Annotated in this window: 50 protein-coding genes and 1 other annotated feature (2 of these 51 cut by a window edge); of the genes, 32 read left to right on the top strand and 18 right to left on the bottom strand. The window is 46.3% G+C overall.

Going from position 1 to position 57671, the window contains the following annotated elements:
* The 4 genes from MKX59_RS22590 to MKX59_RS22575 form a co-directional block, all read right to left on the bottom strand.
* On the bottom strand, positions 1-1009 hold the 5' portion of the coding sequence (locus tag MKX59_RS22590; RefSeq protein ID WP_053324770.1) for an AraC family transcriptional regulator. The gene continues 329 nt to the left of window position 1, outside the view; only the first 1009 of its 1338 coding nucleotides appear in the window; it begins with the start codon at positions 1007-1009; its stop codon lies beyond the left edge, outside the window.
* Positions 984-2429 (bottom strand): sensor histidine kinase, encoded by a 1446-nt coding sequence (locus tag MKX59_RS22585; RefSeq protein WP_071559103.1) that lies wholly within the window; start codon positions 2427-2429, stop codon positions 984-986. The genes MKX59_RS22590 and MKX59_RS22585 overlap by 26 nt, the downstream gene beginning before the upstream one ends.
* A complete protein-coding gene (locus tag MKX59_RS22580) occupies positions 2426-3424 on the bottom strand; it encodes a sugar-binding protein (protein ID WP_023987287.1) in 999 nt (332 codons plus the stop codon). The genes MKX59_RS22585 and MKX59_RS22580 overlap by 4 nt, the downstream gene beginning before the upstream one ends.
* Positions 3425-3758: 334 nt before the next feature.
* A complete protein-coding gene (locus MKX59_RS22575; protein ID WP_023987289.1) occupies positions 3759-4604 on the bottom strand; it encodes a Cof-type HAD-IIB family hydrolase in 846 nt (281 codons plus the stop codon).
* Positions 4605-4867: 263 nt separating this feature from the next.
* Here MKX59_RS22575 and MKX59_RS22570 point away from each other — a divergent pair, with 263 nt between their 5' ends.
* The 9 genes from MKX59_RS22570 (at position 4868) to MKX59_RS22530 (ending at position 18295) form a co-directional block, all read left to right on the top strand.
* The gene (locus MKX59_RS22570) at positions 4868-6367 is read left to right on the top strand and encodes an alpha-glucosidase/alpha-galactosidase (RefSeq protein ID WP_028543208.1); all 1500 of its coding nucleotides are present in this window, start codon (positions 4868-4870) and stop codon (positions 6365-6367) included.
* A 545-nt stretch (positions 6368-6912) separates the two neighbouring features.
* Positions 6913-9066 (top strand): glycoside hydrolase family 6 protein, encoded by a 2154-nt coding sequence (locus tag MKX59_RS22565; RefSeq protein WP_081327418.1) that lies wholly within the window; start codon positions 6913-6915, stop codon positions 9064-9066.
* Between the two features lie 173 nt (positions 9067-9239).
* A complete protein-coding gene (locus MKX59_RS22560) occupies positions 9240-10175 on the top strand; it encodes a nucleoside hydrolase (RefSeq protein WP_028543206.1) in 936 nt (311 codons plus the stop codon).
* Positions 10176-10339: 164 nt separating this feature from the next.
* The gene (locus tag MKX59_RS22555) at positions 10340-13015 is read left to right on the top strand and encodes a PAS domain S-box protein (RefSeq protein ID WP_340858974.1); all 2676 of its coding nucleotides are present in this window, start codon (positions 10340-10342) and stop codon (positions 13013-13015) included.
* Positions 13016-13164: 149 nt separating this feature from the next.
* Complete coding sequence (locus MKX59_RS22550) at positions 13165-13476, top strand: ArsR/SmtB family transcription factor (protein ID WP_340858973.1); 312 nt, start codon at positions 13165-13167, stop codon at positions 13474-13476.
* A gap of 95 nt (positions 13477-13571) precedes the next feature.
* Positions 13572-14747 carry an MFS transporter gene (locus MKX59_RS22545; protein WP_340858972.1) on the top strand — a complete coding sequence of 392 codons (1176 nt, stop codon included), beginning with the start codon at positions 13572-13574 and terminating at the stop codon, positions 14745-14747.
* 192 nt (positions 14748-14939) lie between these two features.
* The gene (locus tag MKX59_RS22540; RefSeq protein WP_340858971.1) at positions 14940-15329 is read left to right on the top strand and encodes a GntR family transcriptional regulator; all 390 of its coding nucleotides are present in this window, start codon (positions 14940-14942) and stop codon (positions 15327-15329) included.
* Positions 15322-16224, top strand: a complete 903-nt coding sequence (locus MKX59_RS22535; protein WP_340858970.1) for an ABC transporter ATP-binding protein — start codon at positions 15322-15324, stop codon at positions 16222-16224. Before MKX59_RS22540 ends, MKX59_RS22535 begins: the two co-directional genes overlap by 8 nt.
* On the top strand, positions 16199-18295 hold the full coding sequence (locus MKX59_RS22530) for a DUF6449 domain-containing protein (protein WP_340858969.1): 2097 nt from the start codon (positions 16199-16201) through the stop codon (positions 18293-18295). The genes MKX59_RS22535 and MKX59_RS22530 overlap by 26 nt, the downstream gene beginning before the upstream one ends.
* A gap of 331 nt (positions 18296-18626) precedes the next feature.
* On the opposite strand, the gene MKX59_RS22520 is transcribed toward MKX59_RS22530, so the two are convergent.
* A complete protein-coding gene (locus tag MKX59_RS22520) occupies positions 18627-18899 on the bottom strand; it encodes a hypothetical protein (protein WP_340858968.1) in 273 nt (90 codons plus the stop codon).
* Positions 18900-18998: 99 nt separating this feature from the next.
* On the opposite strand from MKX59_RS22520, the gene MKX59_RS22515 reads away from it, so the two are divergent.
* The 4 genes from MKX59_RS22515 (at position 18999) to MKX59_RS22500 (ending at position 23257) form a co-directional block, all read left to right on the top strand.
* Positions 18999-20453: a PstS family phosphate ABC transporter substrate-binding protein gene (locus MKX59_RS22515; RefSeq protein WP_340858967.1), complete on the top strand. Its 1455-nt coding sequence runs from the start codon at positions 18999-19001 to the stop codon at positions 20451-20453.
* A 146-nt stretch (positions 20454-20599) separates the two neighbouring features.
* On the top strand, positions 20600-21829 hold the full coding sequence (locus MKX59_RS22510) for a hypothetical protein (protein ID WP_340858966.1): 1230 nt from the start codon (positions 20600-20602) through the stop codon (positions 21827-21829).
* Positions 21830-21842: 13 nt separating this feature from the next.
* Positions 21843-22706, top strand: coding sequence for an aldo/keto reductase (locus MKX59_RS22505; RefSeq protein ID WP_340858965.1), 864 nt, complete (start codon positions 21843-21845; stop codon positions 22704-22706).
* Positions 22707-22720: 14 nt separating this feature from the next.
* The gene (locus tag MKX59_RS22500) at positions 22721-23257 is read left to right on the top strand and encodes a mismatch-specific DNA-glycosylase (RefSeq protein WP_028543200.1); all 537 of its coding nucleotides are present in this window, start codon (positions 22721-22723) and stop codon (positions 23255-23257) included.
* Positions 23258-23348: 91 nt separating this feature from the next.
* On the opposite strand, the gene ald is transcribed toward MKX59_RS22500, so the two are convergent.
* Positions 23349-24479, bottom strand: coding sequence for an alanine dehydrogenase (gene ald / locus MKX59_RS22495; RefSeq protein WP_340858964.1), 1131 nt, complete (start codon positions 24477-24479; stop codon positions 23349-23351).
* A 244-nt stretch (positions 24480-24723) separates the two neighbouring features.
* Between ald and MKX59_RS22490 the strand changes: the two genes are divergently transcribed.
* From MKX59_RS22490 to MKX59_RS22455, 8 genes are all read left to right on the top strand, one after another.
* Positions 24724-26388, top strand: coding sequence for a PucR family transcriptional regulator (locus MKX59_RS22490; protein ID WP_023987304.1), 1665 nt, complete (start codon positions 24724-24726; stop codon positions 26386-26388).
* A gap of 101 nt (positions 26389-26489) precedes the next feature.
* Positions 26490-28013, top strand: a complete 1524-nt coding sequence (locus tag MKX59_RS22485; protein WP_023987305.1) for a copper amine oxidase N-terminal domain-containing protein — start codon at positions 26490-26492, stop codon at positions 28011-28013.
* 189 nt (positions 28014-28202) lie between these two features.
* Complete coding sequence (locus tag MKX59_RS22480; RefSeq protein WP_069079708.1) at positions 28203-29498, top strand: galactokinase; 1296 nt, start codon at positions 28203-28205, stop codon at positions 29496-29498.
* 131 nt (positions 29499-29629) lie between these two features.
* The gene (locus MKX59_RS22475) at positions 29630-30547 is read left to right on the top strand and encodes a PD-(D/E)XK nuclease family protein (RefSeq protein WP_340858963.1); all 918 of its coding nucleotides are present in this window, start codon (positions 29630-29632) and stop codon (positions 30545-30547) included.
* Positions 30548-30722: 175 nt separating this feature from the next.
* On the top strand, positions 30723-31988 hold the full coding sequence (locus tag MKX59_RS22470; protein WP_340858962.1) for a YncE family protein: 1266 nt from the start codon (positions 30723-30725) through the stop codon (positions 31986-31988).
* A 232-nt stretch (positions 31989-32220) separates the two neighbouring features.
* Positions 32221-32880, top strand: a complete 660-nt coding sequence (locus MKX59_RS22465) for an SGNH/GDSL hydrolase family protein (RefSeq protein ID WP_254347673.1) — start codon at positions 32221-32223, stop codon at positions 32878-32880.
* A gap of 141 nt (positions 32881-33021) precedes the next feature.
* On the top strand, positions 33022-34362 hold the full coding sequence (locus MKX59_RS22460) for a hemolysin family protein (RefSeq protein ID WP_025723741.1): 1341 nt from the start codon (positions 33022-33024) through the stop codon (positions 34360-34362).
* A 263-nt stretch (positions 34363-34625) separates the two neighbouring features.
* Positions 34626-35897, top strand: a complete 1272-nt coding sequence (locus MKX59_RS22455; protein WP_023987309.1) for a methyl-accepting chemotaxis protein — start codon at positions 34626-34628, stop codon at positions 35895-35897.
* Between the two features lie 93 nt (positions 35898-35990).
* On the opposite strand, the gene MKX59_RS22450 is transcribed toward MKX59_RS22455, so the two are convergent.
* Positions 35991-36203: a hypothetical protein gene (locus tag MKX59_RS22450; RefSeq protein ID WP_013309048.1), complete on the bottom strand. Its 213-nt coding sequence runs from the start codon at positions 36201-36203 to the stop codon at positions 35991-35993.
* Positions 36204-36343: 140 nt separating this feature from the next.
* Between MKX59_RS22450 and MKX59_RS22445 the strand changes: the two genes are divergently transcribed.
* On the top strand, positions 36344-37126 hold the full coding sequence (locus MKX59_RS22445; RefSeq protein WP_028543194.1) for a YwaF family protein: 783 nt from the start codon (positions 36344-36346) through the stop codon (positions 37124-37126).
* A gap of 116 nt (positions 37127-37242) precedes the next feature.
* Here the strand turns inward: MKX59_RS22445 and MKX59_RS22440 are convergent, their stop codons facing one another.
* Positions 37243-38034, bottom strand: coding sequence for an SDR family oxidoreductase (locus tag MKX59_RS22440; RefSeq protein ID WP_028543193.1), 792 nt, complete (start codon positions 38032-38034; stop codon positions 37243-37245).
* Positions 38035-38293: 259 nt separating this feature from the next.
* On the opposite strand from MKX59_RS22440, the gene MKX59_RS22435 reads away from it, so the two are divergent.
* Positions 38294-39667 (top strand): N-acyl-D-glucosamine 2-epimerase, encoded by a 1374-nt coding sequence (locus MKX59_RS22435; protein WP_340859011.1) that lies wholly within the window; start codon positions 38294-38296, stop codon positions 39665-39667.
* 122 nt (positions 39668-39789) lie between these two features.
* Positions 39790-40461 (top strand): MgtC/SapB family protein, encoded by a 672-nt coding sequence (locus tag MKX59_RS22430; protein ID WP_053324781.1) that lies wholly within the window; start codon positions 39790-39792, stop codon positions 40459-40461.
* Between the two features lie 224 nt (positions 40462-40685).
* Here MKX59_RS22430 and MKX59_RS22425 read toward each other — a convergent pair whose 3' ends face one another.
* Together MKX59_RS22425 and MKX59_RS22420 are read right to left on the bottom strand one after the other, a co-directional pair.
* A complete protein-coding gene (locus MKX59_RS22425) occupies positions 40686-41363 on the bottom strand; it encodes a peptidylprolyl isomerase (protein WP_023987315.1) in 678 nt (225 codons plus the stop codon).
* A gap of 330 nt (positions 41364-41693) precedes the next feature.
* On the bottom strand, positions 41694-41951 hold the full coding sequence (locus MKX59_RS22420; protein WP_023987317.1) for a YqkE family protein: 258 nt from the start codon (positions 41949-41951) through the stop codon (positions 41694-41696).
* Positions 41952-42082: 131 nt separating this feature from the next.
* Between MKX59_RS22420 and MKX59_RS22415 the strand changes: the two genes are divergently transcribed.
* Together MKX59_RS22415 and MKX59_RS22410 are read left to right on the top strand one after the other, a co-directional pair.
* Positions 42083-43315, top strand: coding sequence for an MFS transporter (locus MKX59_RS22415; RefSeq protein ID WP_023987318.1), 1233 nt, complete (start codon positions 42083-42085; stop codon positions 43313-43315).
* A 150-nt stretch (positions 43316-43465) separates the two neighbouring features.
* On the top strand, positions 43466-43645 hold the full coding sequence (locus tag MKX59_RS22410; RefSeq protein ID WP_025723205.1) for an aspartyl-phosphate phosphatase Spo0E family protein: 180 nt from the start codon (positions 43466-43468) through the stop codon (positions 43643-43645).
* A 117-nt stretch (positions 43646-43762) separates the two neighbouring features.
* Here the strand turns inward: MKX59_RS22410 and MKX59_RS22405 are convergent, their stop codons facing one another.
* A complete protein-coding gene (locus MKX59_RS22405; RefSeq protein WP_028543190.1) occupies positions 43763-44665 on the bottom strand; it encodes a DMT family transporter in 903 nt (300 codons plus the stop codon).
* A 155-nt stretch (positions 44666-44820) separates the two neighbouring features.
* On the opposite strand from MKX59_RS22405, the gene MKX59_RS22400 reads away from it, so the two are divergent.
* Positions 44821-45681: a TrmB family transcriptional regulator gene (locus MKX59_RS22400; protein WP_028543189.1), complete on the top strand. Its 861-nt coding sequence runs from the start codon at positions 44821-44823 to the stop codon at positions 45679-45681.
* Between the two features lie 86 nt (positions 45682-45767).
* Here the strand turns inward: MKX59_RS22400 and MKX59_RS22395 are convergent, their stop codons facing one another.
* Together MKX59_RS22395 and MKX59_RS22390 are read right to left on the bottom strand one after the other, a co-directional pair.
* Positions 45768-47390 (bottom strand): DUF1593 domain-containing protein, encoded by a 1623-nt coding sequence (locus MKX59_RS22395; protein WP_340858961.1) that lies wholly within the window; start codon positions 47388-47390, stop codon positions 45768-45770.
* Between the two features lie 236 nt (positions 47391-47626).
* Complete coding sequence (locus MKX59_RS22390; RefSeq protein ID WP_013309063.1) at positions 47627-48709, bottom strand: bifunctional 3-deoxy-7-phosphoheptulonate synthase/chorismate mutase; 1083 nt, start codon at positions 48707-48709, stop codon at positions 47627-47629.
* Positions 48710-48799: 90 nt separating this feature from the next.
* Positions 48800-49071, bottom strand: a binding site (T-box leader).
* 161 nt (positions 49072-49232) lie between these two features.
* Between MKX59_RS22390 and MKX59_RS22385 the strand changes: the two genes are divergently transcribed.
* The 3 genes from MKX59_RS22385 to MKX59_RS22375 are packed head-to-tail and all read left to right on the top strand — an operon-like array spanning position 49233 to position 51477.
* Positions 49233-50093 carry a carbon-nitrogen hydrolase family protein gene (locus MKX59_RS22385; protein WP_028543188.1) on the top strand — a complete coding sequence of 287 codons (861 nt, stop codon included), beginning with the start codon at positions 49233-49235 and terminating at the stop codon, positions 50091-50093.
* Positions 50094-50109: 16 nt separating this feature from the next.
* On the top strand, positions 50110-50781 hold the full coding sequence (locus MKX59_RS22380; RefSeq protein ID WP_023987324.1) for a GNAT family N-acetyltransferase: 672 nt from the start codon (positions 50110-50112) through the stop codon (positions 50779-50781).
* Positions 50782-50805: 24 nt separating this feature from the next.
* The gene (locus tag MKX59_RS22375; protein ID WP_028543187.1) at positions 50806-51477 is read left to right on the top strand and encodes a hypothetical protein; all 672 of its coding nucleotides are present in this window, start codon (positions 50806-50808) and stop codon (positions 51475-51477) included.
* A 360-nt stretch (positions 51478-51837) separates the two neighbouring features.
* On the opposite strand, the gene MKX59_RS22370 is transcribed toward MKX59_RS22375, so the two are convergent.
* Positions 51838-52098, bottom strand: coding sequence for a hypothetical protein (locus MKX59_RS22370; protein ID WP_023987327.1), 261 nt, complete (start codon positions 52096-52098; stop codon positions 51838-51840).
* Between the two features lie 183 nt (positions 52099-52281).
* Here MKX59_RS22370 and MKX59_RS22365 point away from each other — a divergent pair, with 183 nt between their 5' ends.
* Positions 52282-52569: a hypothetical protein gene (locus tag MKX59_RS22365; protein WP_023987328.1), complete on the top strand. Its 288-nt coding sequence runs from the start codon at positions 52282-52284 to the stop codon at positions 52567-52569.
* 132 nt (positions 52570-52701) lie between these two features.
* The gene (locus MKX59_RS22360; RefSeq protein ID WP_023987329.1) at positions 52702-54591 is read left to right on the top strand and encodes a sensor histidine kinase; all 1890 of its coding nucleotides are present in this window, start codon (positions 52702-52704) and stop codon (positions 54589-54591) included.
* A gap of 99 nt (positions 54592-54690) precedes the next feature.
* Here the strand turns inward: MKX59_RS22360 and MKX59_RS22355 are convergent, their stop codons facing one another.
* The 4 genes from MKX59_RS22355 to MKX59_RS22340 all read right to left on the bottom strand — a co-directional run.
* Positions 54691-54927, bottom strand: a complete 237-nt coding sequence (locus MKX59_RS22355; RefSeq protein ID WP_013309068.1) for an NHLP leader peptide family RiPP precursor — start codon at positions 54925-54927, stop codon at positions 54691-54693.
* Positions 54928-55002: 75 nt separating this feature from the next.
* Positions 55003-55938, bottom strand: a complete 936-nt coding sequence (locus MKX59_RS22350; RefSeq protein WP_068938483.1) for a hypothetical protein — start codon at positions 55936-55938, stop codon at positions 55003-55005.
* 177 nt (positions 55939-56115) lie between these two features.
* A complete protein-coding gene (locus MKX59_RS22345) occupies positions 56116-57189 on the bottom strand; it encodes a polysaccharide deacetylase family protein (RefSeq protein WP_023987331.1) in 1074 nt (357 codons plus the stop codon).
* Between the two features lie 37 nt (positions 57190-57226).
* On the bottom strand, positions 57227-57671 hold the 3' portion of the coding sequence (locus tag MKX59_RS22340) for a glycoside hydrolase family 11 protein (RefSeq protein WP_023987332.1). It continues 644 nt past the right edge of the window; 445 of the gene's 1089 nt are visible here — the last part of the coding sequence; its start codon lies off the right edge, out of view — the gene reads right to left on this strand; the stop codon is at positions 57227-57229.

Here is a 57671-nt window from a genome sequence, read left to right as displayed (position 1 = left end):
GCTGTTCGCGTATCCGTTGCAGTGCTGACATGACGTACGTCTGCTGAAGCATTCCATTCTCCGCTTTGACGGCAAGCAAAGAAGCGTTTCCAGCCTCTGATGACTTCAGTTCGTCAAAGTGGCAGTAACCTCCATCCCGTTTGCGTAGGGTGGAGGCAAAAACGGCTTCGAAATAGGACTTGCGAAGTCCTTCCTCGCCGCTATGCAGCGACCCGATTCCAATGGCCGTCTTTATACCAAGTTGCTCCTGGGCAAGCTCGGAGAGCTGCTGAACAAGGTGTTTAACCAACTGCCGCCAGTCGTTTTCGTCGGTGACAGGCGGCTTGCGTAAAAAAGTGGCTACATGATGGTCGATCAAGGAGCTTACAATGGAATTCGGGCCATGCGTTTTTACATAGCTTCGGAAATGATCGTAAATTTTCTTTTTATCCTGCTCGTCCGTATATCCGTCAAAGGCGGCAATGATGGCGCTTCCCTGATCAAGAGGAAAGTCCAGCCATTCTGATAGCTGGGAAGCGCTCGAATCCACGGTCTGGTCAACCATAAGCATTAAAGCCAGCTCATTTTCTGCGAGCGGCATCAGCTGTGAGATTTTGTGCCTAAGCTCCAATTCTTCCGTACGTGCCCGCTTCTCGCACTCAATTTCTTCAATCAGTCGTTTCAGTGTACCGATGATCAGTTCTCGCTTCGCTGGCTTCAGAATATATTCTTTCACACCCAAAGAGAGCGCCTCCCGGGCATAGGCAAAATAATCATAGGCAGTGACGAGCACGAATCGGGTATCGGGAAGCCGCTCCTTTAATTCACGAAGCGCCGCAAGCCCGTCGATTCCAGGCATATTGATATCCAGAATGGCAATATGGGGACGGTGCTCTTCCGCACATTCAATCGCCATGCGGCCGTTGCCGGCATGAATAAACCGGAATATCCCCGGCATCGCCCGTTCCACTGTCAATTCCAGTCCTTCTCTCTCCAAAGCCTCGTCATCCGCGATCAACAACCGATACATCAGTCTGCTCACTCTCCTTCTTGACTGGAATTCGTATTGTTATGGTAGTACCTCGTCCGATATTGCTATTGATTTCAACCATTCCTTCCTTTCCGTAGAACAACTGCAGCCGCCTAAACACATTTTGCATTCCAAGTCCTGTTGAACTGCCGCTTTCGACTTCGCCTTTAAGATGGAGTACCGACAGTCGGGTTTCCTCCGTCATGCCCTTTCCGTTGTCCGAAATTTCAATTTGTACATCTTCGTTTGCTCTCGATAGCGTTAACATGATAATGGCTCCGTCTTCCATATCTGCCACACCATGAAGAAAAGCGTTTTCAATAAATGGCTGGATCGTCAGGGCCGGAATTTGCTGCTGAAGTACGGAAGCGTCAAAGTGAAGATCAAAGCGAATTCTGTCCCTGAAGCGCGCCTGCTGGATGGTTACGTATTCGCGGATATGATCCAGTTCCTCCTGGAGAGTTACGGGTTTGTCCAGCTTCTGCAGGCTGTACCGTAGCAGATTGGACAGCGAAACGATCAGGTCGCTGGTTTTCTCCGCCCCTTCCAGGATCGCCAGCTTGGAGAGCACATTTAAGGTATTGAATAAAAAGTGCGGGTTAATTTGATTTTGCAGAGCCAGAAGCTCCAGTTCCTTCACAAGCCGCCGCATTTCCAGACTCTGTTTATCCTTCTCGATAAGGATACTCAAATCGGTGGACATTTGCGAAATGGCGTCCGACAGTACGCCTAGCTCGTCATCCCGTCGCGGTTGGGGCTTGATATTCAGATCACCTGTGGCGATTCGCTTCGCCAGTCCGACAAGTCTGCCGACAGGGCCAGTAATGCTGCGCGAGACCCAGATTGCAAGCAAAACCCCCATCAGCGCGTTCATGCCGAACAACGCCACTCCCCATCCGTTCATTCGCTCATTCTTGTTCCGGATGTTCTCAATGATTGGCCGGTAATAAGCCAGTTCATCATCGATCAGTTGCTGACCCTCCTCATGAATATAGCTGACGGTTTTCTCCGCTTCAATATAATGTTCAAAAGCCGATTGAGGATCTTGTGCCTTTGCATCCAGAACTGCGGCTTGTTTCTCTTTAAGAAATGTAGCCAACAGATTCACGTAGTCCTCCTCGGCGAAAGAAGGGTCAGTCGAGGAGGAGACTTCCTGAATTCTGCCTTTCAACTGCATCAATTGGTATTCTGTCGGGCCCTGCACAGCCTTATCGCCTCTTGGATTAAGCAGATAGGCATATAGGAGATTTAAGTTGCTCTCCGCCGATTCGGAGGTTTGCTCGATGAGAAGAATGCGGCCAAGCATTTCATCGTAGCTCTGTTGTACGACCTTTCCGCTTTGGAATACAAAATAAGCGATGATATTGGCGAACACAACTAGAAGAGGGATGAACAGAAGCAGCTTCGTTCTGATCGTCATCGTCTGTCATCTCCGGTCATGTTGTCGGGAGTGTCCGCATGCATCTCATATATCCTGGTGTATGTTAATTCCTGGGGGGGATTCCCCTTTAGATAATCATTCAGTAATTTTATGGACTTAGCCCCCATTTCCTCTGGCTGTTGAACAATGGTCAGTTCGATTTTGCAATCTCTGATGGCTTTCAACGTCTCGGCCATATCGTCAAAAGCGAAAATCTGCAAATTCCGCGCTCCGCGTCGCTCCGAGGCTTCCAGAATACCAAGGCCGTCCAGCGCACTGAATCCGACCATGTAGCGGATCTGCGGATACCGGGTGAGCATGTTCTGAGCTTGCTGTGCTGCCTGAAGCCGTGAAATATTTGAGGAGCGAATCTCCACAATGCGGAGCTTGGGATAGCGACCGATCACGGAACGAAATCCAGCAAGCCTGAGTCGCTGATTCTCGACGCGCTCGCTACTGATCATAACTCCAATGTCGCCACGCTCTCCAGAGGCTTTCGCTAACAGCGCGCCCATCCGTTTTCCTGCTCCTTCGTTATCCGTTCCCACGTAAGCTAGTCTACGGGAATCTGGTTCATCCGTATCAATCGTGATGACTGGGATGCCAAGTCCGGCTGCTTTGTCGATTAATCGGCGATACTCTGGATCATTTATCCCTTGAACCAGAATTGCATCCGCCTTACTGGCAATCGCTTTATCCAGCAGTTTGACCTGCTCGGACGGATTAATGCGGTCCGGCCCGATATAATCGAGCCGCATACCGTACTGTTCCGCTTCTTTTCGGGCTCCTTGTTCGATTGACCGCCAGTAATAATTATCCAACTCCTGGGATATCAGTACGACTTTTGTATCGGAAACCCCGTCTTTTGGAGAAACCGTCTTCAATAACTCTGCAAATTGGTGAATTTGAAAAGAAGACAGAGTGAACTGGAAGAGCAGCCAGGCAAATAGCAGGAAGACTGGGATAAGGATAAATGTCCATTTACGGTTTGACATGTCTTGCTCCTTTGTAAATATTTACAGACTCACTCATTATACAGCAACAAAACAACCGCACGCAGCTATCGTCAGCATAAGCGCGGTTATTGAGGAGGAATTCCATATTTTAATCAAGGTACATGACCAAAGTAGAAATCTTGAAGGGTAAGCAACAACAGATATTTGAAGAATGGTTTGCCCATCTTACAAGTAGTGAGGAGATGGAAGCCGAGCAAGTACTAAGTGAATTCCGTGGAAAGATAGCATTGGAGATAGGCCCCTACCAGTAGAATTAGGACATTTTTAAGTCCAGAAACTACTGCAGGGGCTTAAGTATAAAAAAATAACCTCACTAAATCAGACCATGCTTTTTAAAGCTGTGAAACAGTCCATCTTCATCGACAGCATCCGTAATGTCATCTGCAATGGCTTTGAGGCCCGGTTTGGCATTTCCCATAGCAATTCCTAGCGCACAATATTCAATCATTTCAGCATCGTTCATCCCATCTCCGATAGCAATGGTGTCTTCTTGGGATCTTCCCAAATGCTCAATAAGCTTTTCAATAGCTACGGCTTTGTGAATACCGGGAACCATTAGCTCGCCGCTGTCTTGCCCGAAAGCAGATACAGTACATTGAATAACCTCAAATTTCCCTGCAAATTCCTTTTTGATCTGTTCGAAAGGAACATTTTTGTTTTCCAAAAAGCATGCTTTGTTCACGTCACTACGATACAGGTTGTCCTCTCCTATAGTTAGGCCAGTGATAAACGGATGCGGGCGTTGTTCTTTTTTTTCTCTGGCTACGGGATCATTGTCCACATCACCATAGATAAGCCGTTCCACATGGGGCAAAAAGTTTTTACTCGCAAACAGTCCCCCGTTCGATTCCAAATAAAAGTCCAAATCATGTTCATCAAAGTAATCGACCATATGTTTAACATCTTCATCCGATACTTTGTGGTGATATAACATCTCGCCTTCGATTTCTACAAAGCCCCCGCCAGCTCCGATGATCCCGTCAAAACCGACCTCCATGATAAAATCATAAATCTCCGCTTTGGATCGGCCAGTGCATAAATAAATCAGATGTCCGTTCTTTCTCGCTTCGATACATGCTGTTTTTGCAGATTCGGGAATCATACCATCATCATCCACTAGCGTTCCATCTATATCTAAAAAGATAATCTTTTTGTTCATCTTAGGCTGCTCCTTGCTCTCCAATGTTTTCTTTTATGTTACTACATTTACCGCACTTAAAGTACATATTGAACTGAAAAAACACTAGATAGAAAGAGAGAAACGGATGGAACGAAATGGAAATCGGCAACCCTCTGCTAAAGCGAAAGTTAGGATTTTTGACACCTAAATACGAAACTGGTCATGATTTTGATAACGCTTTCCGCAGACCTATTGCTACAATGACGGTATATACCAATTCTAATTACCGGAGGTTGAATGCCGTGTCATTTAAAGTAGCTTTTATCGGAGCAGGAAGCATCGGTTTTACCCGTGGAATTTTGCGAGATCTGTTATCGGTTCCGGAATTTAACGATATTGAAGTGGCTTTTACGGATATCAGTCAGCACAATCTGGATATGGTTACTGAGTTATGCCAGCGGGATATTCGTGAGAATGGTTTGTCCATACAAATACAGTCCTCTACGGACCGAAAGATAGCTTTAAAGGATGCCAAATACGTCATTTGTACGATCCGGGTTGGCGGGCTGGAGGGCTTTGCAACCGATGTGGATATTCCGCTGAAATATGGCGTGGATCAATGCGTGGGCGATACATTGTGTGCAGGAGGGATCATGTATGGTCAGCGTGGTATTGCTGAAATGCTGGCCATCTGTAAGGATATCCGCGAGCTAAGTGCACCGGATGTATTGCTGCTGAACTACTCGAACCCGATGGCGATGATTACGTGGGCCTGCAACAAATACAGCGGTGTGCGTACAATCGGTCTATGTCACGGCGTCCAGCATGGGCATCACCAAATTGCCGAGGTGTATGGTCTGGAGAAGCAGGATGTGGACATTGTGTGCGCCGGAATCAATCACCAGACGTGGTACATTCAGGCGTCACATGAAGGCAAGGATCTGACAGCTGGACTGCTGGAGGCTTTTGAAAAACATCCCGAATATAGCCGCACCGAAAAGGTACGCATCGACATGCTTCGTCGTTTTGGCTATTACAGCACAGAGTCGAATGGCCATCTAAGTGAATATGTACCTTGGTACCGGAAGCGTCCGAATGAAATTCTGGACTGGATTGATCTAGGCAGCTGGATCAACGGAGAAACAGGCGGCTATCTGCGTGTATGTACAGAAGGACGTAATTGGTTTGAAACAGATTTCCCCAACTGGATGAAAGAAGACCCATTGGAGTACAAGGCGGAAAATCGCGGTGAAGAGCATGGTTCATACATTATCGAAGGTCTAGAAACCGGACGTGTATACCGGGGGCATTTTAATGTCGTAAATAACGGTGTGATTTCCAATTTGCCGGACGATGCGATTATTGAAGCGCCTGGATATGTGGATCGGAATGGTATCTCCATGCCACATGTAGGAGACCTTCCGCTCGGTCTTGCTGCCGTCTGCAATGTAAGTATTTCCGTCCAGCGTTTGGCTGTTGAAGCGGCTGTGCACGGAGATGATAAGTTGCTGCGGCAAGCGTTTATGATGGATCCGCTAGTGGGCGCGGTGTGTAATCCGAAAGAAATTTGGCAGATGGTCGATGAAATGCTGGTGGCCCAGGAAGCATGGCTGCCGCAATACGGAGCAGCAATTGTCGAGGCGCGTCAACGTCTGGCTGCAGGCGATCTGATTCCAACCCGACCTTATGAGGGAGCAGCGCGACTTAAGGTGAAGACGGTTGAAGAAATGCAGCTGGATCGGGATGCCGCCAATAAAAATGCAGGGCAATCTGACAAGGGCAAGGATCGCGAAAAAGTGTAGAACAACAAGAGCATAGATTGACTTCACAACAATAAAAGGGTGTTTTCACGGTCATGTGGCCTGAAAACACCCTTTTGCTGTCGATAGATATAACGATTTGGCATAGTTGGCGTTCTGGAGTTTATCATTGTCGATTTAGGCTGACGGAAATTAAAGAATACAGTCTTGCTTTTTTTGAATTCGCTCTTTTGCTGTCGATCCTAAATCTCCTGAGAGCTTGTCATAGCAGGGATGTTCAACAAATGAAGGAACCGGTTTCAGAAAAAGAGGTGCCACAACGAACCGTTAGAGTGGCAATTCATATGCCTAATTAATAATGTAGTCCTTAATTTATTCAATTTACAGCAGATTTCCAGCTCACTATAATCTAACATAGGAGGTGACAAAAAGGGGAAAATGTGAGCGCATGGACAAATAGAAAGCGCTTACCTTTCGCAACTATGAACGCCGCTTTTTTTTTGGAGAGAGTAGGCGTAACTCACATTTAATCATGTAACAATCAGGTGCCGACATAGGAAGATTCAACAAAATCCACGGAAAGATAGGTGAAGCAATTGAAAACAAAGCAAGTGCTTCGTAAAAGCATGAAGTATGCTTTTGCGCTATCACTCGTCGCAAGCAGCTTTCTACCAGGTGCAGGATTTACGGATAAAATACATGCAGAATCCCATGTGGACAATCCTTACCAAGGGGCGACAAAATATGTTAGTCCTGATTATGCGGCTAGTGTTGATACATCGATTGCCAAGATTACGGATGCCAATCTGAAAGCAAAAATGCAAACGGTCAAAACATTCCCGACAGCCGTATGGCTTGATCGTATCGCTGCTATTAACGGCGGTGGAGGCAAGCTTGGCCTGGAAGCGCATTTGGACCAAGTATTGGCGCAAAAGAAAGGCAGCACACCGATTACGGCGGAATTTATTGTGTATGATCTGCCCGGACGGGATTGTCATGCCTTGGCTTCCAATGGTGAATTACCGCTGACTCAGGCAGGGCTGGAAACATATAAAAAGGATTATGTTGACAAAATTGCTTCTATTTTTGCAAATCCCAAATATAAGGATATTCGTATCGTAGCGATTATTGAACCAGATAGTTTGCCAAACCTGGTAACCAATCTGGATGATCCTAAATGTGCGCAAGCCAAGTCTACAGGGATTTATGAAGCTGGCGTTAAGTACACAATGAATAAGCTGAACGAGATTCCGAATGTGTACAAATACGTAGATATCGGTCACTCTGGCTGGTTAGGTTGGGATAACAACCGTGCAGCAACGGTATCCCTGTTTACAACTATCTTCAAAGACACTAGTAAAGGTCTGTCCAGTGTAGATGGCTTTATCACGAATACAGCCAATACTTCACCGCTGACAGAACCTAATTTGCCTGATCCAAATCTGAATGTCGGCGGACAACCGATCAAATCGTCCAAGTACTATGAATGGAATCCTAATTTCGATGAATCGGATTTCGCAGAGTCATTGCATAGAGATTTTGTCAGCGCAGGCTGGCCGAGCTCACTCGGTATGTTAATTGATACAGGCCGTAACGGATGGGGCGGACCTAACCGTCCGACTTCCGCAGTCGGCAATGATATTAACTCCTATGTAAACTCAGGCCGTGTTGACAAACGCTCGCACCGTGGTAACTGGTGTAATAACAGCGGAGCAGGTATGGGAACACCGCCACAAACGGCTCCAGCTGGCCATATTGATGCCTATGTATGGGCGAAACCTCCGGGTGATTCCGATGGTTCCAGCTCACTCATTCCGAACGATGAGGGTAAAGGCTTTGACCGTATGTGTGATCCTACCTATACAACCAAGGATGGCACATTAACAGATGCTTTACCGAATGCACCTATTTCAGGAGCATGGTTCCATGATCAGTTTGTGATGCTGGTACAAAATGCGTACCCTGCAATCGTGCCTTCCACTGGTGGTGTGGACCCAGCGCCTACAGCTCCAGCTGTACCGTCAGGCTTAAAGGCTGTTGTGGGCAATGCTCAAGTAACACTGACTTGGAATGCGTCTACTGGTGCCGATAGCTACACGGTAAAACGTGCCACTAGCGAAGCAGGTCCTTTTACAGCCGTTGCGCCTCTTGTAACGGAAAGAGAGTACACGGATAAGGGACTGACGAACGGAACAACTTACTTCTATGTTGTAAGTGCTACGAATGCGAAAGGAACAAGTAAGGATTCCGCAACGGTAAGCGCTGAACCTAAAGGTACACCGACTGATCCAACCGACCCTACAGAACCAGCGGGTGATCTGGTTGTAATGTACCGGGCTGGTGACACCGACCCAGCTAATAACGCAGTCAAGCCTTTCCTTAACCTGAAAAATAAAGGTACAACACCCGTGAAGCTGAGTGAGCTGAAAATCCGCTATTACTTCACGAAGGATGGCAGCCAAGAGCTGCAATCTGCAGTAGACTATGCGCAAGTAGGCAATGATAACGTGCTGCGTACCATTACAGACAACTATATTGAAATTGGTTTCAGTGCTGCTGCCGGCTCGCTTGCTGCTGGAGCGCAAACAGGTGATATTCAGATCCGCATGAACAATAGCGACTGGTCTAACCTGAACGAATCCAATGATTACTCCTTCGATCCAACTAAAACCTCTTATGCAGAATGGAACAAAGTAACGTTGTTCCACAATGATAAGCTGGTGTGGGGAATCGAGCCTTAGGATTTAGCCAGAACAAGTGCCCTTGAGTGATTTAAAAGTATTAAAAGAAGGCTACGGCATAGCTGTCGTAGTCTTTTTTACGTCTTCGAATAAAGAATTTGATGACCAAGGGAATAAGCATTGAAATTGTGTATAATGAAAAAAAGAATGCTGTTCTACTGTGGAGGGTCATCATGAGCAAAAAGTTAATCTTAGATGTAGATACTGGCATTGACGACGCGCTTGCTATTGCGTACGCGGTCCATTCGCCGGAATTGGAGCTACTCGGTATTACAACCACCTTTGGCAATATCTCGGTGGAGGAGGCAACACGTAACTCCCTGATTCTGCTGGAAAAACTGGGGGTAGAGGCTCCGGTCGTGTCTGGCGCTCACAAGCCGTATGCTCGTGAGCTGTTCAAACCATATTCCCGGCATATTCACGGTGAAGACGGTATTGGCAATCAATTGAAGGGGGCGCCCTCCCGTCAGGCTGCGTCTGGGGATGCGGCTGACTTTATAATCGGACAGGCTCGTCGCTATGAAGGCAAACTTACCCTGGTAGCTGTGGGACCGCTGACCAATCTTGCGATTGCATTGGATCGCTGTCCCGAATTGCCCCAATTGCTTGACCGCCTGATCATCATGGGCGGCGCGGTTACAGTGAAAGGGAATGTAACTCCGACGGCTGAAGCGAATATTTATGCCGATCCAGAAGCCGCAGCCTATGTGCTGGGAGCGGGCTTTCCGCTTACGCTGGTTGGGCTGGACGTCACGATGCAAACACTGCTTCCCCAGCAGGATGTGGACAAATGGCGTGAGCAAGGGACCGAGCTGGGCGCGTTTATGGCAGATATGACAGACTTTTATATGGAAGCCTATCGCAATTTCAGACCTGGTATTGCAGGCTGTGCATTGCATGATCCACTGGCTGTAGGATTAGCGATAGATTCCAGTTTTGTGGAGACGCGTCCAATGCACATTGCCGTTGAGGTGGGGGATTCCGCCGAGGTTGGTCGCACCCGTGAGGTGCAAAATGAGAACGAAGCTCAAGCACTGACTACGGTTGATGTGGCACTTAAAGTCGATGCGGAGCGATTTTTGCGTCATTTTCTTAGCCGGGTGGTATAAAAAAATAATTCGAAGATTGCCGATGAACCTGCATCGGCAATCTTTTGTGCATACATGTTTTAAGGGCCTTTATCTAGAGGTGGACTCACTGCTATAAAATCCCATATCATGTTAGAATAGGTGTAGTTAGAAAAACTGCCGGACCACAAAGGAGGAGATTCATTGTGTTTTCTGCTGCTCGACGACTGCCTTTGCTGGAACATATGTATAATCATGCCCCGACAGGAATCGTGATTTTGTCGAGGGAGGGGAAGTGCCTGTACGTCAATCCCGCCTTTTGCAAAATGGTCGGATATGAGCAGGAGGAATTACTGGATATCCGATATTACCATCTCTTGTATAAAGAGGCTCAGGATCAGCGAGGGTTGAGGGAGGCTTACGCAGGTTGGCTAAAGGCTACGGATCAAGTCTATAAGACAGAGCTGCGTTTGAAACATAAAAGGGGAACATCCGTCTGGCTATCGCTGGAATTAACCATATTTGATGATGAGGCTACCGAACAATCTTATTTGATTGCGTATGCAATGGATATCACGGAGAAAAAAGATATGGAGCAGGTGCTCTCGGATAATGAGGATTTGTACATGCTGATTACGGAAAATACGCCGGATGTTATCTCATATAGCACGGCGGACGGCATACTCCAATATATTTCTCCTTCGGTGGAAAAACTCCTAGGCTATACAAAGCAGGAAATGCTCGGCAAAAAGCGGCTCCAATTCTACCATGTTGAAGATGCCGATTATATGCGTGTACATGGACTCTTCAAGGAAACAGGCATCATGAAGCGGCGTGTTCGTCATAAGGACGGGCACTATTTGTGGCTGGAAGTATCGTACCGCATTATTCGGGATGAACAGGGCAGAATCAAGCGAGTACTGTCCATCGGACGCAACATCACTGAGCGCCAGAAGAGCGAGGAGAATTTGGCAAAAGCTCAAAGGTTGGCGATGTTCGGCTCATGGGACTGGGATCTGGTCAACAATGTTATGCATTTCTCCAAGGAATTTCGCAGCATTTTTGGTTATCGTGTCAAGTCGGTTGAAACAAGTATTGACGCGTTCATGGCGGCTGTTCATCCAGAAGATACAGAGCGCATGAAACAGATTATCACCAACGTTATATTAAAGGGAGTTCACGAAGAAACCTTTTACCGGATTGTATTGCCGAATGGGGAACAAAAGGTACTGCGTTCAATCTGGGAAGCTGAAATGGACGAGCATGCAGGCAAGCCCGTTCAAGTGGTTGGAATGATCCAGGATGTTACAGAGCACCGGGAAATGGAGCAGCGTCTGCGCGAAAGTGAAAACCGTTATAGGTCACTGTTTCAGCATAATCCACTCGGGATATGCGCTGTGAATATGGAAGGTCATATCTTGAGCGTGAATTCGAGCTTGGAGGAGCTTACGGGTTATACGAAGGATAAGCTGCTTGGGGCTGACATACTCATCATGGCTTCCTCTGAGGAACAGGACAAAATCAAGCGTCACATGGAGCTGGCCAAGCAGGGTGAGACGCAAACCTATGAATCGGAATTTATACATAAGGAGGGGGAGCGTCTATTCATCAAGATGACGAATATCCCGATTTTCGTGCAAGAGGAAATTGTAGGCTGCTACGGGATTATAGAAAATGTTACCCCTCTTAAAAGCTACATTGCTCAAATTGAAAAGCTCAGTAATGAGCATTCGCTTATTTTGAATGCCGTATCCGAAGGAATTGTAGGTTTAAGTACCGAAGGACATGTCCGCTTTATGAACCCGGCAGCTGTTGAGATGTTTGGCGTAGGATCGGCCAATCCGCTGAATGGCGCTTGCATAGACATGATCCTCCATGCTGACGAAATTGGCAGTCATTTTCCGGACGAACAGTCCTCTATTCTTCAAGCGATTCGAAGCGGAGCCTCTTATCAGGCAGAGGAAGCTGTATTTTGGAAAAAAGGCGGGTCCAGCTTTCTGGCCTCCTATCGAATCAGTCCTTTGATGGATAATGGCGAGCGAAAAGGGGCTGTGATGGTTTTTGTAGACAGGACGAATGAAAAGGAGATCATTCGGGCCAAGGAGTCTGCCGAACGCGCCGATCGGGCCAAGTCAGAGTTTCTCTCTGTGATGAGTCATGAGCTCCGTACACCGATGAACGGCATTATAGGCATGGCAGGGTTACTGGCAGATACTGAATTGGATGAGGAGCAGCGTAGCTATATAGACATTATTACCAGCAGCAGCGGTGCTTTAATGCAGATATTGAACGAGATACTGGATTTGAGCAAAATCGAAGCTGGCAAAATGTCTTTGTTGCACGAGCCCTTTGTGCTAGATGATGTGGTCGGCAGTGTGGCTGACCTATTCATGACGCAGGCTATGGAAAAAGGCATTGAGCTGGAATGGCATGTGGATCAGGAAATGCCGGGAATGCTGGTCGGTGATCATGTGCGTATTCGACAGGTGCTGGTGAATTTGGTGAGCAATGCGATCAAATTTACGGAGCGAGGGCGTGTAAATATCTTTGTGGAGAGAAAGGCTTACAGCCGTCGTAAAAATAGATGCCTGATTGAGTTCAGTGTAACGGATACTGGAATCGGTATCCCAGCAGACCGCCAGCATCTATTGTTTCAGCCTTTTTCCCAGCTTCATCCGGCACTGAACCGAAAATATGGAGGGACGGGACTAGGATTGTCCATCTGTAAAAACTTGGTCAAGCTGATGGGGGGGGCTATTGGTGTAGATAGCGATGAGGCCAGAGGAGCAACATTCCGGTTCCAGTTGGATCTTAAGCTGCCGGAAGGGGAAGCACCTGCGAATATAAGCCGTGACGAACCTTACGAACCAACGGAGTGCTAAAAGAAATAGCCAGCCGTGGTGCTTAACGCATCACGGCTATTTTTATGTTCAAGTGGAGTGTGTGAAAGAATGGCACAACACACAACAGTCGATGCTATATTATTGAAATAGATATTTACATATCTAAAATAAGAGATATAATGAGGTTTATGGATACTCTAATGATTTTTAAAGCTTTGTCGAATGATACACGCCTGCAAATTTTGGATTGGTTAAAAAATCCAGATGAGAATTTCGGACCGCAATTGTTTTTACCAACGGATGCTAACTTTAAGGGAGGGATTTGTGTAGGTAGCATTCAGGAAAAAACAGGCTTAGCACAATCTGTGATTTCCAGTTACTTGACGCTCATGAAGAAGGCAGGGCTTTTGGAATCCAGGCGATTTGGACAGTGGACCTATTACCGAAGAAATGAAGAGAATATTTGTAAATTCGCTGAATATATCAAGAATGAAATATAGGTAGCCACAAAATAATGAACAAGGTTACCTACTTTTTTTGTATATTATATCTATAAATATAGATTTTCAAATATATAAATTATACGGTCGAGGAGATGAAAATAGTGAACAGAAACAGTCCATTATTTTTTATTGCACTAGGTATATTTGGCATTATAAATACGGAGCTTGGAGTCGTTGGGATTTTGCCAATGGTCATGGATAAGTATAACGTTACTGCACCACAAGCTGGAATACTGGTCAGTCTTTTTGCACTCACTATTGCCATTTTTGGGCCATGGGTAACTCTGCTATTTTCAAAATGGAATCGTAAATGGTTACTGATAAGCATCATGATTATTTTTTCCATCTCGAATGTGATATCAGCTTTTGCACCGAACTTTTATACACTTATCGTATTCCGAATAATCCCTGCCTTTTTTCATCCAGTGTATTTCTCCATTGCCTTCGTACTAGCTGTTGCATTATCGAAGAAAGAAGAGGCTGCTAAAGCAAGTGCAAAGGTATTTCTTGGAGTTAGTGTGGGGATGGTATTGGGGGTTCCGCTTACTTCTTATATTGCCGATCAATTTTCTCTAGGTATTTCATTTCTGTTCTCTGCTGTTGTGAATATGATTGCGTGTATTGGAATAGGGTTCATGGTTCCTTCCAAATTGGAGCAGAAGGAAGTAACTGTCAGAAACCAGCTTAAAATATTGAGAAAACCCACATTGTGGTTGAATATCGGTGCGGCATGCTTCATATTTGCTGCAATGTTTTCTGTGTATAGTTATTTTGCGGAGTATCTGGGAGAGACAACGCACATGAGTGGAGAATGGATTAGCACGATGCTTGTGCTTTTCGGAATTAGTGGTGTGGCTGGTAACTGGTACTCGGGAAAAATGTTAAACCATCATATGTTGATAACGGTGATGCTTTATCCTGTTGCTTTAGGGGGGTGCTATTTACTGCTTCAATATGCGGGTGCAACTCTTTTTCTCACCAGTGGAATTATTATGGTCTGGGGAGCTGTTCATACGAGTGGATTGATTGTAAGTCAAATTTGGCTTACATCGGAGGCTCCAGAAGCCCCGGAATTTGCGAATAGTCTGTATGTGTCTTTTTCAAATTTGGGTGTCACCATAGGGACAGCGATGGGAGGCTGGTTTATTTCTCGATTAGGAACAGGAGATGTTGTTTGGAGTGGCCTAATTTTTGTTGTATTGTCTCTTGTGTGTATTATCGTGAAATCTATGTTTTTTGGGATACATACGAAGTCAAAAAATATGTAACAAACTTTTGCCGAAATCATTACGGGTTAACGTTGATTTCAAGACCAGCTTTCTGAGTTGGTCTTTTTTTCTGTAAGAAATGCCCAAAGAAAAGATTGACAAACCGTTCTAACTGTACTATTAATAATAGTACAGTTAGAACAGTTCAGTATATACAAGTGAATCAGAGTAAGTCTTGAAAGGAGGAAGTCCATGTTCGAGCTGGATATCCGCAGCCGCAAGCCGATCTACGAACAGCTTATGGACAGGGTAAAGGAAATGATTGTGTACGGATCACTTCAGCCGGATGAGCAATTGCCTTCCGTACGGACATTGTCCGCTCAGCTAACGGTGAATCCGAATACGATTCAGAAGGCGTATCGAGAGTTGGAACGAGAAAGATACATCTATTCCGTCCAAGGCAAGGGCAGCTTTGTCACCCCTGCCGAGCATCAGCCGCAGCAAATAAAGCGGGATGAGATTCGGGCAGCGCTGTTGAAGCAGATGATCGAAGCCGTCCATTTCGGTTTTACACAGCAGGAAGTGGACGACATATACGTGGAAGCTATACAAACAAAGGAAAGGGGGATGTCCCTTGATTGAATTAAGGGAAGTCACAAAGACATTTACAGAAGAAAAGGCTGTCGATCAGCTCGCCCTTACGGTGAAGAAGGGCTCTATTTTTGGGCTGCTAGGCTCGAACGGGGCAGGGAAAACGACACTGCTTAAAATCATCGCCGGGATTTACCGACCGGATACTGGCAAGGTGCTAATCGGTGGACAGCCGGTGTATGAGCAGCCTGAAGTCAAGCAGCACATTCTGTTTTTGCCGGATACCCCTTATTTTTTTCCGCAAGCGACAATTCGTCAGATGGCCCGGTTTTACCGCTCCATTTATCCGAGCTGGAGCGAGGAACGCTACATACAGCTTACGGAGATTTTTAAGCTAGATCCTAAACGAAAGCTTCACCGTTTTTCCAAAGGGATGAAGCGTCAGGCTGCTTTTTTGCTTGCCTTGAGCTGTATGCCTGAGCTGCTCATTTTGGATGAACCGATTGATGGGCTGGACCCGGTGATGCGTAGAATGATCAAAAATTTACTGTTTCAGGAAACCGCTGCACGCGAGATGACCGTCGTGATCTCATCTCATAACTTGCGTGAAATAGAAGACATGTGTGATCACGTCGGCATTATGCACCAGGGTCGGATGCTGCTGGAAAAAGAGGTCGACGACCTCAAGTCTGATACGCATAAGGTACAGGTTGCCTTTCGTGACAGCACGCATGAGGAAGCCGTATGTGGACAACTTTCGGTTGTACATAAGGAGCGGAGGGGCAGTATTCTGCTGCTTATTATCCGGGGTGAACGAGAGCGGATTGCAGAGACGATTGAAGCGTATGAGCCGCATGTGTTCGATTTGCTGCCGTTGACGCTTGAAGAAATTTTCATTTATGAAATGGAGGACGCAGGTTATGACATCCAACCGATTCTTCTGTAGCGGCGGCGTAATTCGCCAAAGCCTGAGACAGCATGGCTGGATCGGTCTGTTGTACTTGGTGGGATTATTGTTTACGGTGCCGTTACCATTATTTATGAGCATTGGTGATGAACAGCCGCGAACGGTTTTAAGAGGCTTGTTCGATAGTACAAACTCAGGTAATGAATTGCAAAAATTGATTTTATTAGTTGTACCGGTGCTGGCGGGTGTGATGCTGCTTCGTTTTATTCAACGACAGGGTTCATCGGATTTATACCATAGCCTACCTTTGCGTAGAGAGCATCTATTAACGGCACATTTTATTAGCGGTCTTATACTTTTACTTGTACCTGTATGGCTGACTGCGGGAGTAACTGTTTTGGTAAACATGTCGGCCGAACTGCCTTATATTTTTCATATCAATGATATCGGATCATGGGCTTTGGTCGTCTCAGTCATTACGATTTTCCTCTTTACCTTTACCGTGTTTGTAGGCATTTGTGTGGGACAATCGCTACTACAGACCGTAGTAGTATATATTTTGCTGTTATTACCTTATTACCTGTCAACCATGATTAGTCGTCTTCTGGAGCGTAACTTGTATGGTTATGTGCAGGTGCGAGAAACCATTGTTCAATATATGAATGGTGGGGAGTTTCGCAGTAGTAATAATATTTGGGAAAGCTTGTCGCCGCTTGTACGCATTATGGACTACTTGCCGCGTAACGCCTTTTCTTACATGGAGCTACTTGCCTATATGGGTCTCTCCCTACTGTTTGTCGCTTTGAGTTATGGATTGTATCGTAAACGGTTGGTCGAGAAGGCGACTCAGGCAATGGCGTTTACTTTCTTTCAACCCTTTTTCAAGGCAGGGGTCATACTGTGCTCCATGCTTGTATTAGGCGATTATTTTCATGCTACAGGTAGCAGAGGAGAAAACTGGTCCTTTTTTGGATATGTACTTGGAGCTATTTTAGGTTATGTCATTGTTGAGATGGTCATCCGCAAAACCTGGCAAATTGCACGTGTTCGTGCTTTGGTGGAACTGGTCGTTTACGGTGTGATCATGGGGTTGGTCATATACATCCCGATTTCAGGTTGGTTAGGCTATGAGGGACGGATTCCAACGGCACACTCGGTAGAAAAAGTTTATGTGGGGCAAGAGGTACCTCTAGGGGGAGATGCAGAAAAAGAAGCGTATTTTTCCCAAGACAGGGCCTATATTGCTTCTGTGCTGAATTTACATCGTGAACTCGTACGTGCACATGCAGCTGGCGAGAAGTCGTTGTCCAAAAACCTAGCCGTCGAAATGGCAGTCATAGTCTACCATCTGGATGATGGTTCCATCATAACTCGGCGCTATACATTCCCTGAGAAACCTTTCCGGACAGAACTGACTAAAGTGATGGAAGCAGAGCCTTATAAAACGGTAAGATACAAGCTGGATAAGCTGCAAGGGAAAGCAGAAACGATCAATATCCAATCAGTAGATGATAATGAACGACGAGTGGTTTTGACCGATCCGAAAGAAATTCATGAATTTGAAGCTGTACTCAAAGAAGAAGTTTTAAATATGAGTTATAGCGAAATACAATCAGATCGATATCCCTTGGGGAGTGTTTCCATTACAAACAAAGAGTCATCCCTTACCAAGGACGAGCCGAAATGGAATCGTGAACTTTCATTTAATTGGCCAGCTTCTTTTCACAAGCTTACAGGTTGGCTGGGGCAAAAGGGGTATGCGGATAAGGTCATCATTCATTCCAAGGATATTATGTCTATACGGGCTGTTCCTATTATTTCTCAGGAGATGGAGCCTTATCAGCCTAATCAGTATATTGAAGACTATAAACTATTTAAAAGCATTCAACAGAAGCACAAAGCAACAACTATTGAAGATTCGAAGCTTTGGAGCACTGTACTGGAAAAGCGCAGACCCTATAGCTATACTCCAAATAGGGCGAAAGGCACTTACCTGGTTCAGGTCAAGATCAAACCTTTATTTAGTTCAGACCCCCATACACGCTATTGCTATTTAACTCCAAAAGATATGACACCGGAGCTTGCAAAGGCTTTACCAGCAATTCCTTAAGCCCACGATATGGCTATACAGGATGACGATTCCCTCCCGTTTGGCGATGCCGGGTTCGACCTCGTGCTGAATAAGCATGAGTCATTTTCGCCAACGGAGGTACGACGTATTTTGCGCTTGTCTACTATTTAAAAGCCATTGAATGGCAGATTGCAGACTTTCAGCCAGAGAAATATATAGAACAACTGTATGGTCTGTATTTGGATATCCAACGTAATGGGTACTGGGACGTGAAGCAGCACCGTTTTTTGATCCATGCCAGAGCAATATAAAGAAGATTCGATACCAAAAAGGCCTTTCCCGTGGGGGGAGGCCTTTTTTGCCATACGCATTAGGGTAAGAACAATATTAGAAGCCACATGGCGGTTGGCAGTGAAATACCAACGGCTATCGCTATATAGGGCAAGGGGGTTCGGAAGTAGTTTTTACAGTCCGCCTCCTTGTCCTTTTTCTCGTGATAAAACGCTGCCTGTGTTGCAAAGCTGTGAAGTAGCTTGAGTGCTTCGTCGCTGGGAATGTGCTGTAAGGAAAGCCATAGATCATCGTGTGCTTTCCGGAGCAAGGTTACATCAGATGTATGATTCGGATGATCGGATAAGGACATTTTTATCCTCCTCTCGTATACTAATCTTTACCATAATTGTACAATGAAGAAGCAATGGCTTACAGTCTCATTTCATTCATTAGATATAGGAGGATGTACATGTCTGATCCAAAGGGAGTTATAACCAAGCCGGAAAAGGACGAGTCTGTGCGGATAGCATGGTTTTGGCCATGGCTGGGCGGTACGTTTATGTTTGGATTGTTTTCAGTCATGTTTAATGTAGTTTGGAGTATGGTTGTGGCACCCCAAGTGCAGCTTCTGCTGAGGCATGAAGGTGTAACGGATACAACTGTGTTTGTAATACTGCTTCTATATGCATGGATTATTGGTCTCATCTTTGCAGCTTATGGTGCCTTGAGTGCGCGTATGTCCAGCATGGGCAAGCTTTCTCTGATGCTGACCGGGCTATTATCATTATTATGTGGACTGTGGTTGTGGATTATAGGAATACAAGGGTCTGGTGGTCAACCTGCTGAAGTGTGGGGAGGGGCGTGGGAGCTCTTTTCACTCTATCACGCTTGGGCGGAGCCTGTGTTGGAGGTATTGGGTCCATATACGCAGCATGGTGAAATTTGGTTTCTACTGGCTGCACTGCTGCCGATAGCTGGCATGGTAGTAGGAGTTGGGGTGAATCGTTATCCAGCGCTAACCGACAAGAATGGTAAGGTGGATCATAGATGGCAATGGATTGTTGCCGCGATATCTGCTGCGCTCGTCATTGTGCTGACGATTACACTGATGCTTCCTCAACGCCCGTACATTGCAGAGAAGGATTTTCCGGTAGTTGACGGGGCTACGGCGGCCATTCCGTTTGCGCAGGATATGCTGCATGAACTGACTGGAATGAGCAAGGCGCGAGCGGCGCACGAGCTGAGATTCAACACGACCCATCAGGCATATGTCAATTTGATCGAAAAGAAGGCGGATCTGATCCTGGTGGCCGGTCCTTCCGATGAGGAACTGCGTCTGGCGAAAAGTCGGGGAATACAAATGAGGCTCACGCCCATTGGGTGGGATGCGTTTATTTTTCTCGCTCATCAAGACAATCCGGTTAAGGGACTTTCTTCGGAGCAGGTTCGTCGTATATATGAAGGGGCTATCCATAATTGGAATGAAGTAGGGGGCAAGGATCAGCCGATCATTGCTTATCAGCGAGAAGAAAATTCAGGCAGTCAGACATACATGCAAAAGAAAGTGATGGCAGGCCATGAGATGGCTGACCCGCCACGTGAACTACAAATTGGCATTATGGGTGGTATGATTAATGCAGTCGCAGATTTTAACAAGGATCACAACGCGCTCGGATATTCATTTTATTATTTTGCAAATGTGATGCATAATCGTCAAGAGGTCAAATTTTTGTCTATTGATGGAGTAGAGCCGAACAAAGAACACATTCGCTCGAAGCAATATCCATTCACAGCTCAACTGTTCGTGGTCACACGGGAAGGCGAGAAACCAAGCCCTTCGATGCAACGATTACTCGAATGGCTGCAAAGTGAAGAAGGAACCCGGGCCATCGAAAAAGGCGGCTTTGTTCCTGTAAACTCGTAAACCTGAAACGATGGTTCGCATACAGTCACCCGTATATTCACCTTAAGAGTGAAACGAAGACAGCAGGGTAATACATAGAATATGCTTTGCTGTGAATACAATACCCGCACAGCATGTATATCACCAACATAAGGGGATGAACGAAAATGAAGAAAAAAACATCGGTATGGGTGCTTTTGCTCGCCGTAGCCATAGTGACAGCGGGGTGTGAAACAGGCTCGCAAACAGGACAAACGGCTCAAAAGGAGCAAAAGGGTGCCGCCTCGGCACAAGCGAATGGTTCGGGAACGACTGTAGATACACCGAAAACAGGAGGACAAGCAACCACAGACTCTACTATAGCGAAGGTCCGCATGGACAATATTACCGCGCTGCGTTTGATCGACGGTCAATCCGGCTGGATCGGCGGAAATGGCTGGATTGCCCGAACGGACGCGGCTGCATCCGATTCAGTCGGATCGACGTGGAATGTGCAATATCAGGGCCAAGGTACGGTTCAGCAGATTTTTGCCTTGAACGGACAGCAGGCCTGGGCTGTTATGGCAGACAGCGGATCGCTGCTGGCCACTCGCGATGGCGGCAAACGCTGGGAGGTTGTGGGGACTGTACCTGAGCAAGGGCAAGCGGGCTTTTTACACTTTGTATCGTCCAAGGAAGGGTTCAGTGGCAGCCAATATACGAAGGATGGCGGGCATAGCTGGTCTTCGCTCCCCATGCCTGGCCACATGGTAGGACAGCCATATTACCATGATCGGCAAAACGGCTGGGCGGTTACGCAGGACACAGACCGTTCGTTTCAGATTTTACACACTGTTAACGGGGGCCAAAAGTGGACTACTGTCATGTCACGCACAACGGAGGCGCCTCTAAATGGAGCCATTATTCGTTCGGTAGAACGTGGCAACGCATGGATCGAGCTGGTTGGAGATACGGGGATGAATCAGACGTCGTATTCGCTTTGGCATACTGCCGATAGTGGACAAAGCTGGCGTGCTGTGCTGGCGAATGCCACTGCTGGCGGCGGTCCGGCACCAGGTATTAGCCAGCAAGACAACCAGGTTGCCAAAAATGAAGGGACGGCACCAGGTATGCTCTATCCGGTTAATAGCAGTACCGCATGGATGGGTGGCTACTGCGCACCGTGCGACAAGCCCAATACCATCGGCTGGACGACTGACGGCGGCAAGACGTGGAACAATGGCAAGCAAGGCTTTGACGGTTATGGCGGTCAGCAAATCGGGATGGCAAATGCCAAGGAAGGCTGGGCTATTTTCTCAGATTCAGAGCAGGCCCCAGTTATGTACACCACCTCGGATGGTGGTCAGCATTGGACGCAGAGCCATGTATTTGACAAGCCTGTGGCATCAGGATCCTAAGGAGGGAATGCATATGAGCCAACATAAGAAAAGTGTGATTAGATGGACTGACGGTCGTGAAGTACCACTAATCGGGCAGGGCACGTGGAATATGGGGGAAAAAGCGTCACTCCGACAGGAAGAGGTGCGCGCGCTTCAACTTGGCTTGGAGCTGGGCATGACGCTGGTGGACACGGCTGAAATGTATGCGGAGGGCGGCGCAGAAGAGATCGTCGGAGAGGCCATTCGGGGTCGCCGGGACGATGTCTATCTTGTTAGCAAGGCGTATCCTCATCATGCGGACCGCCAAGGACTGGCTCAAGCGTGCGAAGCGAGCCTAACCCGAATGGGAACAGAGTACATGGACATGTATCTGTTGCATTGGCGCGGGAATATTCCGCTGGAAGAAACGGTACAAGGCATGGAAAAACTGCGTGAGCAGGGCAAAATCCGCAGCTGGGGAGTGTCCAATCTGGACAAATCCGACATGGAGGAGCTATGGAGCCTGAGTAGAAGCGAAGCCTGCGCTGTTAACCAAGTGCTGTATCACGCAGCTTCGCGTGGCATCGAATATGATCTGCTACCTTGGAGCCGTACGCATGGGGTGCCTGTGATGGCCTATTGCCCGATTGCCCAAGGTGGCCGCCTGCGACGGGGTCTGTTGGAGCATCCTGTTATGGTAGACATTGCTGCCAGCCACGGGGTAACTCCATCCCAAATTGCGCTTGCGTGGGTCATACGGGACGGTAATGTCTGGGCAATCCCGAAGGCGGTGCAGGAATCGCATGTACGAGAAAATGCAGCGGCAGCAAGTATTCGGCTCACTCCTGAACAACTTCAACTAATAGACGAAGCTTTTCCTCCGCCAACGCGGAAGCAGCCACTGGATATTGTTTGAGAAAGGAGGAGCCCATGACAGAGCGAGAGACAGAACTGCATGAGGTAGATGATCATCTGGATTATGGATTATCCGTTGTATTCATCGGCTTTAATCCCAGCTTGAAATCAGGCGAGGTAGGACATCATTATGCGAATCCGCGCAACCGCTTTTGGCGCATACTGGAGGGAGCAGGCTTGACACCTCGCTTGTACGATCCATCAGAAGATCGGGAGCTGCTGAAGCTGGGCTTCGGATTTACGAACATTGTTTCCCGTCCCACGAGGGGAGTAGAGGACATTGCACGCGAGGAATACGCCGAAGGACGTCTGAAGCTATACGAGAAGCTAAAGGAATACCGCCCGAGGGTTGCTTGCTTTGTCGGCAAAGGCGTGTACACCGAATACAGTAAAAAATCCAAAGTAGATTGGGGATTTCAGCCTGAACCGCTAATTCCCGAGATGCATGAATTTGTGGCACCTTCGTCTAGCGGACTGGTGCGCATGTCGCTGGAAGAAATCACAGATATTTATCGCCATCTTCAAACGTTCCTTTCGTCAGAGATCGTCTGAAATGCAGTAAGTATGGTGAATACAGCTAGCACAAAAAGAACCACACGCTCCAGTCCCTGCTGGGAAGAGTGTGTGGTTCTTTGAGCTGTTTCTATTGTAAGGCTTTCGCCTGCCATGCCTGTTCCACGGGAACATAAGGATATCCCAGATCACGTGCGACCGCTTCGTAGGTAATATGTCCGTTCAGGACATTGGTGCCGCTAAGCAGTGGCTTGTTTCTGCGAAGCGCCTCCTGCACACCCAAATCTGCGAGCTGGAGAGCAAAGGGGAGCGTCGCGTTCGTCAGAGCGAGCGTCGAGGTTTGCGGTACCGCGCCCGGCATGTTTGCTACCGCATAGTGAATGACGCCATGCTTCACATAGGTAGGCTGGTCGTGTGTCGTGATGTGGTCAATCGTCTCGACTATGCCGCCTTGGTCGATGGCGACATCCACAATCACAGAGCCGGGCTGCATCGTCTGTACCATGGCTTCCGTTACGAGCCGCGGGGCTTTGGCACCAGTGATCAGGACAGCACCGATCAGCAAATCACTTTGCGCCACGGCTTCAGCAATGTTGGACGGGGTGGACACCAGCGTATGGAGCTGATTGCCAAAAATATCGTCCAGTTGGCGCAGTCTTTGCAGGCTCAGGTCGATCAGTGTCACATCTGCCCCGAGACCGATGGCGACCTTGGCAGCATTGGTGCCGACCACCCCTCCGCCAATAATGGTCACTTTACCGCGTTTTACCCCCGGCACACCTGCCAGCAGGATGCCTTTGCCACCCTTTGGTTTTTCCAGCAGTTGTGCTCCAATTTGTACAGCCATTCGTCCGGCAACCTCACTCATCGGGGTAAGCAGCGGGAGGCTGCCTTCAACATCTAGCGTCTCATAGGAAATGGCGGCTACGCCGTTGTCTGTTAAAGCGCGGGCCAGTGCTGGCTCGGCAGCCAAATGCAGATAGGTGAATAAAATCAATCCTGGTCGAAAATACCCGTATTCAGAGGGGAGCGGCTCTTTTACCTTGATAATCAGATCCGCCTGGGACCACACGTCCGCAGCTTGTTGCACAAGAGTCGCACCCGCAGTGGCATAATCTCCATCCGTAAAGCCGCTTTCAACACCTGCATGGCTTTCCACAAATACGTGATGTCCGTGTTGAATCATTTGAGCTGCACCTGCAGGCGTTAGAGCGACACGATTTTCGTTGTTTTTAATCTCTTTCGGAATCCCAATTTTCATTTCATTCACCTCTCCTAAAAATAATTGTTAAGAAAATTACACTATCATTTTTGTGCAGTTTGCCGATTAGTTACATGGACTCAAGCCGATAAATGCAATTCATGTTAGATTAGGTACAGTTTACAAGGGGGGGAGCTCCTTGACATCATACATTTTGTCGGATTATCTGACTTAAAGGCTCGACTTTTTGATGAATATATGTCATATAAAATGACATAAAGACATATACATAAGGAGAATGCCGATGAACGGTAAAAAAACATTTACCATTGCGGATGTGCTGGAACGTCCCGTTTTCCGGCGGGCAAAACTGGCGGCGGGGGAACAGGGCGTAAATCGCCGTGTGGGTTGGGTCCATGTACTAGAAATCACAAATGTTTCTCCGTTTGTGAGCCGTCATGACTTGATTTTGACGACCGGCCTGTGGCTCACCCGGAAGGGGGAAGAGCGTGCCGAGTATATGGAGCAACTGATCCGCTCGGAAGCCGCGGGATTGTGCGTGGAGCTGGGCACGAGCATTCATGAAATCCCCTCTGAAATTCTGGAGTTGGCGGAACGACATCACTTCCCGGTCATCGTATTTGAGCAGCCAGTGCGTTTTGTTGAAATTACACAAGATATTCATTCCCTACTTATTAACCGACATCATGAACTCCTAAAAGATCTGGAACGATTTTCACGTCAGCTTCAGCAGGAAACCCTGCGCAGCACTGATATGAACGCCCTCTTGCGTGTGCTTCATGACTATGCAGCCCGGCAGGTCATCTACATGTCTTCCATTGACACCAATCGATTCGTACCTTCCGTCCAGCCGGATTTGGCGGACCGTATTGCAGATTTTTATGCCAATGAAGTGGAATCTAGTATGACCGCCGATCGGGAGGGGCACCTGCTGTTTCACCTGAATGAATCCACTGCCGTCTTGTTCCAGCCCGTTGTATGCTTCGGTCAGGTGTTTTCCGCAGTAGGTTTGGTGCTGCATAGTGAAATGCCGACGGAAGAAATGTCGCTGCTACTCGATTACACTGCCAAGGCCGCCGCTACATTGGTGCTGAGAACACAGTTTCTTGAAGACCGATTGCTGCGTAATCAAAATGAATTGATTCAGGATGTACTGAGCGGACAGCTTCCCAGTGAAGAACAGGCCCAGACCCGGATGGGCCTGCGATTGTTATCGAAGGGGCAGTATTTATTTTGGGCAGGGGTCATCGAGGTGGAACATCAGGACAAGGATGCCAGTCAGGTACGCAAGGAATCCATCAATCAGGATGTGCTAGTGCTGCTTCGTTCATTGTTGAAAAAAGAAACGTTGCACAACCTGCTGATGATGAAGGGAAGTCAATGCTACATCCTTTGTGCCAAGGAGGAATTAACACTGCGTTCCGCAGCGCAAATGAAAAAAGTGCTTGCCCATACTGTTCAATATATTCAGAATTATGCCGCAGGACAGCTTGATAAGGTGCGCATTCATGCAGGCTTTGGTAAAGTAAGGCATCGCATGACGGGGACGGATCGCAGTTTTGAAGAGGCATATGAGGTCATTGAAGTGGCACGAAGCGTCCCAGTCATGAAGGATCGGTTATTTTACGACAGCATCGGAATCTATCAGTTGTTGAAGGCGGTGCCCCGCATTCCTTTTCTACAAGAGTTCGTAGAGGACCATTTGGGCGGGCTGATTGCGCATGATCGTGAGCACCATATGCAGCTTCTGGATACACTGGATGCCTATTTTCAATCCCATGGCTCCAAGCGTGATACCGCCGGAATTTTGTACATTCACAGACAGACCCTTTATAATCGGCTGGATAAAATTAATGAAATCATAGAGGGAAATCTGGCAGACCCTGACAAACGTCGTTGCCTAGAGATGGCGCTACTGGCTTACCGAATGCTTCAGGCTGAAAATTGATCCTAAATAACTAGTTCTATTTTCCATTCTACTCATTTACAATGCGTGTTAACACTGAGATAATAGAAGAGATAACGGAAATATCTTGAAAGGGGATTAATATGAATATAAAAAAATGGATCGCCGTCCCTCTTATTCTGTTAATGGTAGCTTTGACAGGTTGCCAGGCAGTAGGTGGATTTGATGTAAGTAAAAATTTATTGGGAACACTTGATGTGAAATCCCAGCAAACAACGGAGAAAATCTCTCTTAAATTGACTCCAAAAGAAGGAATCACGCAAGGAGATAAAGAAATCGTAGATTTGATTAATTCGATTTCCGTCACTGTGGATGAAGCCAAGGTACAATCGGAGGAACTTGCTTCTGCCAAAGGTACATTGCACATCGATAAGTATAATTTGCCGTTTGAACTTGCTTTAGACCGCCAAGGTTTGGCTATTCAACTGGAAGGTGCCAAAAAACCTTATTACATATCTTTGAACTCGCAAGAGAGTTTGAGCGGTCTGCCTGCTGGATTTGATCCATATGTATATTCCAAAGACGTGAGAGAACTGACGAAAACAGCCGCTGCACTTATGCTCAAGCATGCGCCTAACCCTTCTACCATTTCTGCAACGTCTGTAACCGAGGAAGTATACGGTGAAAAAGACAAAGTGAAACTGACCCATCTGCATGCTGAACTTCGTGGTGATGAGCTGGTAACATTGGTAAAACCGTTCCTGGCGAATCTGGCGAAGGACGAAGCAGGCTTGAAAGAGCTGATCGGGCAAGCCATTGATATGACTAAAACGATTGCTTCCGGCATGAATATTGAAGGTAGTGATAAAGTAACAACGGAACTGAGTGCTAACAAAGAAAAAATGGTCAATGAGGCTTATACCGAAGTTAAAAAGTATTTGGATCTGGCCGTTGATCAGTATGATGTAGGCGTTAGCACCATGTATGCACAGTCCCCTGAAATCAAAACGGTTCTGAGTGCTAACACGGTTCTGAAAAGCGACATGTATTTTGATGAAAAAGGAAATGTTCGCAAAGCGGCGACAGACCTGACGGTTGCTTTGCCAGATGTGGACGGTCTTCCAGTGAAGTCCTTCACAATTCTGACCGAAACTCAATCTTGGAACGTCAATGGTAGTGTGACGGCTGATAAAGTGGATATTTCTAACGGTGTTATTGATTTGAATAAACAAGCTGAATTAACTCCGGGAGCGACGCTGCGCAATTTTGAAGCGAATTCTCCGATCTACAACATTTTAAAAAATGATTTGGAAATTACAAAAGTAGAAACCATTTTCGATCCTAAAGACGATTACTACGTCTTGGAGAATCGTGGTGGCACTGCCTTTATTCCATTGCGTGAACTGACGAGCGAACTGAACTCCGAGTTAAAATGGGATGCAGCTGCTAAACAAACTACTGTAATTGATGATATTACAGGTAAGACGATTAAGCTGAAAAGTGGCTCCAAACAGGCTGTATTGGAAGGAAGCACATTGACGCTGCCACAAGCTCCATATACGGATGAATATGGCACATTGTATGTTCCTTTCAAATCAGTTGCCGAGGCGCTTGGCGCCACAGTAACTCGTAACAATGATGGGGAATATGTACTGAAACGCGACTAAAAAAGATATTCAAGGAACCGGCCCAATTAGGGCTGGTTCTTTTTTAGTTAAATTGGTAAAATGCTCAGTAAAGCGATTAAAATAAGCGCTTACAAATTTTAAAAGTGCCATACTTTTATACAGGGAAAATTGAGATAATTATAGTATCATTCCAGCATAGGAAAACACATACAATTAGGGGGATATACGATGAAAGATATGGAACTATTGAATTCCAGAGAGGGACAAATGGTGCTTGCCCGAATGTACGGTCAACAGCAAATCTCTGAGCAAACGACTCGATATGAATCACTTATACAGGCGTATCGGGAGCATTTTGGTGTAGGGGATATTGAACTGTTTAGTGCTCCGGGACGTTGCGAAATTGGTGGAAATCATACAGACCACAATCACGGGAAGGTGCTGGCAGGCAGTATAACACTCGATACCATCGCTGCAGCTTCTAAAGTGGAGGAGTCTGTAATTACATTCTTTTCTGAAGGCTATAAGACGAAGTACGTCATCGATTTAACCGACTTGTCGCCAAAACCGGAGGATGACAGTACGATGCTGCTGGTTCGTGGTATTGCCGCTGGTCTACTTGAATTCGGATACCGTATCGGGGGATTCCAAGCTTATATATCAAGTAATGTATTCTCTGCTTCAGGTTTAAGCTCTTCCGCTTCTTTTGAAATGTTGATATGCACGATATTAAATCATTTTTATAACGAGGGAGCGTTAGATGCAGTTGCTAAATCCAAAATTGGTCAGTATGCGGAAAATAGCTATTGGAACAAGCCGTCGGGACTGCTCGATCAGATGGCTTGCGCGTATGGCGGCTTGATTTCCATTGACTTTGAAAATCCCAAGGAACCGATCATAAATCCTGTTCATTGGAATTTTGAACAAAACGGATATTCCCTCGTTATTGTAAATACAGGCGGAAATCATGCTGATTTAACGGACGATTACGCGGCGGTGCCCAACGAAATGTTTGCAGTGGCTCAGTCTTTAGACGCTTCGGTTTGTCGTGACTTATTGCCAGAGGATCTATATGCCAACCTTAAAATGGTCAGGGAAAAAGCAGGAGACCGTGCAGTACTGCGGGCGTTGCATTTTTTTGAAGAAAATAGGCGTGTGGATGAACAAGTGAAATCACTGGAGGAGGGGCGCTTTACTGATTTCCTGAGGCTCATTACCGAATCTGGTAATTCCTCATGGAAATGGCTCCAAAACGTATATAGAAGTGGGGTTGCGCGGGAACAAGACGTATCGGTTGCACTGGCTTTAACCGAAATGTATTTACAATCAATAGATAACAGCGCATGCAGGGTACATGGTGGTGGCTTTGCTGGTGTCATCTTGACGATTCTTCCGAATGATCATGTGGATAATTATAAGGAGTGGATCAGCGGAATGCTGGGAACTCCGGTACTTGTTGTCAACGTCCGTGAGGACGGTGCCGTTAATGTTAGTGATTTGATAAATGTTGAACGGACTCATTGAGAGTTTACAAACTAGTCAGTCAGTAGAAGACTTTAACCCATGGGTTAAAGTCTTTGTCCTTTTTATCGCCGATACAGCTTAGGTTTGCGTTATAATAAAGAGATGATAGTTTTAATGAAGGAGGGCCTGTCATGGCTATATACCCGTCCTGGTCCTATTCGCAATCGAGGGCTCAAACGTTCGATGAATGCTTACGCAAATACTATTATCATTATTACGGCTCGCATAATGGCTGGAATTCGGCACAGGGCACTGAAGAGCAAGTTACGTTGTATCGGCTCAAGCAACTGAGCAACTTATATATTTTATTCGGGAATATCACGCATCAAATGTGTGAATCAGTCATACGTGGATGGATGGAAAAAGGGGCTATCCCGCGTACAGCATACCTCGAGACAGCTATGAAGAACATGTTGAATGACAGCTACAAGGAATCGCTACACCGTGAGCTATGGCTACAAGATCCGAAAAATCGCGTCATGCTGGCGGAGGTTTATTACGACGACGAGGTGCTTTCGGAACGGATCGCCCTTATTCAGGAGCGACAGCATGCGGTGATACACAATTTATACCGTACTGCGGTTTGGCATGAACTGCAACAGGGAAAGGCCCGAATTGTAGAAGTGGAGAAGTGGGATACGATGCTCCTTCACGAGACGAAAGTGTATGTCAAAATGGATTTGCTCTACCGTAGAGACAATGGAGACTTGGTCATCGTGGATTGGAAAACAGGCAAGGAAGGCGATTTTTCCGACCAACTTTTTTTGTATGCTTCCTATGTGCAGGAGCACTATCAGCTTCCATTGGAGAAGATCGAGGTACGTGTGGAGTATCTGATGACAGGAGAGCATGAGGTGTATCGTCCCGCGCAAGAGGATATCGACAAAGTGGTTGGTAATGTCGGACGATACATCGAGGAAATGAAGTCCTGTCTCGATGACGATTACTATAATCGCCCCAAGCCTGAATCTTTCTTCACTCCGATGCCTTCACGCAGAGCGTGCGGAGGCTGTAATTTTCGTGAGGTGTGTAAGTACCGAGCGGTGTGAGGGGAATAGAGTAAAAGAAAGACACTCCTTTTAATTAAAATGGGTGTCTTTCTTTTACTCTATTGAGTTAATGTCCAATTTATATTAAAAATCCTGCATATATTACAAATAGAATTAGTAGTCTTTTAAGACTGGAATTTAACTGTAATATTTGAATATAGGAGGTTTCATTTAAATGGCCATTCTGTCAACTGGACCTATTAATAATAGTGCTGTCAGTGGTATAAGACCCACTCAAGAGGTGACGATCAAAATCGAAAACCAGGATTCTGTCAATTTTTCGACTCTAATGATAGAAGGCTATATATTAAACGGATCGAGAACGTCATATGTACTTGAGTCTTTCTCAGTCGCTCCGAATCAAGTCATTACTAAAAATTATTCTGCAAATTTTGATGCATATTCATTCGTTTTTACAACGGGAGGTGTTGCCGCAAGTCAGACTGAAATTTCCGTTTGGGGAAAAAATGCAGCTGGAGAGTTGGTTACGGCTCATCGGCTTGTATCGTCTGAGCTGTTAGGGGCTGGGGCAGAGTCCGGCCCCCTATCAATCAATCGCATTTTTGTAGCCAATTTTGATAGTAATGATGTTTCTGTGATTGATGGATTGACCAATGAGGTGATCGTGTCCATTCCTGTTGGCATTAATCCCGCGGGAGTAGGAGTTAATCCATTAACCAACCGAATCTATGTAGGAAATTTGAACAGTGATGACGTTTCCGTAATTGATGGATTAACCGATACGGTGATTGCTACCGTTCCTACTGGAGATGGAGCAAGCTCAATTGGGGTCAATACTGCAACCAATGCTATATATGTAGCAAATTTTAATGATAGCACAGTTTCCGTAATTAACGGTTTGACCAATACAGTGATTGCTACGATTATTCCTGTCGGAGGTCTGTCTCTTCCAACGGGGATAGGTGTCAATTCATTAACCAATCGCATTTATGTAGCAAATTTTAATTTTGATGTCGTTACGGTCATTGATGGAGAAACAAATACCGTGATTACCCAGATTCCAGTTGGGGTGAATCCATTTAGAATAGGTGTCAATTCACAAACTAATCGTATTTATGTGTCAAATTTCACGGGTAACAGCGTTTCTGTAATTGATGGAGTAACGAATACGGTGATTGCTACCGTACCAGTTGGGACGACTCCAGGTGAAGTGGGGATTAATCTTTCTACAAATGCTATATATGTAGCAAATCGCGATACGGATAATGTTTCCATAATTAGTGGGTTGACGAATACAGTGCTTGCTACGATCTCGGTCGGGAATAATCCGAATGGAGTAGGTGTCAATCCAATAACTAATCGTATCTATGTAACAAATCAGGATGATAACAACGTTTCTGTAATTGATGGAGTCACCCAAACTACGATTACTACCATTCCGGTGGGAGCTCGTCCATTCGCAGTAGGAGTAAATCCTTGAATTGGAAAGGGGTCTTGGGAAGAACTCAACCTAGGAGCGGAGGAAGGAGCATAAGTGATAGCCCGCGTGACGACGGGCTTTTTACTTGCGACTACAGGTAGCGAGGTGAACAGAAATGTATATCATAATGCAAATCTGTAATTCTTCTATATTTTGAAACCGCTTTCTAATTTAGAAGATACGAGGTATGATAAGGGTATTATTGGAAAATGCGAAGGAGGAAGTTAGGAAGATGACGAGTATAGAACACGCACGTATTCTTTTTCAGGGAGATTCTATAACAGACGGAGGAAGGGGACGAAATGAGGACGCGAACCATTGGCTGGGTCAGAGCTATGTGTATCTGATCGCAGGTGCGTTGGGGAGCCGTTTGACTACCACGCAGCCAGAGTTTGTGAACCGGGGAATTTCGGGGGATCGAGTTTCGGATTTGTATGCACGTTGGAATGAGGACACGTTTAGCCTGAAGCCGGACCTGCTCAGTATTCTAATCGGAGTGAACGACGCCTGGCGGATCGTGGAGCAGGAGCCGTCCGGGGTGACGGACCGATTTGAACGAGCCTATCGCCACCTTCTGGAAGAAACGCGTGAAGTGATGCCTGATCTGGGACTCGTGCTGTGCGAGCCGTTTATTTTGAAAACGGGAGCTACCGAGGCGCGATGGGACATTTGGCAAGAAAAAATAACGGGATACCAGCGTATTGTACGTCAGCTTGCGGACGAATTTGGGACCGTGTTTGTGCCGCTCCAGAGCATGTTGAACGAAGCCGCTACCCAGGCGGACGCCTCCTATTGGCTGCATGACGGGGTTCATCCGACAGCGGTTGGGCATCAGTTGATAGCTGATCAATGGATAGATATCGTGCAAAAGAGTCCGCTGGCGATTCGCTAACAGGGTCATACATAGTCTACTCCTTGTCATTTTTGGGTAATACACGATTATGGACATCATTACTTATGTTATGGTTCCATCCAAAAATGAATGTCAAAGGGGGGGCTTCTTGCTTCGTCATGAACGGAGCAAGAGAGGGCTATGGAAACGATAAATATCATTCTGGTTATATTGCTTATCGCATTAACTGCTTTTTTTGTGGCCTCGGAGTATTCCATTATTCGTGTGCGGGTATCTCGCATCAATCAATTGGCCTCTGAAGGCAACAAAAATGCGAAAGCCGTTAAAAACATTTTGTCTCGGCTGGACGAGTATTTATCTGCTTGTCAGCTCGGAACCACATTAACCTCAATGGCGCTAGGCTGGCTAGGGGAATCTACTGTTGAACATCTGCTACATCCCCTGTTTGTGTTGGCTCATATTCCAGCAGGCCTGACGGGAGTGCTCTCCTTTTTGCTGGCTTTTCTAATCTTGACCTATTTCGAGGTGGTCATTGGGGAGCTGGTACCCAAAACATTCGCCATACAGATTGCGGAACCGATGGCATTGTTTTTTGCCCGTCCGATCACGATATTCTATAAAATGACCTATCCCCTGAATTGGGTGCTCAGTCGTTCATCGCGTGTCATTACGGGTCTCTTCGGGCTCAAAAGGGTATCTGAAGAAGATGCGGCACTCAGTGAAGCCGAGCTTCGCTTGGCGTTATCTGAAGGCTTTCGTAGTGGTGAAATTACACCGACAGAATATCGATATCTAAACAATGTATTTGATTTTGACGACCGTGCGGCGCAGGAAATTATGGTACCGCGCATCCACATCCGTTCCATCTCCCACCAGGCAACAGTGGCCGAGTTTATGGAGCTGATCGAGGACAAAGTTTATAATTTTCTACCTGTAGCTGAACATGGCGACCGGGATCGTATTATCGGGATGATTCGCGTCAAGGAAGCCCTGCATGATTTGGCACGTGGGCACAGCACAGGGAATACGACGATGGCTTCTTATATTCACCCGGTGCTTCAGGTTATCGAGACGGTTCAGGCTCGGGATCTGCTGATTCAGATGCAAAAACGACGCATTCCAGTAGCGGTGCTGGTGGACGAATATGGTGGAACATCTGGACTTGTCACACTGGAGGACATTATGGAGGAGATTGTTGGAGACATTCCTTCCTATACCGACACCGAAACCCCCGCAGCGTTAACTCCACTCATTACAAAAACAGATGATCATCGTTACATACTCAAATCACAGGCGCTCATTCATGAGGTCAATCGACGCTTGGAGACGGATATTGAGGCCGGGGACGTATATACAATTGGGGGATGGATGCTTTCAGAGCGTTTTGATATCCAGCAAGGAGAGAAGCTGACCATCGGTTTATGGGAGTTTACCGTACTGGAAAAAAACAGTCACCAAATAGACACAATTGAAGCGATTAAGAAAGCAGTCGTTGAACAGAAAAATGACAATGATTTTTAATAATGGAAAATGACTTTGTCGAGTAACAGCTCGCTTAAGATGTGACGAATGGCCTGTAAAGCTTGTGACAGCGCGATTCGTCCGTTTTAAGATGCAAGCTGCTACCTGGTAACATATTGTTTTTTGTGATTAGGATAGGGGACTTAAGACTCTGTATCTTTATGCTCATGAATATATCTGTCTATGAAAAATACTACTAGAAATGTAGCAATTTTATGGTAAAATGGAATCAAATTTGAGTTTTTTGGGGTGGGCTACAGTACATGAAGATGTCACTAGGTACGAAAATGGTTACTGCATTTGTCTCAATTTCTGCAATAACCTATGGAACAAGCGCTTTTTTTATTTTTGTACTCAAGGACTGGCTTGCTCAAGGTACACAAGAATGGGTGTACACTTCGATCATTCTGTTATTGGGTGTTCTGTGGAGTGGCATTTTGGGCTGGTTGATCTCAAAATTACTCACACGGCCAATTGTTAGGTTGGCAAAGGCGGCAGAGGAAGCCTCGGCGGGGAACCTGTCTGTTGTGATTCCTGAACGTCGTTCGGAGGATGAAATTAAAGTTCTGTATGATGCATTTCGGCATATGATGCTGAACATTAAAGATATGTTCAATGAGATCTCGTACAGCACCAGAACAACTTCGCAAAGTGCGGAAAATCTGAGCTTGGCTATTGTGCAGGCTACCACACAAATTGAGTCCATGTCTTCGGTGGTAGAAGATATTTTGAATGGCGTGGAGCAGCAAAAGCAAGCATCTGCCCAATCTATTAAAACAGCAGACCGAATGCTGGGCGATTTTAAAATGATGCGTAGCAAATCGGGGCATATGCTGGAACTGTCAGGCCATATGGAGCATTCAGTAGATTCGACGCAGACCGTATTTTCATCCCTGATGGATGGAATGGGAGAGCTGACAGCATCACATGGTCGTTCGCAGCAGGTAATTGCCCGACTGGAAAAAGAAGCTTCCCAAATTGAAGCGATTACAAGCACCGTGAAGGATATTGCGGAACAGACCCATTTGCTGGCGTTAAATGCTTCCATAGAAGCGGCGCGTGCGGGAGAAGAAGGGAACGGGTTTGCTGTAGTGGCTCACCAAATTCGCGCACTTGCTGCCCAAAGTACGGAGTCTGTGCAGCAAATAAATGCCATCGTTAGCCGTGTCCAGTCACAAATCGTAGAGACAGTGCAGTTGATGCATCAGCAGACGTCATTGGTCAGTGCTGAGGCGGAACGGACAAGCTCTGTGGATCAGACGCTGAACCGTTTGAACGCTATTGTACGTGAATTTGTCGAGAGCATCCGTTTAATGGAAGAAGCCGTGACGGAGCAGACGAACCGGGTAGATCAAACCTTTGAGCAGATCCATCGTATTCAGCAAATGTCAGGGGCCTTCTCTGAAGGAGCTCACAAAATTTATACAGCTGCTCATGAGGAGACAGCAATTATGCAGGAAATTTCGTCTTCTTCCGAGGATTTGAAAGTGCTTACGAATAAACTCATGATGAAAACACGGGGAATGCAACTATAACAGAAACCGTCATGTGAGGCATGATATATACAAACAAAATATAGCCGCTACACACCGGAAAACGAAGCAAAATGGTTCCCCGGTGTGTAGTGGCTATTTTTTAATTTCAAAAAACTCACATTGTTTTCTGGGGTGGTAAGCCAGATCACTGACGCTGGATTGCACGACGATGGTTTGATCGTCGAAACGGATTATGATTCCGCCAGAGCCAATCAATTGGTCATCCTGAAATACTCGGACACGAAGATGACGTTCCAGTGCCTCATTGAAATCCTGATCTGTAATTAATCGGCGATTAATGGCCATGAGGGTTCTCCTTTAAATATAATATCTTTTATCATAAAGGTAAGGTATTGAACAAGCAAGAAACACGGCTAGAACATAATCGGCTATTGGGTATAAAATAGAATGCAACGAAGAGAGAAAGAGATCAAAGGGGGCTAGCTATGGATAGGTCGTGGTCAGGGCCTTGGTTTGATGCCAATGCGCCAGAAGGGTTCGAGGCTTTTACTCCGTCACATGGGTTGGCTATATTGGGACTCATTGTATGCGCTTTGATGCTGTGGCTGACTCGGGGATGGATTCGATCGAACAAGCCTGTAAGCGAGGGAATTCGCTGGTTGTTAATTACATTCCTCATTCTGTCAGAGGTGACTCTGAATATTTGGTATGTGATGCAGCATATTTGGGATGTCCAGACCTCATTGCCATTAGAACTGTGCAGTGTGACACTGCTGCTGTCTATCCTGATGCTTATTTTTCGAAGCCGCTGGTTATATCCGATCATCCTTTTTGCCGGAATTGGAGGGGCGCTCCAAGCCGTACTGACGCCTAATTTGGCATACGCATTTCCGCATTATCGTTTTATCCATTTTTTCGTAGCTCATAGTGCTATTATTTTGGCAGCCTTGTATATGACCTGGATAGAAGAACTCCGACCGACGTGGAAGAGTGTGGGAGGAGTGATGCTTTTTCTGAATGGCTTGGCGCTGATGGTGTGGATCGTAGACGATGCTCTCGGTGCTAACTACATGTTTCTAGCTGGAAAGCCGTCGACACCGTCGATATTGGATGTTTTGGGGCCATATCCTCTGTACATTCTGGCAGAAGAAGCCATTGCACTGCTGTTCTTTTCGCTTCTGATGCTGTTGTTCGAGGTGCTTCCAGGAGGCAGGCTGTATGTCCGCTTTCGCAAAGGAGCTCTGCATGGTGCTGACAGGTCGATATAAAGCCGTTGTAAAGCGATATAAAAGCAGCCTATTCCACAAGTATATGACCAGGGATAAGGCTGCTAAGAATGCCTAAACAGTAGTACACATGGGTATAACGTTCCCCATTCTAATACTTAACGCAGTAGTGATTCTGCTCCGTCTACATAAATTTCCGTACCCGATACATGAGATGACTCGTCTGAGGCGAGAAACAGGACCAGATTGGCAACCTGCTCTGGCTCACCAGGGACATCCTCTAGCGGATGCTCTCCGCCCTTCGGAAATTCGACTGGAATTTGTACCTGCTTCAAGTCTTCCGAAGGGTACGTGTTATCGTCAATTTCCGTGTCGATAGCTCCCGGGCATATCGCGTTGACCCGAATTTTGTAACGTGCCAGCTCCAGCGCTGCCATTTTCATAAAAGCAACCTGAGCTGCCTTGGTGGAGGCGTAGGCTGAGAATCCAATACCTGAAAAGGTTCGATTACCGTTGATGGAGCTGGTAATGATAATGCTGCCGCCGCGTTCTTTCAGGTAAGGGACGGCATATTTAACGGTAGCAAAGGTGCCGCGAAGATTGATGTTCATCGTGCGGTCCCATTCCTCCAGTTCCAGTGTCTCAATAGGGGCCATGGTGCCGTTAATGCCTGCGTTGGCGAATACTATGTCCAGCTTTCCGTACGTTTCCACGACTTTAGCGAACCCCTGCTGAATCATGTCCGGCTTGGAAATATCACATTCCAGTACAAGTGCCTCGCCGCCAGCCTGCTCAATGATTGCTTTGGTCTCCTCTGCATGCTTGGGTGTCCGATCCAGCATGACCACCTTGGCGCCTTGTTCTGCAAAACGGATCGCGGTCGCCTTGCCGATCCCTGAACCTCCACCACTGACCACTGCTATCTTCCCTTGCAATCTCTGCTCTGCCATTGACTATTCCTCCCATTCCGTTCATAAACTAAACCTGACTCGTTATTCCATACCTCTGTACGTTGATGGTGAAACAGTCACAGCTGGATTTCATCCCATTTGCGAAATATGGTAACATAGGCGAACCAGCAGGAACTTATAGCAAAATCATATAGCAGGAACAAGTATGGAGAAGACCGAGTGACGGAGGTGGATCGAATTGAGCTATAACGCAAATGACCGACCCGAATCGACAGACGCTATAGCACTGACCGGAAAAATGAAACCGTGGGCACTGAACGGCCCCAGTATTCAAATCGATCCGTTGTTTCCCTATTACGCCAACCGTTCGCGGGACAGTATAGCAGATGAGATCGCCCTTGCGGGCTACCAGACCGTTCATTATTTTGTCGTGCGTGAAAATGAAGTGGATGGAGCGCTTGTTGCTGCTTTTCAACGCAGAGGCATAGCGGTGTGGGCGATGGTGCTAGGCAACGGTTCTTTTGGCGTGTCCCAGCTGCCGCCAGAGTGGAAAGAATGGCGCATGGAGCTGCTGCGCGAACCAAACGACGGATTTCAGCGGCTTTCGCATTTTGCTCAGGAGTATGTGGAATGGAAAAAGAAAGCCGCTGCCCGGCTCGTCACCGACATTCCGTTCGACGGGTTCGAGGTGGCGGAGCCTTATTTCCCCGAATGGAACGGGCTGCGCAGTGGAGTGTACGGGGATGTTGGGCCGCATGCACAGCGTGCCTTTCGCGAGCGCAGTGGTGAGAACATTCCGGATTTCCGCGACAAGCATGCGCGGAATTATTACCGGAAGGTTCCGAAGCTGTACGCGCAGTGGGTTGATCTGCGTGTGGACGCCGTGAACGGCCTGATCAGCGAGCTGGTGAACGGCGCGGGCGGTGTGCGTGATGTCCGGCCGGACATCTGCGTGGCGACATGGTCGCTTGCTGTGAGCGGACGCGGCGATGTCCCAGGCCAGCTGCGGGAATGGCAGGGGCTGGACGCGGTAGCTATGATCGGGTGCGTCGCCCCGGATATGCACGTACTCCAGACCCATTGGCCGGACTGGATGCGCCGCCGTCTACCGCCACAGTATACCCGGGGCTATGCTCGCATCGCGCAGTCGATACGGGCCGCTTATCCGGGCCTGCCCCTCGGGGTGCAGGCGGATATTGGCTCCCTTGCGCGTATGGTTCGGGACCGTGAGTGGACGCAGCGGTTTGGGGCTACCGCCCTTGAGGGCGGCTACGACGCCTGGACCGCCTATGAATACCATTTGGGTGGTTACATGTACGATGAGCCGCCCAAACCGCTTAAGGCGGAACGTTCAGCCGAAGATGAGGTAGTTATTTCTTTCAGTAAGCGGATTGCCACACCGTCTGTAGATGAGCTGCGTATTTGGAGCCGGGAGGACAGAGCAGGTACAACACGCAAGCTGAGCCGCCACCTAAGAAACGATTCACTAACGTTGCTGGAGCTTGTGGATGCCGTAGCAGACGGAAACCGTCTATTGCTGCGTATACGCAATTTACCAGCGGGGGCGTTCAGCTTGCGCCTTGATGGTGTACAGGATACACCGGAGCTATGGCTGCTCAAGGGGAGGAAGCTACATCGCAATCTGCCAGAGGATGAAGTGAGGGTTCCTTAAAATTTGGGTAATAACAAAATAACAGCTGTATAAACGGCTCATTTGCCGTAGCATTTTCGAATTGTATATTTTTGAGGAGCAGCATCTTTTCAAAACATAAACGATAGTGGAGTGAAAAAAGTATGTGGGATTGGGATTACCTGATTCGGGTCATGTTTGCCGGACTATGCGGCGCCTTAATTGGCTATGAGCGCAAAAGTCGCATGAAAGAAGCGGGCATTCGCACCCATTTCATTGTCGGTATTGGCGCAGCGCTCATGATGGTGGTATCCAAATATGGTTTTCAGGATCAAACCGTCTGGTCGAACCTGTCGCTGGACCCTTCCAGAATAGCAGCACAGGTTATAAGTGGAGTCGGCTTTATCGGCGCAGGGATGATTTTTACACAAAAAAATAGAATTAAAGGGCTGACCACTGCCGCAGGCATCTGGACTACCGCCGGAATCGGTATTGCCGTAGGTGCAGGGATGTATGGGCTTGGTGCAGGTGTAACGCTGTTTATTTTAGCGGCTCAGTCCTTGCTCCATAGTCGTTTTTATCAGATGGCTACTCCGTCCACGCGACAAGTAGTTGTTCAGGTCGACAATGAGCCGGGCGTGCTGAATCGGATCAAAGAACTGCTGGAGCACAAGAAGCTGACGATTCACAGCTTTCACGTCGAGCGCATCAATAATGGTGAGCAGTTGGTTATTCATATGCTTGTAAAGCTGTCCCGGTCAGAGGGAGTGGAGGAACTGCTGTCACTGCTGCAAGAGATGGAAGGTATTCGTTCAGTCGAGACTAAGTCCAATTAGACGAATTTACTGCTTATTTAGTAGCTTTTTTGTCGAACGCTGGCGGCTTTTATAACGGAAAAAACTTTAAAAATAATGATTGAAAACGCTTCCTTTTGTGTATATACTCTTACTACATCACAGAGACAGCAGCTTAGAAAGCATCAGGGGATAAGCAAAAACGACCTCATGCGTATGCACAAGGTCGTTGCTGTTATCCCGTTTTGAAAGACTGATTTGATGTCTTACTTTACTTTGACTGGAGCTGGATATTTTTTACCCAGCGTATCCACAGTGACTTTTTTCATCGTAGCCGGTTTGATGGGTTTGTCATTGCTATCTCGTTTGGAATTGACGATAGCATCGACCACATCCAACCCGGACGTTACTTTACCGAAAGCGGCATATTGACCGTCGAGGTAGTCCGCATCGGCAACCATGATGAAAAATTGCGATCCGGCCGAATCCAGATCCGCTGAGCGGGCCATGGATAATACGCCACGTGTATGTTTGAGTGTATTGTTAACACCATTGCTCTTGAATTCGCCTTTGATACTGTAGCCGGGGCCACCTGTACCGTTACCTTGCGGATCACCACCCTGAATCATAAAGCCTGGGATGACACGGTGGAAAATGGTACCGTTATAGGCTCCCTTTTGCACCAAAGAAATGAAGTTGTTAACCGTGTTCGGTGCTACTTCCGGATACAGCTCAAGCTTAATTTTCTTGCCATCATTCATGACAATCGTGACAATCGGATGGGAAACAGCCTTGCTTTTGTCTTTAGTCGCAGCAGGAGTTGTAGTGCTTGTCCGGCTGGCAGCTTCCACATCGGCCGCTTTTGTGCCGCATCCAGCAACCAGCACGAGCATGATGGCCAGCAGGCACAGCGTGTACCATGGGCGTATCGTTTTTCGGTTCATTGATATTCCTCCTGAAAGGTTGGATGGTGTAACATCCTAAATTATAGTTTGGGGGCAGCGCAGAACACTTTTCCATTTTCTATCATACCTTTTTTGCTGGGGATAAGGAAATACGGGTTTGAAAGCCGTATTCTTGACCCATACTGCTGCTATTCCCAAGGAAAGGGGCAGGATCATGATGGAGGTAGACAAAAAGCTGGCGAAAGGTCTCATATGGGGTATGGCGTTCAGTCTGCCGGTTTGGGTAGGGGTGCTGTACTCAGTACAACATATTCGTGACTGGCTATAACATAAAGCGTAAAGATAGGCCAAAACCGTTGTGGTTTTGGCTTATTTATATTTGTGCCAGTCCAAATTGCTGTTATTCAGTAGATGCTCGAAGTTGTTATCCAGCTTCTTCTGTTCAGCTTTTTTTGCTTCGACGGCACGCTGCCGTTCGTCTTCTTTACGCTTGTCCTGTTCTGCTTGGGCTTCATTGGCTTGAGCCTTAAGCTTATTCAGCACATCCTGACTCAACAGATCTTTTAACGTAGCAGGTTTGTCCTGAGCCGCAGGAGCAGGGGAAGACGAATTTCTCTTCTTAGCCATGTCATCATCTCCATTCCATTCGATTATATCAGCTTCTGCACGGTTGTTCCACGATTGAAGGATGAGCTGGGCGGTAGACTTTTCTAATTTAGAGGGTAATAATGGAATGAGCAGAAGGGACGTGTGGCATCATGCATCTATATTGGAAGCGAAACCTGGTCATTTTGTGGATTGGAGTATTGTTTTGCAGCATGGCCTATTCCGTGTCTATTCCGTTTTTACCTATTTTTCTGAATACGGAAATGGGCGTAAATGATCATCTGGAACTGTGGTCGGGGATTGCCTTTGGAGTCACTTTTTTAGCCAGCGCGCTGATTGCCCCATTTTGGGGTTCGCTTGCAGATAAGTATGGACGTAAGCCGATGTTGATTCGTTCAGGCTTTAGCCTGGCGGTGTTGTACCTGATATGTGCTTTTGTGACAGATCCGTATGTGTTCGTAGGAGTACGGTTGTTTCAAGGCCTTCTATCCGGGTTTATTCCTGCTGCGATTGCGCTGGTCGGAACGGGCTCGCCTGAGGAGAAAACCGGCTATGCACTCGGTATTATGGCGACCGCTGGGGCGACAGGCAGCATTATAGGTCCGCTGATTGGCGGTGTAGTGAGCCATTATTATGGCAATCGGAATGCCTTTTTTTTCTCTGCAGCTCTTGTGCTGGTATCTGCGTTAATCGCGACTTTTGGCGCTAGAGAGGACAGCTTCAAGGGAACCAGTACCCGCTCGCATGTTCGTGATGATATCAAGGAGGCTATTGCTAATCGGCCTTTGTGCTTTTTGCTTATTCTGGCGGGATTAAGTACCTTTTCCGTCATGATATTGGAACCGTTAATTACGGTATATGTGCTTGAAATGGGAGTTGACCGTAGCCGGGCGTCTTTAAGTTCCGGGATTGTATTCTCAGCCGTTGGTATTGCGGCGGTGCTCATGGCTCCCCGATGGGGACGGATTGGAGGCCGGACCGGATTTGCACACGTGCTGCTGATTGGACTGATCGGTTCGGGAATCGGGAACATCTTACAATTTTTTGTAACCAACTTTGTTGGTTTTGGTGCGCTTCGGTTTGGATATGGATTGTTTTATGCGTCCGTCATGCCGGCTATCAACGCAATGACTGTGGAGGTCACCAAGCCGGAGTTTCGCGGACGAGCCTTTAGCTTGAGCCAATCAGCTACTCAACTCGCGACCATGGCGGGGCCGTTGATTGGCGGTATGCTTGGCAGCTGGATGCCAATCCGCTGGATCTTTGTGTTAAACGGTGGCATACTGCTGCTTGCAGCGTTGTTGCTATGGGCGAAGGGAAAAAACGTGTTCCCGGTTTCAGCCAGGAAGAACGTGACGGATCAGGATATTCATTCTGCCGGATAAGCGAATCACACAGGATTGTCTAAGAGGACAACCTTAGAGCTCATAGAGCAGGTCTTTTTTTGTGCTATTAGATAATTATCCCAAACCTTTACTTTTAGTATACTTATTCATAACCCTCTACACTGATAATATGACAAGGAGGGATATATTATGATAAGAGACGACATTTTGCGTCAACAGCTTGAGAAAGCTCGTCAAAAGCTGTATATTTTGCAAGCAAAACATGGCTTTAATCATGCCAGTGTGCTCAGACAGTCTGTAATTATGGATAACCTCATCAATCAATATAACCACCTTTTTTATATAAAAGAAAAAAAGCCGACTGCATAAATGCAACCGACTGGGCGAGAAACTTTTGGTGAGGTCACTCGCCCTTGTACTGTAGCGCTAATACCTATAACAACGATGCTTATCTTAACTTTTATAACTAGTGTGCAATCTATCATTTTAGGTACGGTTCGTTTGATGAGCACTCAGTAGGACACCTATAATGACGACCAAACCACCAATGATTTGGCGCCATGTAATCGTTTCTTGCAAAAGTAACACAGAAAATAAGACTCCAAATATCGGAACCAAATTCATCAGAGAAACGGAACTGCTCGGTGACAGCTTGATTAATCCGTAATTGTAAAGCAAAAATGCGATAACGGAGCAGAATACGCCCAAATATACTAACAACATAAACGATCCTGTTGTCGGAGCCTGCCAACTATCCTTTTCTAATAGAGCCAACGGTATAAAAAAGATACTCCCTGCAACAGTTTGATAAAAAGATAACGTCACAGGCGGATATTTGTCCACTACCTTGCGCGTCATGAAAGTGTAAAACGCCCACGCAAAACCCGTTCCAATCAATATTAAATTTCCGATTAGTTGATTCTTATTAGCCGAACTTTCGCCAACTGAAGTCAAGAAATATACCCCGATCATGGCCAGTGCTATGCCGCAAATTTTATATTTGGATATTTTCACTTTATACAAAATAAGTTCAAGCAGCGATGTAATTGCGGGATATGATGCAACAATTAATGCTGCGTTGGAAGCGGTAGTCAAGCTAACCCCTATATTCTCCATTGAAAAATAGAGAGTGATTCCCAAAACACCACTAAACGAAATCGTAGCCAAATCTTTTGGCTTTACTTTGATATGTTCTTTTTTAATCAGCAAAACGATACCTAGCACAACGGAAGCTATAATAAATCTGGATAGACCCAAGGTAAGAGGGGGGAACGTCGTGTAGGCTGCTTTGGTGGCAATAAACGATGTACTCCAGATCAATAGGGCCAGAATCGTAGAACCGTAGTAAATCCGGCTGCTTTCGCTGTGATGAGCTATGACTTTGTTCAAGTTAAATCCTCCCTGAGGTAATCCCCTGTGAAATGATGATAGTAGCTACTAAAGTGACTACTATAAAAACGTTACTAAAAAGATAGTGTGTATATCAGTTTTTGTCAAGGGGAAGTGATATAGTAAGGATGAACACGAATTGAGGAGAAGACGTCATGAAACCAAAACCAAATATATTAGAAATTCTACGGGATTTGAATTTTAGTGAATATGAAGCTAAGGCTTATGTGACCTTATTGGAAAGCTCTCCACTTTCGGGATACGCCGTTTCATTGAATTCCGGGGTACCGAGATCCAAAATTTACGAGGTTTTGTCTGGAATGGTCAGCCGTGGGGATATCATGGTCAGTCAAGAAAATACGCCTCTGTATGTGCCGCTCCCGCCACATGAATTGATTGCCCAGAGAAAACGCAAAGCAGAGCAGATTTTCAATGTGGCGCAAGAGAGTTTGGAGCAGTACACAGCATCATTTCAAAATAGAGAGAATATTTGGAATATTTCGGGGTATGAAGCCATTATCAATCGCATAAATGAAGGGGTAAAGGGAGCAAAACACCGAATTTTATTGGAAATTTGGAAAGAGGATGCCGAGGTGTTCCGAGATGCCTTAGAGCAAGTCGCTCAACAAGGAATTGAAGTGATCATTGTAGCGTATGGGGAGCTTAATTTTGATTTCGCTACTGTTTACCGCCATGATATGAGTGAGGAGATTACGTCTGAAATTGGTGGTCGGTGGATTGTACTTAGCGTAGACGACCGGGAGGTCGTAGCTGGCATACTTTCACTTGGTGATGACAGCCGCGCTGCATGGACGTTGCATCCGGGTCTGGTGATGCCGATTACAGAAGTGATTATTCATGATATTTATATCATGGAAATCCTATATGAGTTCCGTGAACAATTAGAGGCGAAATTCGGCCCTAATCTAATTCATCTTCGCAATAAATTTGCTATGGGTCCGAATGGCAAAGGATATTATGTTCCTTTGACTGAAAAAAGCATTAAACGTGTATAGAGATTGTCTGAGGTCCGATGTGCAAAAATAAACAGGCCCATGGAGTGTTATTCCATGAGCCTAATTTTATTGGATGTTGTGTTCAATTATTTTACGGTTACAATCACACGTTGATAATGCTTTAAAGGATGTTTTCCATTGTCATGTACTTCTGCAATGATATGAAGCGTATTCCCTGACTTAGCATCTGCAGGAACTGTGAAACTAACTGCATTCGTATCACTACCTTGCAAGTCAATCGTGTTTACTTTCTCGCCTTTAGCTACTTCTCGATGAAGCCCAAGCTGCATTTCCCCCAGCAATTCAGGTTTAACTTGTGCTGGTTTTACTTTAGAATCCTCATACGTGTCTGCTTCAAAATATCTCCACCATTTATAGGTCAATTGATTACCGTCGGGATCTGAACCTTCTGCATGCAGGGTTATTTTCTCCCCTGGACTAGCGGTTAGGTCTAATCCTTCTTTAATGGTCAACGTTGGATTGTGGTTGGCATCTTTGTAGTCGGATGCAATAGCCCAATCTGCACGAGCAGCAAAGTCATTTTGAATATCATCAAACCAACGCATCAGAGAATACTCTGCTTCGAATTTTTTCGTATGCACATCATAATCTAACACGGTATTTCTAAATAATTTATCGTTAACGACACCGAAACGACCTCCCCAGCCACCATAGGTTGGGTTTTCCATACTCCGCAATCCGTTATCAATTAAATAGAAGAAGGATGGAGAATCACCTTCAGAAATAAAGTCATACTTGTCGTATTGTGGATTTTTCTTTAAGTAGGCTTCACTGCCTCTTTGTTCTTCATCCAACTCGCCTTTGATGATATTGCCATCGCCCATCAAGGCATACATATTGAGCAACTTGCCATGACCATCTTTAATATTTTTGAAGTTCCATTCCCCGTGCAACTTGCTGTTTACTTCTTCTGTGTGCATTTTCCAAGCATAAGCGAAATGCCAGAAGTTAGATTGATCATTGATAATTCTGATATCAGGCCAATTTTTAGCGATGTAATTATTGTAGCTATCGTCCTGGTCCAGAATGATGTACAGTACGAGTTTATCACTTACTTTTTTTTGAATCGTTTCCCATTGATCTGTATTTTTATATTCGTCTTCAATGGACTTTAAAGCTCTGGCCGTGGTATTGGTTCCACCCCAAGTTTGTACGTACAAATCTCTTTTGTCATCGTCCAGGAAAAGTGTTTTAAGGAAATTGGAGCCTTCCGTTTCTTGGTCCATTTCACCTTTATTTGAAATGTTACCTATTTTGGTAACGCTCTTGATATATTCAGGCTTTGGATATCCCTCGGCATGTTTGATTAAGTTGGGATAAATCTCTCCGTAGGCATCAATCATGTCCGTTACCCATTGTGTTCCGGTCCATCTAAATGGCTTGATGCCAGCCTTTTCATCACCTGCATAATGATATACGGAGCTAGTCAGTACAATCCCCGACAAATCCATTTCATTGGAGTAAAGAAGAAAGCGAATGACAGAGTTCATATCATCTACTTCTCCATCGGTAGTGATTACCGTTCTGGCCTTGGTTGCTTTATTTTCTACTTTATTTTCCGTTTGTTTTTCTGTTGGAGCAGCGCTTTCATCCTTCACAACGGCGGGAGCCTTACTACTACAGCCACTGATGATCAAAATACAAATCATGGCTAATAAAAAAATGCTTAACCCTTTTCTTTCTCTCATTTCTGTTCCCCTCTCTGAACGTTCCTATGATGTTTTTTTAGGATTATAACCATGTAGGTATTCTTTTTATTCAAGAATTAGGCATAAAAAAAACCTAAACATATATATGTCTCAACAAAAGTCGAGCATACATACATTTAGGTTTTGCCTGCATGATCAGTCACAATCCTGATTCAATTTTACATCATTGTCCGAGAAAATGAAAGCGGTTTATGAATCCCGGCATAAAATTAGTTTTACGCTTTGAATAAACCGGATTCTTTGACTTCAGACAGGAAGTTGTGGAACTCAGGAATGTTCAGCTGTTGCTGAGCATCGGACAAAGCGACTGCTGGGTTTGGATGGACTTCCACCATGATACCGTCGGCTCCAGCAGCCAAGGCAGCTTTGGCGCAAGGAGCCAGGATGTCCTTACGTCCTGTGGAGTGAGTCACGTCCACCAATACAGGCAGATGGCTTTCCTTTTTCAAAATCGGAACAGCGGAAATATCCAGCGTGTTACGCGTCCATTTTTCGTACGTACGGATACCGCGTTCAATCAGCATGACTTGCGTGTTACCACGGGAAACAATGTATTCAGCAGCATGAAGGAACTCTTCCATTGTGGCAGCCAGTCCGCGTTTGAGCAGAACCGGAGTTCTGGTTTCACCCGCAGCTTTGAGCAATTCAAAGTTGTGCATGTTGCGCGCGCCAATTTGGATAATATCGATGTATTGGATGGCTTCCTCCAAATGTCTTGGATCGACGATTTCACTGATTGTAGCCAGCCCGAACTCGTCGCCTACACGTTTGAGAATTTGCAATCCTTCTACGCCCAGCCCTTGGAAATCATACGGGGACGTACGTGGTTTGAACGCACCACCACGCAGAATCGGCACACCGGCTTCCTTGAGAGCCGCACCTACTTCGCGAGTTTGCTGGTAGCTTTCGACCGAGCAGGGACCTGCAACCATGATGGAGGCTTTGCCGCCCACCAGCGTATCTTTAACCTTGATAACTGTGCTATCCGGTTGATTTTTGCGGCTAACGATCAGATGTTTTTTGTGTTCTTCTTTTTGATAGTTCAAAGAAGCCTTGAAAATATTTTTGAACAGCTGGCGAATCGTAGCATCGTCAAAAGGCCCACGGTTAGCCGCGATCAGTTTGTCCAACATTTGTTGCTCACGTACCGGATCAAAGTCAGGTACCCCTTGAGCTTCCTTCAATTTTCCAAGTTGTCCCGCCAGTTCAGCGCGTTGGGACAGCAACTCCAGCAATTGCAAATTTGTAGCATCGAGCTGTTCACGCAGCAGCTCCAAAGAATTTTCATTTGTAGACATACAGTACTACATCCTTCCCGAATTTAAATTTGTTTTTTCTGTCAGCCCATAGACTTTTCTTGCAGAAAATAACACAAAAAGGCACTCGTCGCAAGGGACGAATGCCGTGGTACCACCCTAATTACAGAAGTATACATACGAATCGTCAACGTCGTTCAGTCGACGGCAGTAACTTCTGAGCTTGATGCCCGTAACGGGGGCTTCCGGAAACCTCTACTGCGGACAAAGGAATGAATCCTTCTGTCGGTTCAAGGCTCGACTCGGGAGTGAATTTCAACGCGGGATTGCGGTACGCTCTCAGCAATTCGTACCTTTCTGTGGGAATCCGTTAGACGTTTACTTGTCTCCGTCACTGTCTTTGTTCATGGTATTCAAAAGATTTGACCTTATTTTAAACAAAGTAGGTGCAGAAGGCAAGCCCTGATTATCAGGTTCAGTTTTCGCACCGTTTTGAATCGGTTATAATGTGAACAGCAACGGGCCCCCCTTGCAATCTAAAAGACGTGATGTCCGAGGAGGAATTATGAGCAAAATCAGAGTATCGGCGGTTCAATATCATCTGCATACGATTGACTCATTCGAGCAATTTGCCCTGCAATCGGAGCATTATATCAAAACAGCGGAGGAATTTGGCGCGGAATTTGTTCTGTTTCCCGAGTTTTTTACGACCCAGCTTATGTCGATTGGTGATAGTGAAGGCAAAGCTCTGACGATCAACTACCTGCCGGATTTTACGGACCGGTACCTTGAATTATTCACTTCGTTCGCACGTCGAACCGGGATGCATATTATCGGTGGCACTCATGTAGTTAGGAGAAACGAACGTTTATATAATACGGCACATTTGTTTTACCCGGACGGGCGTGTGGCCACTCAGGACAAAATTCACATTACACCGACAGAGGTGCATGAATGGAATATGGCTCCCGGTGAGGGGCTGAATGTGTTTGAGACGTCCAAGGGCACCATAGCGATGCTGACCTGCTATGATATTGAATTTCCCGAAATCGTTCGCATGGCGAAGGCCAAGGGAGCAGATATTATTTTCTGTCCTTCCTGTACGGACGATCGTCACGGATTTTACCGGGTACGATATACAAGCCACGCCAGAGCGGTTGAAAATCAGGTGTATGTCGTTTTAACGGGAACTGTCGGCGCTTTGCCTACGGTTGATTTTATGCGTGCCAATTATGGACAAGCCGCAGTCATTACACCCAATGACATTCCTTTTCCGCCACGCGGCATTATGGTGGAGGGTGAACTGAACAACGATATGATTGTGACAGCAGATCTCGATTTGCAGCTGTTGTACGATGTGCGCGAGCGGGGCTCGGTTACAACCTGGCGTGACCGTAGAACAGATTTATACACAGACTGGAGCTAATGAAAGGAAATAAGCCATGTATCGCAAAGAATGGTTCATCTTTGACGGCGATCGGCCGCTACGGGCGGTGATTCGTAATTATTCTACAGCCGATTATGAGGGATTGCTGCGTATTCAGCAGGAGAGCTTCCCCCCACCTTATCCGCAGGAGCTGTTATGGAGCCGGGAGCAGATTGCTAGCCAGACAGAGCATTTTGCAGATGGAGCGCTGTGTGTGGAAATTGAGGGGGAACTGGCGGGTTCGGTAACCAGCCTACTGATGCATTATAACCCCGAACATCCCCAGCATACATGGGAGGAAGTAGCAGATGACGGTTATATTCGTACGCATTGTGAGGACGGCAAGGCGCTGTATGTGATTGATTTGGCGGTACGTCCTGCTTACCGCAGATTGGGTCTGGGCAAATGGCTGATTTTTTCCTTATATCATCTTGTGATTGAACGGAGACTGGATCGTTTGCTGGGCGCGGGGCGTATGCCTAGTTATCAGCATCATGCCGACCAATTGAGCGCAGAAGCGTATGTGGATGCCGTAGTGTCTGGTGAGCTGAAGGACCCGGTATTAACTTTTCTGCTTCGTTGCGGACGGGTGCCTGTTTGTATCCTGCCGAATTATTTGGATGATGAACAATCGCGTAATTATGCTGCCCTCATGGAATGGCGAAATCCGTTTCATACCCATCACTAATTGTAGAGGAGCGTGTCCTATCCTATGGAATATCATCGCATTACTCATATTGAAGACCCCTTGTTTGCGAGCATGCATCAGCTAATGCAGGAAGTATTTCCACCAGAGGAAGTGCTGGAGTACAGTCTGTGGAAGGAACCGCTGGAAGACCCGGGTATTCGTGTCTTTGTTGCGGTACAGGATGATAAGGTAGTTGGTGCAACAGAGTATCGTTATTATGAGGACTTTAATGTAGCTATGACAGATTTTACGATCATCGGACAACCGGGACTGGGCATTGGCCGTTTTCTTTGGACACGACGCCAGAATGACTTGCACGCGCTTGCTCAGGCCAGCGGACAGCAGTTACAGGGGATGTTTGCTGAAATCTATGACCCTTACCGTGGCAACGAGCATCCCTTTGGTGGTGTCAAGCCAATGGACCCGTACGTGCGACGTGAGGTGCTATCTCATCTGGGCTATAAGCGTTTGGATCTGGACTACGTACATCCGTCCTGGAATAACGATGGTGTAGCAGTAGAAGGGCTGAATTTAGGCTTTATGCCTGAGGATGATAGCGTGGAAGAAGTGAGCGCCAAATTGGTGGCAGCTTTTATACGTCGGTACTATACAGTATTGCCGAACAAGCCTGCTGTCTGGAACGAAATGGTAGATGGATTGGAAGCTAAATCGACAGTAGCATTGCTGCCATTGTAAACATATGAAGTACAAAAAGGGTGCACTCAAGCCATGTATCATCTGCGTGGCTTAGGTTGCACCCTTTTTGCATTCTCTAATTGACCCTTTCATTTTCCTTGATCCCTGGGTTCGGGCTTCGCAGATGCGACTCCTCGTGGGTTATCTTCGGCCGAAATATCATCTGTAGTTGTCTTGTCCGCGGTCCTACGTTCGTCTGCTTCCACAGGATTCAAGGTTTTGTAGCGCTTATACTCCATATCGGCCTGAGACATCGGATCTTTATACATAGGAGATCAGTCAACTCCTTTCTGTTATACACTTCATTACCCGCATACCAGAATTGGTAACCGTTTTCTTTCACCTGATAAAATGAAGTGGTTAATCCAGCATATCGTCGCTGTCCAGTTGCTCTTCTTCGTCTCCATCCGTACCGTTCAGCAAATCGGTACCATGCAGGAATTCAGCAGGAGCAGAAGGATCGACAGGACTGTTCGGTGTCAGTTCATCGGCATCTGGGACGTCCTCCAGAGGAGTATCCGGCCCTTCCGTCAGATTCTCCCAGTTGGTTTCTGCATTTTGCAGAGAAGGCTCAAAATCATTGTCATGTAGCTCATTAGCTCGATCATCACGATTGGCCATGTTGCTCAGCTCCTTTATTTTTTGTTGCTTATTCCGACCTTACCCAAACAGCAGAACGGCTAAACCTTGAGTTAGTGTGTCTGTAGGAAGTTAAAATCATGCGAATAGGGATATGCCCATTCTCAATTAGCGTTTTTTTGGTAACTGCTGTGATATGATAAAGAAGATAGGGAGGGATATGAATTGGAATGGTACATGTTTGGTCCGATGATTAGTCGTATCCGAGTAGGTCAAAAGGCATCTACCCCGGGATTTTCCCGCACCCTCATTCGGCGCCCGGAAGGCTTATACTGGACAGATGGCGGACAAGCCGGAAAAATAGTAGAAATACGCGATTATTTATTTTCCGATATTTGGACGATCTATGAAGATGAAGATTGTGAACCGTGGTTGGGGCTTAGAGAGCAGAAGGAGCGGCGCGAACAGGAAATGATCATTAATCAATATGAAGATTTTACAAAAAATGAGTAAAAAGAACATGATACCCTTCTTATGAAGAAGGTATGCACATCATCGTATAGAATAATATAATTTCAGGACGTAAAAAATGTTAAAACGTATACAAACTTGTAAATCCTACTATGTAACTTTGAGGTGCTTAACATGAGGCATGTGCCCAAAGCTGTCGCCACCCTGCTAGCGGTCATTGTGTTGCTGTTGTCGCTGGGCCACTCCGCCTATGCGGCCAAAATGACCCCGGAAAGGGATTATAAAATACCCTCCTGGGATATGAGATGGGGAGCGGTAGACGAGGATGGCTCTTTAGATGAGGTAAAGGATCGCAGCAAGATCTGGATGCATATTGAAGATGATACACAACTGCTTAGGCAGCCCGGTAATATAGGCTCCGCCTGGATTCGTATTAAGTTACCTTCGTTAAATGATGAAACGCCAGCGGTACTTTTTGAAAATATTTATGGCAGGCATATTACGCTGTATAAAGATGGGACCAATTTTTACGAATCCTACCGTGGGTACAATTATGAGAATAATCGTATTCTGATTCCGCTGAAGCCGGAAGACAGCGGTAAAACATTATACATATGGACGGAAAGCAGTAAGAATAGACTGGGCATTATCGGCAATGTGATGACCGGTGATTATCGTGATTTATTGGGAACCTTGGTCAGAATGGATGTTTTAGATATTGTACTGGGCAGTACGTTTATCTTTATCGCCCTGGTACTACTGATCTGCTCGTTTTTTCTGTTCCGTCCGAGTATGGCTATGTGGTTGTCCCTAAGTGCGATTGTATTGTCTATTGGTCTGATGATCGTAACGTATTCACCATTCTTGTATACATTCTATCGCGGCTATGGCAAGCTGTACTTACAACTTTTTGATGTGGCACTATTTATTCTGCTACCTTCATTAGCCTACTTTTTTGAGCAAAATATCAATTCGATTATACTGATTCGCAAATTCAGAAAGGTGTTAACCGCCTACTCTTTGTTCTGCTTTACCATGATGATTGTTAATTTAGGAGCACAGGAGCGGTTGAACGATATATATTATTTTTTTAGTGTAGTCATCCTGGGTATATTACTCGTCGCCTTAATGATACTGCTGGTATTTGCTTCGGTTCGCATGGCACTTAAGGGTGATCACGAAGCGATCATTTTATCGACAGGCTTTGCATTTTTTGCAGTCATCTCTATCGGGGAACTGAGCTGGTTCTTTATTCTGGACGGACACTACAATATGTTTTTGTGGAAATGGGGCGTGTTCGGTTTTGTACTGGCGTTGATCGCGATTTTGGGCAGAAGACTGGCAGAAAAGCACAAGCAGGTGGTTCGGTATTCCAGAGAACTGGAGATGTTCAATAATGAGCTTCAACGTTCGGAGAAAATGGAGATTATTAGCGATCTGGCTGCATCTGTAGCTCATGAGGTACGTAATCCCCTTCAGGTTACACGTGGATTTCTTCAGTTGATGAGCAAGCAGGAGGATGGTAAAAACAAAGACTATCTACATATCGCTCTGGAGGAGCTGGATCGAGCTTCCGCGATTATTACTGATTTTTTGACTTTTGCCAAGCCAGAGTTTGACCAAACCAAAACGTTGACCATATTGGACGAATTCAAACATATTGAAGGAATCATCAGTCCAATGGCTAATTTGCAAGGTGGAAAAATTTCACTGGATATTCCCCAGGAAATCAAAGTACGCGGGAATTCCTCCAAGTTCAAGCAGGCGTTCATCAATATTATCAAAAACAGCATTGAAGCGCTGCGAGACCAGGGTCATATTCATATATGGGCTTATGTGGACAACGGAGAAGCTGTCATTCATATTCGGGATAATGGTGAAGGGATGGATGCTCAGACTTTATCCAGACTAGGTGAGCCTTATTTCTCGAATAAGACAAAAGGCACGGGTTTGGGGATGATGGTGACTTTTCGGATTATTGAAACGATGAATGGAAAAATAACTTTTACAAGTGCAAAAGGGGTGGGAACGGAAGCGACCATCCGCTTCCCCGTAGCCGGATAATATCCGGCTTTTTTGCATTCGGAGAAAACGGAGGGAAGCTTGCTGAGCCCACCCACATGAGATTAAGGAATATAGATTAAATAAGCATTAACAACCAATTTACCACATCGAGCGAGGTTTCTGGGATGCAGCGAGTACACCGGAGGGGTCTGGAGGAATTACCAGAAAAAACTGATCAGGCGTTTCCTCTAACGTTTTGATTTGGATATGATCGGGGATCACGACTCCTAACACATCACGAATTGCAGATTTGGGATCTGTCATCAGTTTCTCTCTGAAACTGGCATCCTCCCAAGCTTTTTGAATGACTTGTGTTTGAAGAACTTCAGTAGCCATCAAAAATCACCCTCTCATTCAATTGGTTATATTTACCTAGTCAGTATACCACGAAAGACTCAGAAAAATCTAGCATTATTTCATATTTTTGGAGAGCCAGTAATCAAGTCCGCCTCTTCTCAAATGCGAGCGTCCGCCTTCAATTTCCGCCGCCACTTCGCCCAGCTCCGCTGCGATAGAATGTGCAAAGCTACGTAGGCCGTGGATAGAAGGCTCCAGGGTCTCTAACTGTTGGACTGCTTGATCGGCAATGTTCACATAGCTGGCGAGCGCACCGCGTACATAAATCGCTTCCTGAATCTGTTTGGGTCCCAATCCTTCACAGTAAGCCGTCTTCTGCTCGGCACTGATATGGGACAAAAGACAGTTATAGCTATGTTCGACCAAATCTTCTGACCAATCCGCCCAATCATCCGACATTTGAAGCACGAGTAGCGCCAAGTCCGTCATATCTGTAATGATCTGGATCAGATCGGCACGGCCTGCAAGCAGTAAAGCACCCGTTCCGGCCATTTTTAATGGACTTGCTTTCAGCGCGACCTTATTTCTTTCCCCTTGAAAATAGTCCTCTGTTCCTTCGGATGTCACACTAACGGCCCATTCATCAATATACGTTCGGGCATATGACCAAAAAGGAGAGGTTGCCGGAAAAAGGTCCCGATATACGCTTAGACACTCGGTATAGAATAGCTGGCTTAAGGCGAGTTGCGTTTTACGGTTGTCTGCTGCTGTGTCCATCACATCATCTTGAATTAAATAGTGAGCCATGACGAACACGTTGCCAAGTGACAGCTTGCGGCATGTTTCGGGGGGGAGTCCGGTGAGTTCTTGCAGCCAAAATGGAAGCAAATAGCATATGTAATTACGCGTGCTGTCTTCCCTCAACGGATTAAAACGCGCCAGATAGTCCAAACCCTCTTGCTGAAAGGGAGCTGGAAACGTGGACGTCCGTTCCTCCGCTTGACGAAATACTTTTTCCAATTCGTCTTTGTATGCAAAATACCATTCCATCGCTATCACCTGCATCTCTTATGAATATTTTTATAGCGATTTCTAGTTGTTAACCGCCATTATACAACAGATTGCAATTTTCAAGATTTTGTTATTTTTACATTGAGAATGTTGTAAAAAGGATATCGACAAAAATCCCGGACGGGAAGATCCCGCCGGGATTTTGTTTTTTTAAAATTAGATGATCTCTAAATAGTCAATATAAGCATCCCATGTCCCATCATCGGCTGTTACAACAAGCTCAATCTCTTGATTTCCGGTTCCATGGCTGACATTGTTTAAAGTATAGACCGCAGGACTGCTCCCGCCGAAATAGAAGGTACCCTTCGTTTGTCCACCAATTTTCAAGTCAACTTTGGCCATGTTGGAATTATTTGAAGCACCACGGAGTGAAAAACTATGGGTGCCACTGGTAAAATTCTGTGTGAATTTCACTGAATCATTGTTGGAGTATAAAGCCACTCCGTTGAACGGCGAGCTGATATTTGAAGTGTACTGACCGCCTTTGGTCATATTCTCTGCTTCCACTTTTGTGCCTTTGTTTGGCGGCGTTTCGCCGTTTCCGCCATCAGGCGCTACCGCCTGGCCATTGCTTGGTGAGATCATACCAGAGCAAAGGTTACGGTTTTTGAGGTTCTGTGCAATTTGTGGAATAGCTTGGAGTGTAGTCTGGTACTGATCATGCATCAGGATCACATCGCCGTTTTTAAGTTTGCCCGCAGCAGCTACGATCTGTGCGGTGGAGGCGCCGTTCCAGTCTTGGGAGTCAACGTTCCACAATACTTCGGTAAGACCGTTTTGGGTCTCAATGGATTTGAGGGTTGCGTTGGTCTCGCCATACGGAGGACGGAATAACTTTGGTACCGTGCCAGTAATGGACTGTATCGTTTGCTGCGTGCGTGTAATTTCCGATGACATCTGCGATGTGCTCAGTTGTGTCATATGCGGATGTGACCATGAATGGTTACCGATCCACATGCCTGCTGCTTGCTGGTCACGTACAAGCGAAGGATTATTCTGCACGTTTTGTCCAAGATTAAAGAGCGTCGCCCGTAAACCGTTTTGCTTCAAAGCACTAAGCAGCGATTTGGTGTTAGAGGGATTGGGACCATCGTCGAAGGTTAACGCTACATAACCGCTCGAGCAATCAGCCGCAAGCGCCTGGTTGCTCGAGATCACCAGCGAGCCTGTGAATAAAGACAAGGTGATTGACATAATCGCCGTCCATTTTCCTGCTTTAGCTATAAACAAGGTTGTACCTCCTTAACAATTTTAATAGATAATAAGGTTAGTTGATCTCCAAATAATCAACATAAGCATCCCATGTTCCGTCATCGGCTGTTACAACGAGCTCGATCTCTTGGTTTCCGGTGCCATGGCTGACATTGTTTAAAGTATAGACGGCAGGGTTGCTTCCACCAAAATAGAAGGACCCCTTTGTTTGTCCACCGATTTTCAAGTCAACTTTGGCCATGTTGGAGTTGTTCGAGGCACCACGTAGTGAAAAACTATGGGTGCCGCTAGTGAAATTTTGCGTATATTTCACCGAATCATTGTTGGAGTATAAAGCCACTCCGTTGAACGGCGAGCTGATATTTGAGGTATGCTGACCGCTTTTGGTCATACTTTCGGCTTCTATTTTCGTACTTGTGCCTGGAGGAGTAGTCGTTCCGCCGTCAGAACTGCCGCCAATCGTAATTGTATTACTAGTTACATTAGCACTCCCACTGCTT

Source organism: Paenibacillus sp. FSL R7-0340 (assembly GCF_038002205.1).
In the GTDB taxonomy this organism is placed as follows: Bacteria; Bacillota; Bacilli; order Paenibacillales; family Paenibacillaceae; genus Paenibacillus; species Paenibacillus polymyxa_B.
The sequence above is the reverse complement of the archived record's forward strand: the minus strand, read 5'-3'. Positions and strand labels throughout refer to the sequence as shown.

What these genes read in the sequence shown, in the direction of transcription:
- MKX59_RS22585 (WP_071559103.1), bottom strand. Translation starts at nt 2,429, where the DNA reads ATGACGATCAGAACGAAGCTGCTTCTGTTCATCCCTCTTCTAGTTGTG.
- MKX59_RS22580 (WP_023987287.1), bottom strand. Translation starts at nt 3,424, where the DNA reads ATGTCAAACCGTAAATGGACATTTATCCTTATCCCAGTCTTCCTGCTA.
- MKX59_RS22575 (WP_023987289.1), bottom strand. Translation starts at nt 4,604, where the DNA reads ATGAACAAAAAGATTATCTTTTTAGATATAGATGGAACGCTAGTGGAT.
- MKX59_RS22560 (WP_028543206.1), top strand. Translation starts at nt 9,240, where the DNA reads ATGAGCAAAAAGTTAATCTTAGATGTAGATACTGGCATTGACGACGCG.
- MKX59_RS22550 (WP_340858973.1), top strand. Translation starts at nt 13,165, where the DNA reads ATGGATACTCTAATGATTTTTAAAGCTTTGTCGAATGATACACGCCTG.
- MKX59_RS22545 (WP_340858972.1), top strand. Translation starts at nt 13,572, where the DNA reads ATGAAAATAGTGAACAGAAACAGTCCATTATTTTTTATTGCACTAGGT.
- MKX59_RS22540 (WP_340858971.1), top strand. Translation starts at nt 14,940, where the DNA reads ATGTTCGAGCTGGATATCCGCAGCCGCAAGCCGATCTACGAACAGCTT.
- MKX59_RS22530 (WP_340858969.1), top strand. Translation starts at nt 16,199, where the DNA reads ATGACATCCAACCGATTCTTCTGTAGCGGCGGCGTAATTCGCCAAAGC.
- MKX59_RS22520 (WP_340858968.1), bottom strand. Translation starts at nt 18,899, where the DNA reads ATGTCCTTATCCGATCATCCGAATCATACATCTGATGTAACCTTGCTC.
- MKX59_RS22515 (WP_340858967.1), top strand. Translation starts at nt 18,999, where the DNA reads ATGTCTGATCCAAAGGGAGTTATAACCAAGCCGGAAAAGGACGAGTCT.
- MKX59_RS22510 (WP_340858966.1), top strand. Translation starts at nt 20,600, where the DNA reads ATGAAGAAAAAAACATCGGTATGGGTGCTTTTGCTCGCCGTAGCCATA.
- MKX59_RS22505 (WP_340858965.1), top strand. Translation starts at nt 21,843, where the DNA reads ATGAGCCAACATAAGAAAAGTGTGATTAGATGGACTGACGGTCGTGAA.
- MKX59_RS22500 (WP_028543200.1), top strand. Translation starts at nt 22,721, where the DNA reads ATGACAGAGCGAGAGACAGAACTGCATGAGGTAGATGATCATCTGGAT.
- ald (WP_340858964.1), bottom strand. Translation starts at nt 24,479, where the DNA reads ATGAAAATTGGGATTCCGAAAGAGATTAAAAACAACGAAAATCGTGTC.
- MKX59_RS22490 (WP_023987304.1), top strand. Translation starts at nt 24,724, where the DNA reads ATGAACGGTAAAAAAACATTTACCATTGCGGATGTGCTGGAACGTCCC.
- MKX59_RS22485 (WP_023987305.1), top strand. Translation starts at nt 26,490, where the DNA reads ATGAATATAAAAAAATGGATCGCCGTCCCTCTTATTCTGTTAATGGTA.
- MKX59_RS22480 (WP_069079708.1), top strand. Translation starts at nt 28,203, where the DNA reads ATGAAAGATATGGAACTATTGAATTCCAGAGAGGGACAAATGGTGCTT.
- MKX59_RS22475 (WP_340858963.1), top strand. Translation starts at nt 29,630, where the DNA reads ATGGCTATATACCCGTCCTGGTCCTATTCGCAATCGAGGGCTCAAACG.
- MKX59_RS22470 (WP_340858962.1), top strand. Translation starts at nt 30,723, where the DNA reads ATGGCCATTCTGTCAACTGGACCTATTAATAATAGTGCTGTCAGTGGT.
- MKX59_RS22465 (WP_254347673.1), top strand. Translation starts at nt 32,221, where the DNA reads ATGACGAGTATAGAACACGCACGTATTCTTTTTCAGGGAGATTCTATA.
- MKX59_RS22460 (WP_025723741.1), top strand. Translation starts at nt 33,022, where the DNA reads ATGGAAACGATAAATATCATTCTGGTTATATTGCTTATCGCATTAACT.
- MKX59_RS22455 (WP_023987309.1), top strand. Translation starts at nt 34,626, where the DNA reads ATGAAGATGTCACTAGGTACGAAAATGGTTACTGCATTTGTCTCAATT.
- MKX59_RS22450 (WP_013309048.1), bottom strand. Translation starts at nt 36,203, where the DNA reads ATGGCCATTAATCGCCGATTAATTACAGATCAGGATTTCAATGAGGCA.
- MKX59_RS22445 (WP_028543194.1), top strand. Translation starts at nt 36,344, where the DNA reads ATGGATAGGTCGTGGTCAGGGCCTTGGTTTGATGCCAATGCGCCAGAA.
- MKX59_RS22440 (WP_028543193.1), bottom strand. Translation starts at nt 38,034, where the DNA reads ATGGCAGAGCAGAGATTGCAAGGGAAGATAGCAGTGGTCAGTGGTGGA.
- MKX59_RS22435 (WP_340859011.1), top strand. Translation starts at nt 38,294, where the DNA reads ATGAAACCGTGGGCACTGAACGGCCCCAGTATTCAAATCGATCCGTTG.
- MKX59_RS22430 (WP_053324781.1), top strand. Translation starts at nt 39,790, where the DNA reads ATGTGGGATTGGGATTACCTGATTCGGGTCATGTTTGCCGGACTATGC.
- MKX59_RS22425 (WP_023987315.1), bottom strand. Translation starts at nt 41,363, where the DNA reads ATGAACCGAAAAACGATACGCCCATGGTACACGCTGTGCCTGCTGGCC.
- MKX59_RS22420 (WP_023987317.1), bottom strand. Translation starts at nt 41,951, where the DNA reads ATGGCTAAGAAGAGAAATTCGTCTTCCCCTGCTCCTGCGGCTCAGGAC.
- MKX59_RS22415 (WP_023987318.1), top strand. Translation starts at nt 42,083, where the DNA reads ATGCATCTATATTGGAAGCGAAACCTGGTCATTTTGTGGATTGGAGTA.
- MKX59_RS22410 (WP_025723205.1), top strand. Translation starts at nt 43,466, where the DNA reads ATGATAAGAGACGACATTTTGCGTCAACAGCTTGAGAAAGCTCGTCAA.
- MKX59_RS22400 (WP_028543189.1), top strand. Translation starts at nt 44,821, where the DNA reads ATGAAACCAAAACCAAATATATTAGAAATTCTACGGGATTTGAATTTT.
- MKX59_RS22395 (WP_340858961.1), bottom strand. Translation starts at nt 47,390, where the DNA reads ATGAGAGAAAGAAAAGGGTTAAGCATTTTTTTATTAGCCATGATTTGT.
- MKX59_RS22390 (WP_013309063.1), bottom strand. Translation starts at nt 48,709, where the DNA reads ATGTCTACAAATGAAAATTCTTTGGAGCTGCTGCGTGAACAGCTCGAT.
- MKX59_RS22385 (WP_028543188.1), top strand. Translation starts at nt 49,233, where the DNA reads ATGAGCAAAATCAGAGTATCGGCGGTTCAATATCATCTGCATACGATT.
- MKX59_RS22380 (WP_023987324.1), top strand. Translation starts at nt 50,110, where the DNA reads ATGTATCGCAAAGAATGGTTCATCTTTGACGGCGATCGGCCGCTACGG.
- MKX59_RS22375 (WP_028543187.1), top strand. Translation starts at nt 50,806, where the DNA reads ATGGAATATCATCGCATTACTCATATTGAAGACCCCTTGTTTGCGAGC.
- MKX59_RS22370 (WP_023987327.1), bottom strand. Translation starts at nt 52,098, where the DNA reads ATGGCCAATCGTGATGATCGAGCTAATGAGCTACATGACAATGATTTT.
- MKX59_RS22360 (WP_023987329.1), top strand. Translation starts at nt 52,702, where the DNA reads ATGAGGCATGTGCCCAAAGCTGTCGCCACCCTGCTAGCGGTCATTGTG.
- MKX59_RS22355 (WP_013309068.1), bottom strand. Translation starts at nt 54,927, where the DNA reads ATGGCTACTGAAGTTCTTCAAACACAAGTCATTCAAAAAGCTTGGGAG.
- MKX59_RS22350 (WP_068938483.1), bottom strand. Translation starts at nt 55,938, where the DNA reads ATGGAATGGTATTTTGCATACAAAGACGAATTGGAAAAAGTATTTCGT.